Consider the following 55,446-nt stretch of genomic DNA (forward strand, 5'->3'; position numbering starts at 1 on the left):
ACGGCAGGCTATCGCCCGTGAGTCTTCCCGGTCCCCCCGCGGGCCGAAAGGACTCACGGGTGGCGGAGCCGCCTAAACTGGCGGCCGTGCACACGCCCTACGAAGACCTGCTGCGACTCGTCATGGAGACCGGTACCCCGAAGGCGGACCGCACCGGCACCGGCACCCGCAGCGTGTTCGGGCACCAGATGCGGTTCGACCTGTCCGAGGGCTTCCCGCTGATCACCACCAAGAAGGTGCACCTCAAGTCCATCGTCTACGAGCTGCTCTGGTTCCTGCGCGGCGAGTCGAACGTGAAGTGGCTGCAGGACCGTGGCGTCACGATCTGGGACGAGTGGGCCTCCCCCGAGGGCGAGCTCGGCCCGGTGTACGGCGTGCAGTGGCGGAACTGGCCCACGCCCAGCGGCGAACACATCGACCAGATCGCCCAGGTCATCGAGACCCTCAAGACCGATCCCGACTCCCGGCGGATGATCGTCTCGGCGTGGAACGTGGGCGAGATCCCGCAGATGGCGCTCGCGCCGTGCCACGCCTTCTTCCAGTTCTACGTCGCCGACGGCAGGCTCAGCTGCCAGCTGTACCAGCGCAGCGCGGATCTTTTCCTCGGCGTGCCGTTCAACATCGCGAGCTATGCGTTGCTCACCCACATGGTCGCCGCGCAGACCGGCCTCGAGGTGGGCGAGTTCATCTGGACCGGCGGCGACTGCCACATCTACGACAACCACGTGGACCAGGTCACCGAGCAGCTCGGCCGCGAGCCGTACGAGTACCCCAAGCTCGTGCTCGCACCCCGCGATACCATCTTCGACTACGAGTTCGAGGACATCGAGATCGTCGACTACCGCCATCACCCCGCCATCAAGGCACCGGTGGCGATCTAGTGCTCGGACTGATCTGGGCGCAGAACCCGGCAGGCGTCATCGGCCGCGACGGCGCGATCCCGTGGCGGATTCCCGAGGACATGGCCTACTTCAAGGACGTCACCTCGGGTCACCCCGTGGTGATGGGCCGAAAGACATGGGACTCGCTGCCACCCAGGTTCCGGCCGCTCACGGACAGGCGCAACATCGTGGTGACCCGCGACCCGGACTGGCGAGCCGAGGGCGCCGAGGCCGCACACTCGGTCGAGTCCGCCATCGCCCTGGCCGGGCCCGGCGAGACCTGGGTGATGGGCGGCGGTGAGATCTACACCGCGGCAATGCCGTTCGCCGACCGACTGTTCGTGACCGAGGTGGACCTGGACACCGGGGGCGACGCCTACGCGCCGAGGATCGACGAGGAGTGGACGCCCGCGACGACCGGCGACTGGCTGACCTCGGAGCGGGACGGACTGCGGTTCCGGTTCCGCACCTACATCCGCGGCTGATCGGTTCCGTCAGTAACGCCCGATGGGTGGGGTGGTGCGTCATACTCCAAGGGCAGGTCTTTCCCCAAGCCCAAGGAGAGGCGCTTCATGGACAAGAAGTCATTGACAGCCGTCGCCAGGCAGCAGCTCAAGCTCGCCGCCGCGGCCACCAGCGGGCGCAGCTCGCAGACCATCTATGGGGGCCATCAGCGCAGCCTCCGGCAGACGGTCGTCGGACTGAGCGCGGGCGAAGTGATGGCCGAGCACGACAGCCCGGGCGAGGCCACCCTGCTGGTGCTCAGCGGCAAGCTCGCGCTGATCAGCGGCGAGGACTCCTGGAAGGGCTCGACCGGCGACATGCTGGTCATCCCGGCGGCCCGGCACAGCGTCGAGGCACTCGAGGACGTCGCGTTCCTGCTGACGGTGGCCGTTCCCAAGTAGCGGCCGGGACGAGCGGGATCACCCCGCGCCGCGCACCAACTCCGGATCCGGCGCGGGGATGAAGGCGATCGACAGCAGCGAGCTGACGAACTCGCGCAGCGACTGCTCCTGCGTGGTGTCCACGATGCCCTCGGTGACGATCAGCGACCCGATGATCCGAAACGCCCACTCGGAGATCGCCTTCGGGCTGACCTCCGCGAGCTGCTCGGGCGTGAACAGCCGCTGGAAGTGCGGGCTGAGCAGGTTCGCACCGAGCTCGACGAAGGGCTTGGCCTGCACCGTGAACCACGGCAGCACCACCTGCGGATCGTCGCGCAGGCCCTTCTGCAGCAGCGGGTGCGCACGCGCGTACTGCACGGCGAACACGATCGCGTCGACGAACCCGACCCGCAGGTCCCGCGCCTGTCCCCGCAGGACCGGATCGAGCACTACGAAGAACTGGGTGATCTCCCGCTGGAACAGGGCGCCGAAGATCGCGTCCTGGTCGCCGACGTACTTGTAGACGGTGGGCCGCGACAGCCCCGCGCGTTGCGCGATGGCCGCGTGCAGCCGGGAGGTGAACCCCAGTTCGATGACGCACTCCTTGGCCGCGTCCAGGATCTGCTCCCGGATCGCGTCCGGATCCACTGGTCTCACTGAAGGCCTCACCGGCCGATTCTATGGCGCGGCCGCCTCGAACGACGCCGACGCCCGGAGCCCCAAGAGAATGTGAATTCGGTTCACAGGTATCTATTGACCTCACCCGTCGAGCGGTTTACGTTTTTACAGAGAACGGAAACGTGCACGCGAATTCCCCGGCACCACACAGTGATCAGTCACGGAGGACAGCCATGGCGCAGGCCGCCACACCGCTCGACCGGGAGACGGTCGCGGACCGACTGCTCAAGGGCTCGGTCAAGCGCTCCTACGCCCCCGTGGTGGACATCGACTGGGACGCACCCCTCGAGGAGGGCAAGTACTTCCTGCCCCCGCAGGTGCTCTCCCTGTACGGGACACCGCTGTGGGAATCGATGACCGAGGCGCAGCGGATCGAGCTCTCCCGGCAAGAATCCGCGAACATCCTCAGCGTCGGAATCTGGTTCGAGAACATCCTCAACCAGGCCCTGCTGCGGGCGTTGCTGCACAACGACCCGGCCTCGCTGCACACCCGGTACGTCCTCACCGAGATGGGCGACGAGTGCAGGCACATGACCATGTTCGGGCGGGCGATCGAGCGGATGGGCGCCAAGCCGTACCAGCTCCGACGACACCAGGCGCTGGTGGTGAACCTCCTGCCCAAGACGTTCCGCGGCACCATGCTGTGGGTGGCCGCCCTGATCGGCGAGGAGATCTTCGACGCCACCCAGCGCCGCGTACTCGACGACCCGCAGCTGCAGCCGATGATCTCGCGACTGATGAAGATCCACGTCACCGAGGAATCGCGGCACATCCGCTTTGCCCGCGAGGGCGTACGCCGCCGGGTGGCGCAGAGCCATCGGATCGAGCAGCTGTGGGTCGGAACGGTGCAGGGCATCGGCGGTCCGCTGTTCCAGCGCTTGTTCACCAACCCGGTGATGTACTCGCGGGCCGGGCTCGACCCCAAGGAGGCCCGCAGGCAGGCGCTGGCGAACCCGTACTTCCGGGAGAACCAGCGCCGCGGCTTCGAATCGCTGGCCACGTTCCTGGAGGAGAACGGGCTGATGCGAGTGAGTTCCCGGGCGATGTGGCGGCGCGGCGGCTTCCTGTGATGCCCGAGACCGGGGTCCTGATCGTCGGCGCCGGATCCGCGGGACCGGGCATCGCCCGCGCGCTCGAGGACTCCGGGCGACACGGCCGCCTCGTCCTCGACCTGTCCTGCCGGCCGGAGCCGGTCTCCTACGACTTCGACGAGGCGACCGACCGGTGGCGGGTGCGGACCGAGTCGGGCGTGATCCATCGCCCGCGGATCCTGGTGGCCGGTCCGGGAACCACCGCCCCGATCGCCGGCCGGGGCGGGGCGGGTCTCGAGGACGCCCTGCGCGGCGAGCAGGCGGCCTATCTCGGCATCGCGCACACCGGCTTCCCCAACCTCTTCCTCGTCACCGGCGAGCACGCCGCGGACGAGGCCGGTCATATCCGCACCTGCCTGACGATGATGACGGCCGAGGAGGCGACCCGGATCGAGGTGCGCGCGGGGGCCCAGCGCGAGTTCAACCGGATCGTCCACCGCACGCCGGCCCGGTCGCTGTGGAGACCGAGACCGGCGGCCGCGCGCGGACCCCAGCGGAGCGCCTTCGAGCTCAGCAGTGTCGACGAACGCGAGGACGACGACGCCTACGCCGGGTCCGCGGCGCTGACGACCGACGAGGTCACCCTGTCGGTGCGGGTGCATCTGAGCGGCCACTTCGAACCCCTCGACGGGAACTACCACTGGTACGGGCGGATCGCGGGCGATGGACTGACCGAGCTCAAGCAGCGGGGCCGATCCGCGATGCACCTCACCATCCCCGGCGGACCCGAGACGCCCGCGACGCTGGCCGAACAGGACCCGTGGGGCAACTACCGGATCACCGGGGTCGGCGCTCCCCCGTTCCCGCTCGAGCCGGTCGAGATCGTGGAGGTCCGCCCTCAGCAGGGCACTGGGGGCACGCTCTGTTCGAAACGGAACACGTTCTCCGGGTCATAGGCGGCCTTGACCTGCCGCAGACGCTCGCGGTTGGGCCCGTAATAGTCGCGCTCCCAATCCGATGCCGAGGCGTTGGGCACGTTGACGTAGGCACCGCCGCTGTACGGGCGCAGCGCGCGCCAGAAGCCGGCCGCCCAGCCGAGAGCCTTCGAGTTCAGCTCGGGATCGTTCCAGGCCGCGCCCGGCTCGCAGTAGAACAATGCGTCGCGGTGCGGGAACGCCGACCCGCCCGGCGGGGCGTGCCGCACGGCACCTCCGAAGCTCGAGCAGAAGAAGTTGCTCGGCGCGCTGGGCGGGTCGGCCATGTAGCGGACGACCAGATCGATCGCCTCGTCGGGGAACGGACGGGTGACGAAGTGGGAGTAGAACTTCCAGTTGGCCACATCGTCCGGACCCCGGTCGACGCCGCCGTACACCGTGGGCCAGGCGTCCTCCGTCACGGTCACCTCGGGGTCGCCGATCGCCAGCAGCGAGCGCAGCTGGTCGGTCAGCTCCCGGCGCGAGCCGTCGTAGAGCAACGCGGAGAGCTCGACCGCGCTGGAATCCACCTCGAGCGTGCTGGTCAGCCGCTCGTCGGCGACCGGCGCGTCCCGCTGCCACGTGCGCAGCAGCGCGCCCAGCTCGTCGTGCCCGGTCCACCTGGCGATCAGGAAGGTGACATCGGAGAGCTCGTGCAGCCGCAATGTGTAGGACGTCGCGATCCCGAAGTTGCCGCCGCCCCCGCCGCGGCACGCCCAGAGCAGGTCGGAGTTGGTGGTCTCGGTGGCCTCGACGACCTTCGCCGAGCGCGCGCCGTCCGCCACCACCACCTCGGCGGCGAGCAGGTTGTCGCTGGCCATACCCATGCGGCGGGTGAGCAATCCGAAGCCGCCGCCGAGGATCACGCCGCCGAGGCCGACGCCGCCCTCGGAGCCGGTCGGAACGACATATCCGCGCTGCCCGAGCGCCGCGACCACCTCCGTCTGGGTGAGCCCCGTCCCCACGGTCGCCGTGCGCGCCGTCTCGTCGATCTCGACGTCCTTCATCCGGCTGACGTCGACGACCAGGCCGCCGTCGAGCGAGGACCAGCCCTCGAGGCTGTGGCGGCCGCTGCGGGCGCGCAGGGCGATGCCCTCCTCCCGGGCCCACTCGACCGCATTGATCACCTCGTGCGCGTCGCAGCAGAACACGATCGCCTCGGGATAGCGGGAGTACAGGCGGTTCCAGCCGACCCGCGCCGCCTCGTAGCCCGGATCGCCCGGACGCACCACCTCACCCGTCAGCCTGGCGGTAGCACTCACTCGGTCACCTCCGGTCAATGCTTGTAGACGCTGATATCCCCTGGCTCGGTCTCGAGCACCTCGCGGTCGAAGAACCACATGGCGAGGAAGAACAGCCCACCCAGGACGAGCAGACCCCCCACGATCAGCACGGGGACGAACGCCTCCCCCGGCGATATCAGCACGAACAGCACGACAGCCATCCACACCAGCGCACCGATCGCGACGGGTAGTTCGAACCGCCCGAGGTTGAATCCGCCCTCCTTGCGGTCCAACCGCCCGCGCACCGCAAGGTAGAGGACAACCGTCGCTGTGTAGACGATGGCCGTGAGGAGCGTCCCCGCCACGATCAGCTTCAGCAGCGCATCGCCAGGAAGCGCGACCATCAGGACGACCCCGATGACGAGGATCAGGATCGTCGCCTGGACCGGAGTCTTCGTCCGCGGGTTGATTCGCCGCATCGTCCGGTACGCGGGGAACCGGGAGTCACGCGCCATCGCGAAGACGATCCGCGAACACGCGGCCATCGTCACCATCCCGGCAGCGAAGAAGGCGAACGTGATCGCGACCAGGAGTGTTCGCTCCATCACGGGACCGAGCTGATCGCGCATGATCGCGGCGACCGGCGACTCGCTCGTGCTGATCCGGGGGATGTCGTCGATCGCGACGGTGAGTGCGATCACGAACACCATTCCAAGCGCCCCCGCTGCCACGACCGATCCCACGATCGCGCGTGGGACGCTGCGGAAGGGGTCCTTGGCCTCCTCGGCCAGGTTCGCCGCGGCATCGAAGCCGACGAGCGTGGCCAGGCCCATGATCATCGCGGCCATCAACCCGCCGCCGACGGCGAAGTAGTCGGGTGCGTTCTCGGTGACTCCGCGCGAGGTGAGGTTGCTCGCCCCGCCGTCGCCCGTGATCAGGACGGCGACGATGAGCGCAATCGCCAGCACCACCACGATCACCAGCTCGAGCCCCACCGCGCTCGCGTTGATCATGGCGACGATTCGCGTCGAGAACACGACGAGCAATGCCTGGATGAGCATCATCACCAGCGTGATCACGCGCGCGGTGCCTTCGTCCGGCGCCATGCCGAAGAGCGGCATGAATGCCTGGCTGGCAAGGGCATTGTCGGTGGCCACGACACCGAACGACAGGTAGCAGACGGTCAGCCACCCGAACCCCCAGCCGATCTTCGGGTTGGCCAGGCGGGAGGCCCATTGGTAGGTGGAGCCGCTGAGCGGGATGCGGGCCGCGAACTGCGCATACACCAAGGCCACCAGGATCTGCCCGACCACCGCCATCACCCAGAGCCAGATCCCGACCGGCCCCGCATTCTGCAGCACGTCGTCGTAGGTCCCGAAGATGCCGACCGCGACAGAGATGAAGGCGAACGAGATCGCGAACACCTGAAAGGAACCGAGCGTCCGCTTCAGTTCCTGGTGGTATCCACCACTCTCGACGGAACTCTCGGCGTCTGCCGCGCCTGCCGCAGCTTCGACCATCTCGGCCACCCCACCTTCCGTCGGAAACCCGCGGGAGCTGTCGTGACAGGCCTCCGGGAGGTCAGCAGCGAGACCGGTCCGTTTCATCGTCCTCCGATCGGGTACGGATGTCAGCGTTGATTCGGGCTCCTAAACACTCTGGTCCGGTACGCGATAGCGTCGAGGTCATGACCGATCTGTTCGAACGCGAGGGTGTGAGCGGCGTTCTCCATCGGCCCGCCGGGGATCCGGTCGGCGCCCTTCTGCTCGCACACGGCGCTGGTGGTAACCGCGACGCCAAGATGTTGCAGCGGGCGGCAACGGAATTCGCGGAGCACGGACTGCTCGTGCTCCGCTACGACCTGCCGTTCCGCCAGCGCAGGCCGAAAGGCCCGCCGAGTCCGTCCACCGCGGACGGCGATCGCGAGGGCATCGCGGCAGCCGGGGCCGCGGTACGCGAACTCTGTTCGGGCCCAGTGATTCTCGGCGGACACTCCTACGGTGGCCGGCAGTCCACCATGCTGGCGGCAGAGCATCCCGAGTCCTGCGACGGACTGCTGCTGTTCTCGTATCCGCTGCACCCGCCGGGAAAGCCGGAGAAGGCGAGGACCGCCCACCTGCCGGACCTGCGCGTTCCGTGCGTGTTCGTGCACGGCAGCAGGGACCCGTTCGGAAGCCCGGAGGAGATGCGCGCGGCCCTCGAACTGGTGCCGACACCGACGCGACTGGTGCTCGTCGTGGGCACCGGCCACGACCTCGCCCCGGACAAGAGCGCGGCCGCGCCGCTTGCGGTCGAGGCCGCCGCCGAGCTGTTCGGCTTCTGAGCTGACCTAGCGACCCGTCGCCCACCCGAGCGAGGCACCGAGCAGGGCACGGCTGTGCGGCGCGAACGGCCACGCCGGGTCCACGAGGCGACGCCGCAGGCTCGACTCGGTCCACCACCCGCCGTCGGCGATCTCCTTGTCCTGGTGCCGGATCGGACCGTCGTACCGCCCCTCGAACGCGTGGAGGTGGCACCGCAGCGGTCGTCCCGCCCTGCTCCCGTCCCAGGAGATGCGCGCCAGCGGCGACAGCCTGACGCCGGTGACCCCGAGTTCCTCCCCCAGCTCGCGGCGGGCGGTCTGCTCGGGGCTCTCCCCGGGGTCGACCCCACCGCCCGCGATGCAGTCGTGCAATCCCCCGAACACCTCCTTGTTGTGCGAGCGGCGATGCACGTAGATCCACCTTCCGTCGAGGGACCTCAGCAGGACCCCCGCGCTGGCCAGCCACAGTCCTTCCGCGAACACCCGGGACCTGGGCGCGGTGCCGATCTCGCGGCCCGTGTCGTCGAAAGTCGCCAGCACCTCGTCCCTGGACCGCAGTTCGGTGCGCTCACTCATGCGCGGGATCACCCGCCTGACCCGACGGCCGGGCGAGCAGTCGCGCCGCGGCGGCCGCGATCCGTTCCGCCGTGAGCCCGTACTGCGCCAGCAGGTCCCCACGCCCGCCGTGATCGATGAAGGCGCGCGGGAGGCCTAGTGGCAGAAGGGGCGTCGCCACGTGTTCGTCGGCGCAGGCCTCCAGGAGAAGTGCCCCCATGCCCCCGGAGCGGGCGGCATCCTCGACCGTGACGACGATGCGGTGACGCGCGGCCAGCTCGATCAGGGCCGGGCTGATCGGGGTGATCCAGCGCGGATCCACCACCGTGGCTCCGATCCCGGAGCCGTGCAGGAGGGCCGCGGCATCGAGGCACGGACCGACCATCGCCCCGGCGGCGACCAGCAGCACCTCCGGCGACCCGCTCCCGGACGAGTACACGATGTCAAGACCGTCCACCCGGTCGATCGCCGGGATATCGGTCCCCACAGTCGCTTTCGGATAGCGAATCACCGTCGGCCCACGATCGTCGGCGACGGCCTCGTTGAGGAGCTCGCGCAGGGAGGCGGGATCGCGCGGCGCCGCCACGCGCAACCCGGGTACCACGCTCAGGATCCCGGTGTCCCACATGCCGTGGTGGGAGGCGCCGTCGGGTCCGGTGATGCCTGCCCGGTCCAGCACGAAGGTGACCGGCTGCTGCTGCAGCGCCACGTCCATCAACACCTGGTCGAAGGCCCGGTTGAGGAAGGTGGCGTAGAGGCACACCACGGGGTGCAGTCCCCCCATCGCCAGGCCCGCGGCCGAGCACACGGCATGCTGTTCGGCGATTCCCACGTCGAAGACCCGGTCGGGAAACGTCCGGGCGAAGGGGCCGAGGCCGACCGGGTTCGTCATCGCCGCGGTCACGCAGACCACGTCAGGACGACGCTCGCCGATCCGCACGATCTCCTCGCCGAAAACACCTGTCCACGTTGGCTTTCCCGGCGCCTTTGCGGCCCCCGTCGCGGGGTCGAGCACCCCGATGCCGTGCATCCGGTCGGCGTCATCGGTTTCCGCAGGCCCGTAGCCCTTGCCCTTGGCGGTGACGACGTGCACGAGAACCGGTCGGCCGAGCGAGCAGGCGTGGTCGAACGCGGACTCGAGGGCCGCCACATCGTGGCCGTCGACGGGCCCGATGTAGGCGAGACCGAGGTGCTCGAACACGGTGTTCGCGACCCATCGGGGAGCAGGCGCCGGCCAGGTCGCGGAGGAGTCCTCGGGGCGAGTTCTCCGCAACGCGCCCAGATGAGCCGCCAGGCCCCCGACCGTGGGGTCGTAGGAGCGGCCGTTGTCGTTGAGCACCACCACCACGGACCGATCCGATCCCGGGACGGACAGGTTGTTGAGTCCTTCCCAGGCGAGGCCGCCGGTCATCCCACCGTCCCCGATCACCGCGACGACCCGGCGCCCCTCCTCGCCCCGCAGCTGGAACGCCTTGGCCAGTCCGTCGGCGTAGGAGAGCGCGGTCGAGGCGTGCGAGTTCTCCACAGTGTCGTGCGCCGACTCGCCCCGGCTCGGGTAGCCCGACAGTCCGCCCTCCTGGCGCAGCCCGCCGAAGTCGGCACCGCGCCCGGTCAGGATCTTGTGGACATAGGTCTGGTGTCCGGTGTCGAAGATCAGGGCGTCGCGCGGCGAGTCGAAGGCCCGGTGCAGGGCGACGGTCAGCTCGACGACCCCCAGGTTCCCGCCGAGATGCCCGCCGGTGGCACACACCTTGTGGATCAGGAAGTCCCGGATCTGCGCGCACAGCTCGGCGATCTCAGCGGGATCGAGGCCCCGGATGTCACCGGGACCGGTGAGCCTCGCGAGCAACGGCCACGCACCGAGATCACCCGCATCTACCGCGGTGTTCCGGGCGACCGCCGACGCGCCGGCAGGCAAGCCGACGGCCACCTCAGCGGCCCAGCCTCGAATCCCGGTCTCGTACGAGCGCTCCGGACAGAACAGAACTGGTGGTCATGGCAACGCCCCCTGAATCGATGTGTTCTCACATTTCCTTCAGTACGCATGTGCTCGCTAGCTGCCTGCCCACACCCCCGACAGACGGCCGACTCACCCGACGGCCTGGCACGACCCTATTTCAGAGTTTCGCCGATTGCACACCCATCGCGCGGGACACGATTGCGCGGGGCACACGGCCGGTCCACGAAATCATTTGATCTTCAACATCTTCTGTCGGTTCGGTCTGGTCCCGACGCGCTCGATGCAGCAAAATCGACACCATGACCGAACCCGAGATCGTCATCGAGACCACCATCGCGGCCGAGCCGGAACGCGTGTGGCGGGCGTTGCGCGATCCCGCCCTCATCCGGCGCTGGCACGGCTGGGAATACGAAGGTCCAGGCGGCCTCGATGACGAGATCCGCGAGATCTACATCGACGGCGCCGACGCGGATGCCGAGGCGCTGACGCTGACGTTCCAGGGCGGCGACCGGTTTGCCCTGAGGCCCGTCGCCGAGGGCACCGTCGTACGGATCACCCGTCCCGCCAAGGGATCCCACCCGGAGTGGGACGACTGGTACGAGGACGTCACCGAGGGCTGGACGACGTTCCTCCAGCAACTGAAGTTCGCGCTGGAGCGGCACGATCTCGCCGAACGGCACACCCTGTACCTCGACGGCCCGACCTCGGGGGCCACGGCGATGGAGCTGCTGGGCGTGGCGGGGATAACCGGACCGCCCGGCTCCGCGTACACCGCCCTCGTCGCGACCGGCGATGCCCTCAGCGGCACGGTGTGGTTCCGCTCGCCCAAGCAGCTCGGGCTGACCGTCGACGCCCTCGGCCCCGGCCTCCTGATCCTCGCGATCCAGCCGCAGAACGAGCAGCGCCCCGGCGGCGGCGCCCAGATCATCCTGAGCGGCTACGGCCGGGGCGCCGAGGAGTTCGAGGCCCTCGCGGACCGGTGGACCCACTGGTGGGACACCCGCGAGAATCCCGGGACCTGCTGCTAGCCCATCACCATGCCCATGCTCGGCATCCAGATGGTGCTCTTGACGACGTCCTCGGGCTTCGGGCCGACCTTGTGCCAGAGCGAGCCGTAGACCGCGCCGACGACCATGCCCTTGCCGACGTTCAGCGGGGCGGTGGAGATGACGGTGGGGACGATCTTGTTGTTCTGGTCGAGGCGGGTGATGCCGCTCGTTCCGTTGGCCAGGCTGTACCAGACCACGTTCAGCTCGGCGCCCGTCTGGTTGTCGGCGATGCTCCCCGGTCCGCCGAAGAAGCCGAAGCGGAACTCGTTGTTCATGTTGGTGGCCACCCCCGAGCCGTAGAGCTGGCCGAGGACCTCGCCGCCCTGTCCGGTGTCGGAGTAGGCGGGCACCGGGAAGATCTGCCCGGGCAGGGTGAGGACGGGCTTGCCGAGCCCCTTCGCCACGTCCTGCGGCGAGGCGATCAGCCGCTCGATCGCGGCCTCCGCGTCGGCGTTGCCCGCGGCGGCGGCGCGCAGCCCGGAGGCGGCCGCGCCGGGGTCGGCGGGCTGGGCTGCGGGTGCGGCGGTGGCCGTCCCGGTGAACAGAGCGGTCGCGGCGGCTGCGGACGTGAGGGCCACGGCAATCCGGCGGCGGACGGTGAATCGCTGCTTCATTGAGGCTCCTTTTACCGAAGGGTTAGCTATCAAAAGCATCGGAACCGGTCTGTTTCCGTTACAGCGACTACGCTGCCGCTCATGGTCGAAATTCCAGCCGACGGCCTGAATGCCCTGCTCAGCGACGTCCACGAACGGCTGAGCGAGGTCGTCACGTCGCCCGAGAAACTGCGCGATCTGCTCCGCGCGACCCTCGTGGTGGGGGCGGGGCTCGAACTCGACCCCACCCTGCAGCGGATCGTGCAGGCGGCCACCCAGCTCCTCGGCGCCCGGTACGGCGCACTCGGGGTCCGGGCACCCGGCGGCGGGCTGTCGGAGTTCGTCTACGAGGGGATCGACGCGGGCGAACGCGCGACGATGGGACACCTTCCCGAGGGCCGGGGGCTACTCGGACTGCTCATCGACGACCCCCGGCCCGTTCGCATCCGCGAACTCGACCGGCACGCGGCCTCTGTCGGGTTCCCGCCGAACCATCCGCCGATGAGCAGCTTCCTCGGCGTCCCGATCATCGTCCGGGGCCGGGCGTTCGGCAGCATCTACCTCACCGAGAAGCGGGACGCGCCGGAGTTCACCGACGAGGACGAGGTGATCCTCACGGTGCTCGCCGAGTCCGCCGCGCTCGCCGTCGACAACGCGCGGCTGTTCGAGGAGTCCCGCACCAGGGAGCGCTGGCTGCGCGCGGTGGCGGCGATCAACTCGAGCCTGCTGATCGGCGGGTCCGTCCCGGAGACCCTCGACCTGCTGGTGCGGCGGGTCCGGGAGCTGACCTCGGCGGCGGCGGTCACGCTGCTCGATGCCTCGTCCGGCACCGCGATCATCGCGGCCACCACCGACCACCGGCGGGGCGAAGGGACGCCCGACCTCGCAGGCGCGCCGGTCGAGGAGGCGCTCCGGACCGGCCGGGGCCAGCTCACCGAGCCCGCCTCGGGGTCAGGTCCGGCGGCGATCCTTCCCGTGTCCGGGCCGCAGCACATCGAGGGCGCGCTGGTGGTGACCCGGGGAGCGGGCGCACACGCCTGGGAGCCCGACGAGCTCAGCAGGCTGGCCTCGATGGCGGACCTGGCCGCGGTCGCGCTGGAGTTCGCGCACCGGCAGCGTCAGCAGCGACTGCTGGACGTGCTCGCCGACCGCGACCGCATCGCCAGGGACCTGCACGACAATGTCATCCAGCGCCTGTTCGCCACCGGCATGAGCCTGCAGAGCATCGCCCTGCCCGCGCCCGACGGCGAGGTGCTGGCCAGGTCCGTCGAGCAGCTCGACCGGACCGTGCGGGAGATCCGCACCACCATCTTCGACCTACAGACCGGCGACACCGCCACCCCTGCGAGTCTGCGCAGGCGCCTGCTCGATGTGATCGGCGAGGTCACCCCGCAGTCCGCGATCACCCCCACGGTCCAGTTCTCGGGACCGATCGACACCCTGGTCCCGGCACCGGTCCACCCGCACGCCGAGGCGGTGCTGCGGGAGGGACTGAGCAACGCCCGGCGGCATGCGAGCGCCTCGTCGATAGCCGTATCCATCACCGCCGCAGAAGAATTCACGATCGCGATCACCGATGACGGGGTCGGCATGTCCGGCGACGAGCCACGCAGCGGACTGGCCAACCTGGACCGTCGCGCGGCCACCTGCGCCGGTCGGTGTGAGGTGACCGCGGCCGTCGGCGGCGGAACCGTCCTGACCTGGAGAGTCCCGATGGGCGCGGCGGGCTAGCGGTCCCGTCCCGGCCGGCCCCGCAGCTCGGTGGCCAGCACGGCGGCCTGGGTCCGGCGCTGCATGCCGAGCTTCGCGAGAATTCTGGACACGTAGTTCTTCACCGTCTTCTCAGCCAGGAACAGGCGCCCGCCGATCTCCCGGTTCGTCAGCCCCTCACCGATGAGCTCGAACACGGCCCGCTCCTGCTCCGACAGCTCGGACACCGCGGCGCCCTGATCGCGTTGCGCGCGGATCCGGCCCAGCACCGCGGCGGTGGCGTCGGCGTCGATCAGGGAGCCGCCCGCGCCGACCGTCCGGATGGCCGCGACCAGGTCCGTGCCGAGGATCTGCTTGAGCAGGTACCCCGAGGCACCCGCCATCACCGCGTCGAACAGCGCCTCGTCGTCCGAGTAGGAGGTGAGCATCAGGCAGCGCAGGTCCGGCTGCGCCGAGCGCAGGTCCCGGCACAGCTCGACGCCGCTGCCGTCGGGCAAACGCACGTCGAGGACCGCGACGTCGACCTCCGCCTTCGGCACAGCCACCAGCGCCTCACCCACCGAGGCCGCCTCGCCGACGACGGTGAAGTCGGGGACGCCCGCGAGCAGGTCCACCAGGCCGCGGCGGACGATCTCGTGGTCGTCGACCAGGAAGATCCGCATGCTCATGGCATCGATCCCAGCACATCGGGGACCTTCGGCCCTAGCCCGGCCCGCCCGGCCCCGGGAATCCTTGACGCGGACCACCGGCACTGCGAATGGGGATCGACCGTGACCCGCGAACTGACCGAGCTCGAATTGCTGCACGAACTGGAGGCCGTGGCCGAGGAGAACGTGCATCGACACCTGTCGATGACCAAGGACTGGCACCCGCACGACTACGTGCCGTGGGACGCCGGGCAGAACTTCGCCGCACTCGGTGGCATCGACTGGGACCCCGGCCAGTCCACCCTCAGCGACACCGCCAGGGCGGCGATGATCACGAACCTGCTCACCGAGGACAACCTGCCCTCGTACCACCGCGAGATCGCCGAGCACTTCTCCCTCGACGGGGCCTGGGGCACCTGGGTGGGCCGGTGGACGGCGGAGGAGAACAAGCACTCGATCGTCATGCGGGACTATCTGGTGGTCACCAGGGGCGTCGACCCGGTGGCGCTGGAGAACGCCCGGATGACCCACATGACCAACGGATTCGCGCCCGGCGGGAACGCCGGGCTGCTCGACTCGGTCTCGTACGTGACGTTCCAGGAGCTGGCGACCCGGGTCTCGCACCGCAACACCGGCAAGGCCTGTGGTGACCCGATCGCGGACCGCATGCTCGCCCGCGTCGCGGCCGACGAGAACCTGCACATGATGTTCTATCGCAACATCTGCGGTGCCGCCCTCGATGTGTCCCCCGATCAGACCATCCGGGCGATCACCAAGGTGCTGACCAACTTCCGGATGCCGGGATCCGGTATGCCGGGCTTCCGCCGCAACGCGGTACTGATCGCGAAGGGCGGTATCTACGACCTCCGTCAGCACCTCGACGACGTGGTCATGCCCGTGTTGCGCACCTGGAAGATCTTCGAGCGCAACGACTTCACTGCGGAGGGTGAGGAACAGCGCGAACGGCTGGAGCGATTTCTCGTCGGCCTGCAGACTGACGCGGAGCGATTCGAGGATGCCCGCGATCGTGCGCTCGCGCGCGCGGCCGCCCGCGACGAGGAGAAGGAGTCCGTGCGATGACCGAGACGTCGGCGATGTTCGACGCGGTGCTGGAGATGGCCGCGGCCGCCAAGCGCGGCAACATCATGCGGTGGACGGAGGCGAAGACCACCCAGCATCAGTCGGAGGGCCTCGCGTTCATGAACTCGGTGCTGCTCGGCGTGCTCATCGAGAACGACGCCGTCCGTCGCGGGGTGCACCCGGCCGACGCGTGGGCCCAGCTGCGCGCGGGCGGTCTGGCGGACTTCGGCTGAAGCCCCGACCGCCCGCGGCTGGCGGCTAGGCCTTGTCCGTCGGGCGGACGATGAGCACCGGGCAGTCCGCGGTGCGCATCAGCGCGTTGCTGGTCGAGCCGAGCAGCATGCCCTTGAAACCGCCGCGGCCCTGGCTGCCGACCACCAGCAACTGCGCGCGCTCGGCGTACTCGCTGAGCACACGCACCGGGCGATCCCGTGCCACGACCCGCTGCACGGAGACGTCGGGGTAGCGCTCGGTCCAGCCGGCGAGCCGCTCGGACAGCACCGCCTCCTCGAACGACTGGATCCCGCTCCAATGCGGGTCATCGGCGGTCGCGCCAAGCGAGGGCTGGACCGACACATCGCTCCAGACGTGCACCGCGACCAGCGTGGCGTGCCGGGCCGCGGCCTCCTCGAACGCGACCGCGACGGCCGCCTCACTCACCGCCGAGCCGTCGACCCCGACGACGACGGGGCCCTCGGTCGGCGGCCTGCCGTCGAGGGTGCGGCCGCGGACGACCGCGACCGGTGCCGTCGAGTGCGAGGACACCGCGACGGTGACCGACCCCATCAGCGCTCCGGTGAACTCCCCGAGACCGCGCGACCCGAGCACGATCATGGTCGCGCCGTCCGAGTACTGCAGCAGCGTGTCCGCGATCTGCCCCTCGTGCAGCTTCGTGCTGATGTCCACGGGCGCGAGGCCGTCCACGGCCTGCGCGGCGAGCACCGCAGCGGAGTCCAGGTGGGCGCGGCCCGCGTTCATGAGGTCGTCTCCGTAGCCCCTGGCGAGGTACGGCTCGGAGTAGTAGTACGCAGGAACGTGCACCACCGACACGAGGACCAGCGGCGTCTTCCTCATCGCCGCGGTGCGTGCCGCCCACGCCACCGCCGCCGTCGAGGATTCCGATCCGTCCACACCCACCACGATGGGCTTTCCTGCGCTCATGGTTCTCCCTTCACGATCACGATTGGTCTGCCCGGACCATTGTCCTGAATTTGCCCGCGCCCTGTCAGGGTCGAAGGTCACTCTTGCGGACCGATCGCTGTTGCGCTGGTCACCCCGCCGACGGGATCACGATTTCCTGGACCGCCCACTTGTTCCCGTCGGGATCGCTGAAGTACACGAAGTTGCCCCACGGCTGGCGGTCGATCGGGCTGATGTCGATGCCGCGGCTCTTGAACTCGCGCTCGGCTTCCTCGATGTCCTTGACCACCACCTGCATGCCGACGACCGAGCCGGGCTCGGCATCGGTGACGCCCTTGCCGATGCAGATCGAGCAGGCCGACCCGGGCGGCGTGAGCTGGACGAAGCGGAGGTCCTCGTTGACCGTGTGATCGTGGTCCGCGTTGAAACCGAGCCGGACGTAGAACTCCTTGGCGCGGTCGATGTCGGTGACGGGGATCGCGACCAGTTCGAGCTTGATGTCCATGACCTGTCCTTCGTTTCGAATTGACTGAGCGACCCATCGAGTGTCGCGCGAATCGCGGTCAGGAACGGTCCTCATTCGGTTTCGACCCGGAAGGTTTCGCCAATGTTCAGTGGTGGCCGCGCGCGGCGTCCGATGGTGGCGGCGGTGGCACCGGCCGCTGACCCGGTTCTACCACCACGAACTGCCCCATCAGCCCGTTGTCCTCGTGCCGGAGCAGGTGGCAGTGGAACATGTACGGGGTCGACGGATCGGAGAAGTCGGTGAACCGCATCAGCAACCGCAGGGTCCGCCCTGGCGGCAGGTAGACGGTGTCCTTCGGCCCGGTCAGCGCGGGATCGTCGGTGTCCAGAACCTGGAACTGCACGTCGTGGACGTGGAAGTTGTGCACTCCCCCGCTCACGTTGCGCACCTCCCAGACCTCCGTCGTCCCGATGGTGACCACCTCGTCGATCCGTCCCATGTCCATCGACTTCCCGTTGATCTGCGTCGAGCTGGTCAGGTCGAACTCTCGGGTCACGCTCGGCACCCCCAGATCGGCAGGCGCGGCAAGCGCACTCGGGACGACGGCATTCGACTCGAGCCGGTCGGCCGCGCGCAGTTGCAGGATGTCCATGGTGTCCGCCCCGCCTGCGAACCGGGTGCCCCAGAAGTCGGCACCGAGGTCGGGCGGCGTACTGCGCAACACCGGCGAGGTGCCCGCCGGAACCGCGACCACGATCTCCGCTCGTTCACCAGGCGAGAGCTGAAGGCTGGTCATCTCAACGGGTTTCGGCAACAGACCGCCGTCGGTGCCGATGAGCTCGAAACCGAGGCCGGTGTCGAACCCGAACCGGTACACCCGCGCGTTGGACGCGTTGAGCAGCCGCAGCCGCACCCGCTCGGTGGTGACGTCGAGATAGGGCCCTGGGGTTCCGTTGACGAGCACCTCGTCGCCGAGCACCCCGGTGTCGCTGAACATCGCCGCACCGTCGTCGAGTCGGTCCCCGTCGAACTTCTTGTCCTGCACGATCACCGGGACGTCGTCGATGCCATATCGGTCCGGCAGTACGGGCCCGGCCGGGTCGTCGACGAGGAACATGCCGGCGACTCCGCGGTAGACGTGCTCGGCGGTCGCCCCGTGCAGGTGCGGGTGGTACCAGAGCGTGGCCGCGGGCTGATCGACCGTCCACTGCGGCGACCAGGTGGTGCCGGGATCGACCATCTGATGCGGCCCGCCATCCATGGCCGCGGGCAGGTGCATGCCGTGCCAGTGCAGCGTGCTGGCCTCGTCCAGCCCGTTTCGCACGTTCATCCGGACCGGCTCACCGCGCTCCGCGCGCACCGTCGGGCCGAGATAGGAGCCGTTCACGCCCCAGGTCTCGGTGCCGGGACCGTGCCCGAGATCGGTGGTGCCGCTGCGCAGTTCGAGGTCGAACTCCCTGGTCCCGTCCGGAGCGATCGTGGACGCGGCGAGTGGCGGGATCGCCAGCCGGCGGTCGAACCGGACCTGGCCGGCGGTGTCCACCCTGGCGCTCTGCCACGCGTAGACGACACCGCCTGCCACGACACCGATCACGATGGCGACGGCGGCGAACAGGCCACCGATCACCCGCAACCACCGAATGCGTGTTTTCTCCATGCCACCGATGCTCGCCGGTCGGCCGGGCCGACACATCCAGGAAGACACCCAGATTCGCACCCCGAGAAACCCCGAGTGGAGCCGGCCTCAGCCCCGCTCGGCGTCGCCGAGGTAGTCGATCAGGCGGCCCGCCCGTCGACCCGCCAGAAAGGCCGTACCCCGGATCGCCGCGAACCAGGCGAGCACCGACACCACGCTCGCCGACACCACGAATCCGACCCGTCCGTCCGCGGTCAGCACCGCCCCGACGTCGAACGGGGGCAGCAGGTGGAACATCAACAGGGGCACCGCGAGGACCACCACGATCGCGGCCGGGAACACCCCGTACGGCAGCACCACCAGGATCAGCCAGCGCGCCACGACCGACCGGAACCGGCGCCGGTTCGCCCACCGCCAACGCAGGGAACGCTGGTGATAGGGGAAGACGACGCCGACCCAGCCGGACAGCGCCAGCGGGCCGAGCGGGATCACGCACAGCCCGAGCATCATCAGCACGGCAAGCGTCAGGTCGTGCTCGAGGACCCCGAGGGCGAGGGCGACCACCATGCAGGCCGGTGCCACCATCAGCCACAGCACGATGGTCTTGGCCCGCAGCAGCCGTTCGAGCGCGGCACCGTCGGACAGCACGGTCAGCGCGTCGGCCGGGTCCTGTCCCAGCACATTGGTCGCGGACACGTCCGCGTACATCCATCCGGCCAGGGCGATCGGGAGGCCCCACGCACCGGTGAAGTCGAACAGCCAGCTGCGCGGGATGACGAACCAGGCGACGCAGACGAGCGCCGCATTACCCAGCACCGTCATCGGCACCTGTGCGGGCCACCGCCACGCTCGCACCCACTCCGAACGAACGGTCGCGACCATCAAGGGGCGCATGCTCCGACAATAGGCACCCGCGGCCGACCGCGCAGGCGCGTCGAGTGTGCAGCTCCCGTCGCCGCCACTCGGGCGACGCGACGGGAGCTGCACACTCGGCGGTCAGTCGACGAGCTTGCGGAACTGGTCGATCAGCGCGACGCGGCCGGCGGAATCGCCGGCCAGCGGGCTCACGGTCAGCGTGGTGACGCCCGCCTCGGCGAACGCCGCGACCCGCTCCTTCACGTAGCCGGCGGGGCCGATGAGGGAGATGGCGCGCACGAGCTCGTCCGGCACGGCCGCAACGGCCTCCGCCTTCTTGCCGGACAGGTACAGCTCCTGGATCGTGGCGGCCTCGGCCTCGTAGCCGTACCGGCAGGCCAGGTCGTTGTAGAAGTTCTTGCCCTTGGCGCCCATGCCGCCGATGTACAGCGCCAGGCTCGGCTTGACCCACTCCAGCAGGTGGTCGACGTCGTCGCCGATCGCCAGCGCGGGGCCCGCGTAGATCTGCAGCTCGCCCAGGCTGGGGTCGCGCTTGGCCTTGCCCTGCGCGAGGGACTCGCCCCACACGTCGTTCGCGCGCTCGGGATCGAAGAAGATCGGCTGCCAGCCCTCGGCGATCTCGGCGGTCAGAGCGACGTTCTTCGGGCCGAGCGCGGCGATGACGATCGGGATGCGATCGCGCACGGGGTGGTTGATCAGCTTGAGGGGCTTGCCGAGTCCGGTGCCCTTCTCCGCGGGCAGCGGGATCTGGTAGTACTTGCCGTCGTACTGGACCTTCTCGCGCCGCCACACCTGACGGCAGATGTCGACGATCTCGCGCGTCCGGCCGAGCGGGGCGGTGTACGGCACGCCGTGGAAGCCCTCGATCACCTGCGGTCCGGACGCGCCGAGACCGAGCACGAACCGGCCGTCGGAGACGAAGTCCAGGCCCGCGGCGGTCATCGCCATCAGCGACGGCGTCCGGGTGTAGATCTGGAAGATGCCCGACGCCAGCTCGATCGTCGAGGTCCTCGCCGCGAGGAAGCCGAGCTGGCTGACCGCGTCGTAGGAGTACGCCTCCGCGATGAACGCGATGTCGAGGCCTGCGCGCTCGAGGTCGGCGACCTCCGCGACGGTCTCGGCGAACCCGCCGCTGTAGGTGATCTGCATTCCGACTCGCACCCGGACACCTCTAATCGACTCGATGTGAATATCACCTCGCACCCTACGCAGTACCGCCGCGAAACCGAATGACAGAACCGACCAGCATTTGTGACCGAAGTTCTACGATCGCGCGGTGGCGAAGAGATCCCGGTTCGACTGGCAGCGCTCGCACGTCATCGTGACGGGCGGCTCGCAGGGCATCGGGGCCGCGGTCGCCCGCGCCGCGAGGGCCAGGGGCGCGGCGGTGTCGGTCATCGCCCGCGGTGAGGAGCAGCTCCGGGCCACCGCCGAGCCGATCGGCGCGGCCTGGGCCAGCGCCGACGTCACCGATCCGGCGGCACTGCAGCGGGCCGTCGAACAGCTCGAGGCGCGCTCCGGTCCCTGCGACGCCCTCGTCGCCTGCGCCGGGACCGCGTTGCCGGGGCGGTTCCTCGAGGTGCCGATCGACGAATTCGAGTCGCAGATGCGGCTGAACTACCTGGGCGCGGTGCACGCCGCGCGCGCGGTGCTGCCCGGGATGGTGTCCCGTGGGCGCGGCCACCTCGTGCTGACCAGTTCCACGGCGGGAGTGATCGGAGTCGTCGGATACACCGGCTACGGGCCGACCAAGGCCGCGGTGCACGAGCTCGCGCACTGCCTGCGGTACGAGGTCGAGCCGGCGGGCGTCACGGTCGCAGTGCTGTATCCCCCGGACACCGATACCCCCGGCTTCGCGGCGGAGAACACCCGCAAACCGCCGGAGACCGCGGCCGTCTCGGGCGCGATCACCCCGATCTCTCCTGACGTGGTGGCGGCGGCCGTGATCGCCGGAATCGACAAGGGCCGCCACCACATTGCGATCGACCCGCTCACCCGGGTGCTCGTGCGGGCAGGCGGCCTCGTCGAACCGATCCTCCGCCCGATCCTGGCCCGCACGATCCGGCGGGCTAGGGAATCAGGATGAACTTGCCCGGCGGATGCGGCCGCTGGAGCTCGGCGTGTGCGCGAGCCGCGTCGGCGAGCGGAAATGTCTTGGCCACAACGACATCGAGGTCGCCGCGCGCGGCCGCCTCGACCAGTCCGAGCCGGCCCGCCTCCCGGATCCCGACGCTGTCGGGATTGCCTCCGCCGATCGCGACGAAGCCCTCCCCCTGCGCCCGGCCGAACGAGACGATGGTGACGATGCGCGTGCGATCGGCGACCAACGCGAGCGAGACATCCACCGCCTCATCGGTTCCGGCGGTGTCGAAGGCCGCGTCGACCCCGCTCGGGGCCAGCTCGCGCACCCGCGCTTCCAGCCCTTCCCCGTAGGTCACCGGGATCGCTCCCAGGCCGCGCAGGTGGTCGTGATTGGCCGCCGCCGCGGTTCCGATCACCGTGACGCCCTTGGCGACCGCCAGCTGGACCGCGAGCGAGCCGACGCCGCCCGCGGCCCCGTGGATCAGCAGGGTCTCGCCCTCGACGACCCCGGTCACGACGATCGCCTCGGCGGCGGTGCCGCCGGTCACCAAGAGCCCCGCGGACTGCTCCCAGGTCAGTGCCTGTGGCCGCGGGAACACCGACTCGGCCCCGAGCGCGAGCCGCCGGGTGTAGGCGCCCGCGCCCGCATAGGCGACCACCTCGTCGCCGACGGCGATCGGACCGGCGGCACCGACCGCACCCGAACCGACCGCGAGCACCAACCCCGACGCCTCGATTCCCGGCCGGATCGGCAGTCTGGATTCATCGGCCCCGAAGGCGCCGCTGTAGAGCTTGTAGTCGATGGGATTCACGCCCACCGCGCGCAGCTCGAGAAGCACCTGCCCCGGGCCCGGGTCGGGCAGCGCCTCCTCGATCACCGTGAGGACCTCGGGTCCTCCGAACGCGTTTGCAACTACGGACTCGGTGGTGGTCATGATCACGGTAACCACCGACCGCGGCGAGTGATTCCCGACACCCGCTTGACCTGAACAATGGTTGAGGTTGCACGCTCTGTCCATGCAGCGCGAACCCGCGCGGCGTAAACCCGGTTACTAGGAGCGCGCCATGTCCACCATCCTGCGTCCGACCACCTCGCCCGACTCCACGACCGTCAGCCTGGGGCGGTGGCAGGCGGTCCTCGCCGCGACCGTGACGACCGTGGTGGGCAACCTCGCGATCTACCTGGTCGCCCTGATCGCGGGCGGCTCGCTCGAGGTCCTCGACAAGGGCACAGCCAAACCGATCTCCGCGAGCGGAATCGTGGGGGTCTCGGCGTTGCCGACCGCGATCGGCGTCGGGCTGGTCGTGCTGCTGTCCCTACGGTGGCCTGCCATGATCCGGGTCGGCCAGGTGGTCGGCGCGGCGCTGCCCCTGCTCACCATCGCCCTCGCCGCGATGGCCGATACCGACGGGGTCACGAAGACCGCCCTGATCCTGATGCACGTGCTGATGGCGGCGGCGATCGTGGCGAGCCTCGAACTGCTCCGCCGCCGGGTCGTCGGCCGGGCGAACGGCTAGGAATCAACCCGTACCCGCTACACTCCTACCGTGCAATACGGCCCGCAGGTGCACTGCGGGCCGGACGCCCTCGTAGCTCAGGGGATAGAGCAACCCTCTCCTAAAGGGTAGGTCGCAGGTTCGAATCCTGCCGAGGGCACCACAGCGGCCGACAGCAACGCTCGATCAGGCCGGCTGCCGCCGACCCGTGAACGCGATGAGCTGTTCGAGCGGCCCCGCACCGTCCTCGACCGGCACCGGGTCCCCGAAATCCCCACTCTCCCGCTGCGGCGGCCCGATGACCGTGTTCGCCAGTCCCAGCACATAGCTCGCGAGCTGGTCGGGTACCTCGATCCCTTGCCCGGTCGCCGCCGCGAAATCCCATGCGTGCACCAAGAATTCGATCGACAGGATGCTCACTGCCGTGGTCGCGGGCATCGGAGTCGAGCCCGGCGACACGGTGCCGTGCAGACCGCGGCGGTGCCAGCCCTCCGTAGCCGCTGCAGCGGCGTCGGCGACACGTACCTCCACGTCCTCGTCCGCGGCGGCGCCCGGCATCGTCGCACCCCCCGCCGACCCGAGGCTCGCGATCGACCCGAGCAGGTGCTCGGCCAACGCGGCGACCGTGAAGTCGCGGCACGGGGTCCGGCGCTGCATGTCGTCGGCGGTGAGTCCGCGCAGCACTTCCTGCAACACCACGAGCGTGGCTTCGGCGCAGGTGAGTTCGTCCGTCGGTTCGAGCGCGACCGCCCAGTCGTCCGGACCCGCGTCGCCGCTGCGGGCGGCGACGGCCAGCCGGTCGAGATAGTGATTCCACACCTCGGCGTGACTCGGCGCCTGCGCGTCGGTCAGGCCGTCGTGAACCCAGCGGATCTCCGTCGAACCGTCATGTGGGGTCAGGGTCATCGCGACCGTCGAGCCACCCGGCGGCAGGTCGTCGCTGTCCTCCCACCACCACCGCAGCTTGAGGCGCTGACCGGGCACGACCTCTTCGAACGTGCCGGAAGCGGAGTGGCCGGGCACCACCGTCCACCGGTACCGCCCGCCCTGGCGCAGATCGACCCTCGCGGCCACGGTCAGCCATCGTCGCAGCCGTTCCGGACGGCTGATCAGCTCGAACGCCGCGTCAGGCTCGAGCGCAACCTCGACGGTCCTGTCGAATTGCGTCACGGGTCTCCTTCCAGGCGACCCCCATCTATGAATATATCGCCGATGCACCCGGATCGACCCCGAAACCGACCACCCGACTGGTTACCACCTGGACGGCAGACAAGGTGATCAGGGCGGGTTTTTTCGCCGCTACGCGCTGCCCGCACGGGCTCCTTGGGTTAGCGTGTTACGCGTCTACCCGGGAAACGACCGTCACAGCGTTCGACCGTCACTGCATTGGATCGATGCAAGGGAGCTCGGAGTATGCGTCAGCGCCTCCGCTTTTTGACAACAACGCTCGGTGTCCTGCTCCTGCTTGCGGGACTGGCCCTGCCTGCAAGCGCCATACCGGCGGGACCCCTCTACCCCACGCCCGATCCGGACCCCTTCTATCTGGCCCCGCCCGACCTCGCGAATCTGCGTCCGGGCGACGTGGTCCGGGTCCGTCCCATCGACGCCTCGCTGTACGCGAACAGCGACGGCTGGCAGGTCGCGTTCCGCTCGACGAACTCCACCGGCAAACCCATCATGGGCATGACCACGGTGTTCCTGCCCCACGGCATCAAGAATCCGCCGCTCGTCTCCTACCAGGCGATCATCAATTCGCTGGGCACCAAGTGCAACCCCTCGCGGGCGCTGTTCAACGGCGAGCTGAACGATGCCCCCGGCATGTACCTGCCGATCAACCGCGGTTGGGCGGTGTCGGTGCCCGATCACATCGGGCCGACCGGGGCATACGGTGCCGCCAAGCTCGGCGGCCTGATCACGCTCGACAGTGTTCGCGCCGTGCAGAAGGTGACCGAACTGGGCCTCGCCAACAGTCCGGTTGCCCTGGCCGGGTACTCCGGCGGAGGCATGGCGAGCGCATGGGCGGCCGCGCTGCAACCGACCTACGCACCCGAGCTGAAGCTCGCCGGGGTGGCCGCGGGCGGCATCCCGGCGGACCTCTGGGAGATGGTGCAGGGCCTCGGCCTCAACCCGCATCCGGGCTTCGGCCTCGCCTTCGCGGCGGCCATGGGACTCGAGCGCGAGTATCCCGAGCGGCTGCCGGTCTCGTCGCAGCTGAACCCGACGGGCCTGTGGTTCCGCGACTGGGTGACCAACGAATGCAGGCGATTCCTGCTCTTCCACGGTGTGTTCCGCAACGCGGAACAGCTCGCCGCGTCGACCAGCCTGTTGGGAAGTCCGGAGGCACTCGGGGTCCTGCGCGAGAACAGCCTCCGGTACTACCCGACGATCCCGACCGTGCCGATGTACATCTGGCACGGCATGTACGACGGGCTGACCCCCTACGACGCGGTAGCCGATGTCGCGCACCGGTATTGCGCGGCCGGAGCACCCCTGACCTTCGTGCCGTACGACATCGCCGAGCACATGACCACCGCCGCAGCCGGATTCGGCGACGCCTGGAACTACGTCGAGGCACGCTTCCGCGGGGAGCCGGCTCCCACGCGCTGCTGAGGTAGTCCGCACGCGACGCTCACGGCGCCGGGCACACCGCGGCGGTGAGTGCCCGACTGGCGGCGGGCGACCGCGCTTCATCGGTGAAATCCTGGTTCAGCGCAATCGTCACGGCCCGCCCCGTGGCCGGAACCACACCGGCGTAGGTGATCGACCCGGAAATGCCTCCGCTGTGGCCCCAGAAGTCTTGTGCGCAGGGCATCGAGAGGCGCATCAACCCGAGACCGTATGCCATCGTGCCGCTTTCACCGATGGCACGGACATTCTGCATCTCCGCCATTTCGGCGGGCGGAAGCAGCCTGCCGTCCAGGAGTGCGGTGAAGAAGCGGTTGAGGTCCGCGCCGCTGGCGACCATCGCGCCCGCCGCACCGGCCGCGGACACATTCTGGCTGGTGTAGTCGGTCCGCCGGCCGCTGACCTCGGTATAGCCGATGGGATGCGGGCCGCGCATATCGGTTTCGTCCGGTGCCGGGTAGTAGGTGTCACGGAGGCCGAGTGGTTCGAGGATTCGACGGGTGATCTCCGCGCCAACAGAAGCGCCGGTGATCCTCTCGATCACCATCCCGACGATGGCGTAGTTCGTGTTCGAGTACGCCCATTTCGCGCCGGGCTCGAATGCGGCGGGACCGGTCAGCGCGGTTCGCAGGACCGCGGACATATCCGCGGTCTGCCACCGCGCCTGTTCGCTGAGGATCTCCATTTGCCAAGGCTTGGGCGTCGCTCCGAACTCCGCCGCGTACTCGGGGAGCCCGCTGGTGTGCTGCAGTAGATTTCGGATCGTGATCCGGTTACCGTCGATACCCGGCCCATGCACCACTCCGGGCAGATACCGCTCCACCGGGGCATCCAGTTCGACCTCACCCTCGGCCACCAACTGCAACACGACCGTCGCCACGAATGTCTTTGTGTTGCTGCCGATCCGGACCCGGGCATTGGCAGCAAACGGCTCGCCGGTAGCCAGATCGCCGACGCCCGTGGTGACCCGCCAACTGTGCCCCCTGTCGTCGATCACCGCCTCCGCACCCGGATATCCCAGCTGGACGGCATCATTCAGAGCCGCCGTGACCTGCTCCTTCCCCACTTCCCGCACTTCGGGCGCATCGTCCACACCGCAGGACGTCGCCGTCACCATCGCCGCCACCAACACCGCAAGTTTCACCTTCACGCCATCAAGTTACGAAGAATGGCCGTCTGTGATCAGACAGCTACCACCCGAATCTCGGGTGGTGCTGGCACCACCATCCACCACGCCGAATGCCGAAAGTAGGCCGGCAGGCTGACCACGGCCGACTTCACGGCCCAGGCGGCCATGACCGTCGATCGCGCGGGCACCACCGTCACCGCCGCAAGCGAGACGCCCTGGCCCAGGACGGCCCGGCCATCTCGGATCAGGTGGGCAGCTCGTCTCGCGTCCTGCGCTTGGACCGGGCCACCGGCGCCAACTTCGGCGAGTTCGTCTATGAGGTCGACCCCGTACGCCTCGCGCCCGGCGAGGCGTTCAATCCCGTGTCGTCGGCGAACGGGATCGGCGAGATCCTGGCGATCAGCGACTCCGACTATCTCACTGTGGAGCGCAATGTCTCGGCGGCAGGTGGACTCTCGGTGAAGCTGTACCGGACCAGCATCCACGGTGCCGAAAACGTCGCAGGCAAGGCCACCCTGACCGGGACCGAACGGAAGATGCGCAAGGCATTGGTCTTCGACTTCGCTTCCACCTGCTGACCATCGGGCGCTGACATACCGACCGTTCCTATTGCTCTGGGTCCCGATTCTGGGCACTATGACCGGGTGTCCAGAATCGGCCATCGCCCCCTCCTCGTCTCCCTCGCCGCGGTGTCCGCGCTGATCCTCGGTGGGTGTTCCGACGGGGCCGAGTCCGAGGCAGAGCCGACGTCGATTCCCGAGGCGTACACCAAGCTGCCCACCACCGCGGCGGTCGGCAACTGCGGCCCGGGCAGCGGGGCCACCGTGGCCGACGGCGTACTCACCATCGCAACCGATTCACCGGCATACGAGCCGTGGATCGTCGATAACGACCCGTCGAACGGCAAGGGCTTCGAGGGCGCGGTGGCCCGCTCGGTGTCCGAGAAGCTCGGGTATCGACCGGATCAGGTCGAGTTCATCCGGGTCCCCTTCAACAACGCGATCGCACCCGGCGAGAAGAACTTCGACTTCGACATCAACCAGGTCACCATCGTGGGCAACCGGCGCGATGCCGTCGACTTCTCGTCGCCGTACTACGCGGTGGCACAGTCCATCGTCGCGATGAAGGGCACCCCGGCCGCGGCGGTCGATTCCCTCGACGGGCTCGCCCCGTTCCGGCTCGGCGCACAGAGCGGCTCCACCAGCCTGGCCTCGATCACCGGGACGATCCGGCCGTCCCAACCCCCAGTCGAGTTCGCCACCAACGACGAGGCGAAGGCCGCACTGGCGGCGGGCACGATCGACGCGCTGGTCGTCGACATCCCGACCGGATTCCAGATCACCGCAACCGATCTGCCGAACAGCACACTGATCGGCCAGTTCCCGCGCCCGAACACGGTCACCGAGTTCTTCGGCCTGGTGCTCGAGAAGAACAGCCCGATGACGGCATGCGCCTCCGCGGCCGTCGACGCGCTCTACGCTGACGGCACGCTCGACCGGCTCGCCCAGACCTGGCTGGCCGACACTGCCGGGGTCCCGGTCCTGGGCTGACGCAGACGGATTCCGCCCGAACTCCGGTGGCGGTCGTCGAACTGTCGTAGCCTCCCCTCGGATCCCGGCGGGACGACCGGGTGCGCAATCACGAGGGGGCGGACGGCGATGACACGCGGAGTTCGGGCACGGTTGATCGGTTCACTGCTGGCGGCGACGGTCGTGCTCTCGCCCGGCCTGCTAGTCCCGGCGGCCGCGTCGGCCCAGCCGACCACCCCCGACATCCAGCTCGAGGGCGCCAAGAACTTCCGCGACATCGGCGGCTACCTGACCGCCGACGGCCGCCGGGTGCGCGAGGACCTGGTGTACCGGTCGAACCGGCTGAGCAAGCTCACCGACGCCGACCAGGCGAAGCTCACCGCGGCGAACGTCACCCTCGACGTAGACCTGCGCAACGCCATGGAGCGCAAGGACGAACCGGACCGTCTGCCCGCAGGCGTCGAGTACAAGGTCGCGGACGTGGTGAGCCTGAACAACGGACTCGGGTTCCACGAGTTCGTGCCGATCACCCTGGGACGGGCCATCATCGACGCGGCCGTCAAGGGTTCCTCCGACATCGGCCAGAGCATCGGCTACCCGTTCATGGTCAGCTTCCAGGGCTCCGACGTCGCGTTCCGCGACCTGCTCACCGCGATCGCGCAGCAACAGAGCGGCGCGGTCGTCTACCACTGCAGCGCGGGCAAGGACCGCACCGGATGGGCGACCGCCGTCCTGCTGACCATCCTCGGCGTCCCCCGCGCAACGGTGAACGCGGACTTCCTGGCCAGCAACACCTTCCTCGGCCGCAGCGACGCCGTCGAACAGTCCTGGCTCGACGCCGCGTTCGATCAGGTCAACCGGCTGTACGGCAGCTTCGACCGCTACGTGCGCGACGGGCTCCGACTGGATCAGAACACGGTGAACACGTTGCGGGCCAAGCTCCTGGTCTAGTCCGACCTAGGCGTAGAGGGTGACAAACGTACGCAGCGAGCCCTCGATGTCGCCCTTGAGGGCGCGGGCGACGCCGGAACCGATCGGGCCGAACAGCGGCGCCCCGCCGAGGTCGATGTTCAGACCGACCTCGGCGCCGTCACCCTTGGGCGTCACCGAGAGCGTGAGGTTCACCTTGACGCCGCCCTTGCCGTCCCCCTTCAGGAGCAGGGTCTTGGGCGGGTTGTACTCCTTGATGACCCACTTGATCCGATTCCGCATCCCCTTGACCGAGACCACCGACTCGGCGGTGGTCCCGGCCGTCAGCTGCTCGGGGATCTCGGAGCGCCAACCGTCGTGAATCGAGAGCCACTTCTCGAATTCCTCCAGAGCGCTTGCCTTCTCCCACGCTTCCTGCGGGGACAACGGCACATCGATCGATACCTTCAGCTTCGCCATTGACGAATCGTAGCGAACAGTCAACGCCCCGCTAGTGGGCGACGGCCTTCTCGACGCCGACCCCGGTCAGGGAGCGAACCTCCATCTCGGCCTGCTTCGCCGCATTCTCCTGCTTGGCCCGGCCGGCGTGGGTGCCGACGATGCCGAGCAGGAAGGCGAGCGGGATGGAGACGATGCCGGGGTTCGCCAGCGGGAAGAAGTCGAAGTCGGCGCTCGGGAACATCGACGAGGCCTTGCCGGACACCGCGGGCGAGAACACGATCAGCACGAGGCAGCTGATCAGGCCGCCGTAGATGCTCCAGAGGGCACCGGTGGTGTTGAACTTCTTCCAGAACAGCGAGTACAGCAGCGTCGGCAGGTTCGCGGAGGCCGCGACGGCGAAGGCGAGCGCGACCAGGAAGGCGATGTTCTGCCCCATGGCGAGGATGCCGAGGACGATCGAAACCAGTCCGATGACCACCACGGTGATCCTCGAGACCCGGACCTGCTGCTCCTCGGAAGCCTTGCCCCGCTTGATGACACTGGCGTAGATGTCGTGGGCGAAGGAGGCCGAGGCGGTGATCGCCAGGCCGGCCACGACGGCGAGGATGGTCGCGAAGGCCACCGCCGAGATGACCGCGAGGAAGATGGTGCCGCCGAGTTCGAACGCGAGGAGCGGCGCGGCGGAGTTCTCCTTGCCCGGCGCCGCGAGGATCTTGTCGGGCCCGACCATCCGGGCTGCGCCGTATCCGAGCACCAGGGTGAACAGGTAGAACGCCCCGATCAGGCCGATTGCCCAGGTCACCGACCGCCTGGCCTCCTTCGAGGTGGGCACTGTGTAGAAGCGCATCAGCACGTGCGGCAGGCCTGCGGTGCCGAGCACCAGGGCGAGGCCGAGCGAGATGAAGTCCAGCCGCGACATGGAGCTGATGCCGTACTTCGCGCCGGGTGCCAGGATGTCGCGGCCCGCGACCGCCTCGTTGGCGGAGCCGTTCACCATCGTCTGCGCGTCCGCGAGCAGCTGCGAGAAGTTGCCCTTCACCGCGAAGAGCACCAGCACGAACATGATCCCGGCACCGAGGATGAGCAGCACGGCCTTGACCATCTGCACGTAGGTGGTGCCCTTCATGCCGCCGATGAGCACGTAGACGATCATCAGGACCCCGACCACCGCTACGACGATGGCCTGGCCGACCTTGCCGTTGATGTTCAGCAGCAGGGCCACGAGTCCGCCCGCGCCCGCCATCTGGGCGAGCAGGTAGAACAGCGAGACCACCAGCGTGGACAGCGCGGCGGCCATCCGGACCGGGCGCTCCCGCAGCCGGAAGCTCAGCACGTCGGCCATCGTGAATCTGCCGGTGTTGCGGAGCAATTCGGCGACCAGCAGCAGCGCCACCAGCCAGGCGACCAGGAAGCCGACCGAGTAGAGGAACCCGTCGTAGCCGTAGACGGCGATGGCCCCCGCGATGCCGAGGAAGGAGGCGGCCGACAGGTAGTCGCCCGCGATGGCGAAGCCGTTCTGCGGGCCGGAGAACTGGGCACCGCCGGTGTAGAAGTCGGACGCCTTCTTGGTGGTGCGGCTCGCGCGGATCACGATCGTCATGGTGATCACGACGAACGCCACGAAGATCGCGATGTTCAGTGCCGGGTTGCCGACCGAGGCCGTACCCGCTGCCAGAGTGATCACTTGGCCGGTCCTTCCAGCTCTTCGCGGATCGCGGTGGCGCGGGGATCGAGCTCGCGGTTCGCGAACCTCACATAGAGCGCGGTGATGACGAAGGTCGAGACGAACTGGCCGAGCCCGAGGATGACGCCGAGGTTGACGTTGCCGATCACCTTGGTGGCCATGAAGTCGGTCGCGTAGGTGGCCAGCAGAACGTAGGTCGCGTACCAGGCCAGGAAGAACGCGGTCATCGGGAAGACGAAGCGCCGCAGCCTGCTCCGCAACTCCTGGAACTCGGGACTGGCCTGCATGTCGATGAAGGCCTGCGCGTCCGGGGTCGGTCGCTCGGGCGACCTCTCCGGGATCAGGTCGGCTGTTGTCACTGCGGACTCCTCGGTCAGTGGGGGGCCAGATCCCGTGAGGACCGGCAGGCCACAGACGTTAATGAGACACAGGTCACAGAAACAGGCTGTGGCGACGGTCACACGCCGAACCGTCGGATCCCGCGCCGGACGGTCGTCACGACACGACGAACGGCGAACGGCGTAGGCGGCTGCGCCGCCTGTGCGTGGTTGACGAGTCCAGAGACTCGTCAACCACTCACAGGGACCGGAGGTCCCCTTCCCGGTCCCTGCCGACGCCGAGCCGTTCGGGCGCGTGCATGCGGGCGAAGGTCCGGCCGATGTCCGAGGGCACCCGGCCGCGGGTGGCCCGGCTGACGAGCACCATGACCAGGAAGGCCAGCGGCACGCTCACCGCCGCCGGATAGCCGACCACCGCCCCCGGCCAGCCGGTCATCGTCCAGTCCGCCCAGCCGCCCGGCGCCCCTCCGACCGCGGTCAGCAGGGCCGCGGCCCCGGCCACCAGGCCACCGGTGACCATCCCGGCCGCCGCCCCGGCCGCCGTCAGCCCACGCCACCAGATGCCGAGCACCAGCAGCGGGCACAGGGTGGACGCCGCGACGGCGAACACCAGCCCGACGGTCCGGGACAGGTCGACGGACACCATGCCGAGCGCGAGCAACAGCGGCACCACCCCCGCCAGCACGGCCGCCACCCGGAAGTCGCGGACCCGGCCACGCAGCACGTCGGTGCTCAGCACGCCCGCGACGCTGACCAGCAGCCCCGAGGAGGTCGACAGGAACGCGGCGATCGCCCCGGCGGCGACGAGCGCGGCCAGCAACTGGCCGCCGGGGCCGGACAGCACCGACCCGGGCAGCAACAACACCGCGGCATCCGAGGTGCCGGTGATGAGCAGCTGCGGCACCCACAACCTCGCGAACACCCCGAGCAGGGTCGGGAACAGGTAGAACACGCCGAGCAGCCCGATCACCGCCAGCGAGGTCCTCCTGGCCGTCCGGCCGTCCGGGTTGGTGTAGAAGCGGACCAGCACGTGCGGCAGCCCCACCGTGCCGAGGAAGATCCCGATCATCAGCGAATACACCTGGAAGAGCGGGTGCTCGCCGCCGAGCCCCGAACCGGGCTCGAGCCAGTCGGCGTCCGTGGCGGGGGCACCCGCGACCACCGGCACTGGCGAGCCCGCCTCGAGGACCAGCGAAGTGCCCGCGCCCAGCTCGTGTTCACCAGGCCCCAGGGTGATGATGCCGTCCACGTCAGCGCCGTCGAGGGTTCCGTGCACGCCCCCGGCGATCGGCCCCGACACCTGGACGACGACATCGGTGGTGATCTCCACCGTGGTGCGCTCCCCCACTGTGGGCGGCGCGGGCGCACCGAGATCGTGCTCCTCACCGAGGAAGTGCACCGCGAGCACCAGGGCGGGCACCGCGACCGCCGTGAGCTTGAGCCAGTACTGGAATGCCTGCACGAAGGTGATCGAGCGCATCCCGCCACCGACCACGTTCGCGATGACGATCAGCGCGACCGCGACCGCGCCGACCCAGGTGGGGATGCCCAACAGGATGCCGACCGTCAGGCCCGCACCCTGGAACTGCGGGACCATGTACAGAATGCAGATCACCGCCACGACCACCATGGCGAGTTTGCGTAATCGCGTTGAACCCAAGCGAAATTCGGCGAAGTCGGGAACCGTGTAGGCGCCGGACCTCCGCAGTGGCGCGGCCACGAACAACAGCAACCCCAGATAGCCCGCCGTGAAACCGACCGGATACCAGAGGGCGTCCGCGCCGTATTTGGCGATCAACCCGGCGACACCGAGAAACGATGCCGCCGACAGGTATTCACCGGAGATCGCGGCGGCGTTCCAGCGTGGACCGACGCTGCGCGAGGCGACCAGGAAGTCCGAGGTGGTTCGTGCCAGCCGGACCCCGTAGATGCCGATGGCCACCGTCACCACCGCCGCGGCCAGCAGGCCGAGCACCGTCGCCACCGGGATGGGCTGTCCGGACACCGTGGCCACCAACCGCGCTCAGTCGTCGGCCAGGTCGACGAACTCTTGCTCGTTGCGTTCCGCGCGCCCGATGTAGAGCTTGCCGACGATCAACAGCACCGGGTACACCAGGACCCCGAGGACCAGCCAGGGCAGCCGGATCCCGAGCACCTCCGCCTCGGCGAGCCCGGGGAACGCGATGAGCAGCAGCGGCACCGCGGACAGCAGCCCGGCGGCGAGCAGGGCCAGCCGCAGGGCCAGCCCCAGCTGGGCGCGGACCAGCCCGCGGATCATCGCGTCGCCGACCTCGGTCTGCTCCTGGACCTCCACCCGGGTGCGCACGATCCGGGCGCCGTGCCGTTTGGCCAGCACCACCCGCTCCCTCGCCCTCGGCGCTCCCCCTTGCGCGGTCACCGGCCGGTCCAGCTCTGCCGCGGCGCGCGCACCAACCGATCCTTGAGCTCCCTGGTGTGCCGCCTGCTCACCGGCAGCTCGACAGCCGGTCCGTCGCCGACGGCCCGCAGACACACCACCGTGCCGTTGCCGACGCTGCGGATCCCCGTGACCAGCTGCAGCGACACCAGGTACGAGCGGTGCACCCGCAGGAATCCGGCCTGTTCCCAGCGGCTCTCCAGGGCCGAGATCGGGATCCGCACCAGATGCGACCCGGTCGCCGTGTGCAGCCTGGCGTAGTCGCCGTCGGCCTCCACCCAGGCCACCGCGGACCGGGGAACCAGGGTCGTGACGCCGCCCAGCTCGACCGGGATCACCTCATCCGCGTCCGGCTCGGGCCTGCTCGCGCCTGCACGCTCGTGCTGCTGTTTGAGCGCGACGATCCTTCGGACCGATTCCGCCAGCCGTTCCTCACGCAACGGCTTGAGCAGGTAATCGACGGCTCCGAGGTCGAACGCCGCGACCGCGCGATCGTCGTGCGCGGTCACGAACACCACCGCAGGCGGTTCGGCGAATGCGGCGAGCACCCCGGCCAGCTCCAGCCCGTCGAGGCCGGCCATGTTGATGTCGAGGAACACCGCGTCGATGGCCGCTGACCTGCCGAGACGATCCTTGATCACCCGCAGCGCGGTGGTGGCGTCGCTCGCGGTGAGGATGTCGCCGACCGAATCCTGGGCGCGCAGCAAATAGGCCAGCTCGTCGAGGGCGGGGCGCTCATCGTCGACGGCAAGCACGGTCAGCGGGGCGATCGTCGGCCCATCGGAGTTCTGCGTCACAACGGAACCATCGTGCCATGGGTGAATCCCCCCGCCGTCACACTCAGGCCCGGATTCCCGGACGGAACTTCGGCACCCGCATGCTCACCTTGGTGCCCGCGCCCGGCGCCGTCTCCACTACCAGCCCGTAGTCGTTCCCGAACGCGGCGCGCAGTCGGTCGTCCACGTTCGCCAGGCCGACGTGCGCGGATTCCCTGGCGCTCGGCCGGTCGCCGCCGGACTCGATCGCGTCCAGCGAGCCCGAGCGCAACAGCTCGGGATCCATGCCGACGCCGTCGTCCTCCACGCTGATGACGCAGTCGGTGCCCTCGTCCGCCGCGACTATGCTCACGGTTCCACCCTGCGGCTTACTCGAGATCCCGTGCCGCACGGCGTTTTCCACCAGGGGTTGTAGTGCAAGGAACGGCAGCACGACGCCAAGCACCTCCGGGGCGACCTGCAGGCGTACCTCGAGGGCCTTGCCGAACCGGGCCCGCTCGAGGGTCAGATACCTGTCGATATTGCGCAGTTCGTCGGCCAGCAGGGTGTACTCGCCCGCTGACCGGAACGAGTACCGGGTGAAGTCGGCGAACTCGAGGATCAGCTCCCTCGCCCGGTCCGGATCGGTACGGACGAAGGACGCCACCGTGTTGAGTGCGTTGTAGATGAAGTGTGGGCTGATCTGCGCGCGCAGGGCGCGCACCTCGGCGCGGTCCAGCCGCGCCCGGGACGCGTCGAGCTCGGCCAGCTCGATCTGGCTGCACGCATACCGGGCAACCTCCGTGATCGCACCCAGCAGGCCGGGGCCGGGCGCACCCGCAGTCACCACACCCATCACCCCGACCACCCCGGAATCCTCGATCAGCAGCGGTTGGGCGATCAACGACCCGACCTCGGGCTTGCCGAGTTCGGCCGATTCGACCAGTACCCGTCGCTCACCGGCGACGGCCCGGAGCCCGGCCTCCCGAAACCGCTCGGCCAGGTCCGTGTGCGGTCCGTGCCAGGCCAGCAGCGCCCCGTCCGCGGAGGCCAGCGCCACCGCATCCGCACCGGTCAGTACCTGCAGGTGCGGGGCGGCCTCGGCTGCGGACGTGGCGTCGAGACCGCGGCGCAGCGGTTTCGCGGCGAGGGCGGCCGTGTGCAGGGTGGCGTGCACGGCTCGCTCCGCGGGCGTGGTGAGTGTTCTGCGGCCGCGCAGCCACCACGCGCCGAGCGCGAGGGCCGCGGCGACGATGACCAGCAGAACCGCGGCGGTGGTGCCGGTCACCGGTCCCGACCCTCATCGAGCAGGGCGAGCAGCTTCCGCGGGGCGACCGTGCGGTACGCGTCCTCGACGATGTCCGCGATGTCGTCCCACTCCTGCGGGCGGTCGAGGTACACGCCGATCCAGCCGCGCCCGCCCACATAGGGCGGCACGAAGAAGCGCTCCGGGTCACGGGCCACCCAATCCGACTGCGCCCCGGCGGGCGCCGCCGCCCAGAAGGCCAGCCGGTCGTCGTGATGGTGGTCGGAGAGGGTCACGAACTGCGGGGCCTTGCGGACGAACCAGGCCGGTTCGCCGTGGCTGATCCGCTCCGTCGCCTCGGGCATCCGCAGGCACAGCTCGCGGAGCCGGTCGAGCGGGCTGGTCGCGGTCATGAGTAGACGCTACGACAGCCCGGGCACCGGGAGCCGGATCCGGCGATTTCGGCGAATCACCCCACGAGCAGCGGACGTCTCATACCGTGTGACAACCCAGCCGTCTGATTGAAAGGCGAACCACATGAGACATCGCCCCTACCGATTACCGACGGTGGCTCTTGCCGCCGGCGCGGCCATCGCATTGACCGGGGGCGTTGCCCTCGCCGCCGAGCTCGATCCCGGCCAGACGACCGGACCCGTCCGCTTCTCCGCGGTGGACAAGGGTGACTGCAACGCCTTCTTCACGATCGAGAACCAGACCAACATCACGACGTACACCATCGACTTCCGCATCGACGACGAGCCGTTGACCGGACCCGACTGGGGGCAGACGCCGCCCGGCCCCACCGGCCGCACCGAGGGACTGGAATCGAAGGCAGAGTTCCCGACCTGGCCGGAGTTCCCAAACACGCCAGAAACTCCGATGGTCAAAGACCGGGAGACCGTGACGGCCACCTACACGCTGAACCTGAAGACCGACCTCGACCCGACCGATCCGCCGCTGCCGAACCCTGCCGCAGGCACCCACAAGCTGGACTACCGGATGGTCCTCGGCCCGCCCGGCAACCTCGGTGACGGCGGCCCGGAGTGGATCGGCGACCGCCAATGGCACACGACCACCATCACCGGCTGTAATCCGCCCGCAGGTTCAGCCGACTTCGGTTCCCTCGGTTCGCTGTTCGGTTCCTGAGGCGGAACCGGTCACGGGGTGCCCGGGCAGGTGTTCGGCGCGGGCACCCCGGCGAACCGGTCCGCGATCCAGGCCACCGCGCCCGGGGTGGCCCGCGGGTCGGCGTGCCCCTCACCCGGCCGCGACTCCAGCGCGACCACGTCGCCGAGGGCACAGGCCTTCGTCACCGCCGCCCTTGTCCAGTCCGCGAGGATCAGATCGTCGGTGTCCCCGACCACCACCAGCATCGGCGCCTCGGTGCGTTGCTGCGGCAGCGCGATCCGCTCCAGCCATGCCCGCATCCGATCGGTGTCGGCGGTGGTCAGCGGGAGGCTGTCGGCCCGGGTGATCTGCACCGCCGCATCCCATTTCCGCTCGGCGGCAGGCCCGGTGCACGACATCAAGATCTCGCGACTGTCCGCCAGCGCGCCCCGGATGTAGTTCGCCGGATCGAGGCCGCTGTGCTGCGCCTCGCTGCCCGCGAGCAGCATCGGCAGGAAGATCTGTTGCGGCAGCGTAAGCGAGATTCCGCCGAGGTCGTCGGCGATATGCGAGAGGTCGGCTGCCGGGGACAGGTTTGCCGCGCCGACGAACTCGAGCCCGTCGCCGTATCCGGCCGCGTGTTCGGCCGCTGCCCACGACGCCTGACCACCCTGCGAGAGGCCGAGCGCCGCCCAGCGGTTCGAGGTGCTCGGCACCGCCACCCGAGCCGCCCGGACGCCGTCGATCAGGTTGTAGGCGGCTGACTTCGGCTCCAGGTACGGGTGCGGTCCCGGGGTACCGAGCCCCTGGTAGTCGGAGGCGACGACGACGTAGCCCCGCTCGAGCAGCGCGGTGACCATACCGACGGCCCCGAGCAGGTCGGGGTACTGCGAGGGCGCACACTCGTCGGTGACGCCGGTGGTGCCGTGCCCGACGGTGACAATCGGCCACCCACCCTCCGGCGCGGGTCCCGGCGGGACGAAGACCGTGCCGGACACCTCGGTTCCGCTGCCGTCCAGTCCCGAGGTGGATCGGTAGACGAGCTTGCGGGCGGTGACCGGGCCGTGCGGAGTCACCGCCGTGGTCTCGGCGACCGGCAGGTCCTCGATCAGCGCCCCTCGCTCGTTGCCGACGGGCGCCGGGGCCGACGTGATCGCGGCATCCGCGGAGGAGGTCGTGGCGTCGCGGACGGACTCGGCGGGGGCATCGGAGCAGCCGGCGGCGAGCGCCACACACACGATCACGGAGAGGATCACCTTGGTCCGGTTCACGATCCGATTGTGCCCGAGCTACGCCCGGGCGCTCACCACCGCGACCGCCGCACCCTCGACTCGGCCGCGACCTCTTCGATGTCGAGCCCGTCGAGCACGTACCTCAGCACCTCGTCGTCGAGTTCGCCCGCGTTCCTGGCCGCGATCAGCGCCGCCCGCTGGTCCTGGAGAACCCCGCGACGCAACCGGTTGAACACCGCGCTCGCCCGCAGCGCCTTGGCCTCGTGATCGCTGACCTCCTCCGCCCGATCCACGTTCGCCCTTGCCTCGGACACCCGCTTGACCCGCTGCACCAGCGCCGACAGCTCCGCGGTCGGCATCCCGGCGGGCGGATCCCGTAGCGCCTCCTCGAGGAACTGCGCGGCCGCGTCGTGAGAGATCCGCCGCGCGAGCATCATCTGCTCGCCCTGTCGCTGATCCTCATCCGGATCGGCCACGTCGAGCTGCCGGATCAGAAGTGGCAGCGTCAGGCCCTGGATCAGCAGCGTCCCAACCGCCACGGTGAAGGCGACCGCCACGATGACGCCTCGTCCGGGGAACGGATCGCCCGCCAGGGTCGTCAGCGGCACACCGGACGCGGCGGCGAGGGTGACGACGCCGCGCATCCCCGCCCAGGAGATCACCAGGTTCTGGCGCCAGCCCTCACTCCTGGCCTGGGTGGCGAAGATCCACACGGGGCGGATCAGGATCACCAGGGCGAGGATCGCCAGCCCGTAGGCGAAGATGTGGTGGACGGGGAGCCCCTCGTCGCGCACGTCCTCGATGACGAACCGCAACTGTAGTCCCATGTAGGCGAAGACGAAGGTCTCCATCACCAGGTCGATCGTCGGCCACACCGCGCTCTCCTGGAGACGGGTGGAGACGGACTCGTCCCCGACATCGCGCCCGAGGACGAATCCCGCCGTGACGACGGCGAGCACCCCGGAGGCATGGATCTCCTCCGCCGCGAAGTACGCGGCGAACGGCAGCAGCAACCCCAGCACGGTCTCCATCGGCGGGTCCGCGATCCGCGCGCGGACGAACCGGACCGCGAACGAAAGGACAAGCCCGACAAGGACTCCGCCCACGACCTCGTACAGGAAGTACAACACCGGCGACCCGATCGCGATCTTCCTGCCGGTGACCGCCGCGGTCGCCAGGGCGAACAGGGTCAGCGCCGCAGCATCGTTGACCAGGGACTCGCCCTTGAGGATCGCCATCATGCGGCGAGGCAGACCCAGCTTCCGGCCCACCGCGACCGCGGCCACGGCGTCGGGCGGCGCCACCACGGCACCGAGAACGAGCGCGGCTCCCAGCGTCAGCTCCGGCACCAGCCAGTTGGCGAACCATCCGACGGCGAAGGTGGTGACGACGACCATGCCGATGCCGAGCCGCAGGATGGGTGCGAGATTGCGACGAAAGGTACTGAACGAGAAGTCGAGTGCCGCCGAGTAGAGCAGTGGCGGGAGGACGACGCCGAGCATCAGCTCCGGCGAGAGCTCGAGGCGAGGGAGTCCGGGGATGAACGAGGCGGCGCCTCCGATGGCGACGAGCACCAGGGGGACCTGGAGATCGAACCGCTTGGCGAAGCCCGTCACGGCCATGGCGACGATCACGACGAGGAACAGCCAGGTGACCGTCATCGGCCTAGTTCACCGCGCAGCTTCCGCCCTTACCCGGCAGCCGATGCCTGTTGGCCGCCACCCAGCGGTACAGGAGGTCCTGGAGTTGGCGAATGCCCCAGATCCTGTAGACGAACAAGGGGATTCGGGTGCCGAGCACCCCCGAGAGCGCGGCGTTGATGGCACCCGCACCCGCGTACCGGTCACCGCGCGAGTCCACCGCCCATGCCTGCTCGAGCGCGGCCTCGGTGTCCACCCCGAATCTCTCCGGCGCGCCGCGCTGCTGCAGCGCGACCGTGCTGACCCGACCGCGGCGGTCGATGCGGTCGAGGAACTTCGCGCTACGTACACAGAAGCCGCAATCCCGATCGAACAACAGCTCCACCGTGTACGGGGAATGATCAGGCATTGCGGCTCCTGTTCGGGATCGGCTATTCGTTCGGGATGATCTTCTTGGCCGCGTCCTGGGCCTTGTCGACGTGCTGGGCGTACTTGCCGCCGGTCTTCTCGTCGATGAAGTCGCCCGCCTTGTCAACGGCGTCCTCGATCTTGTCGGAGTGCTGGGCGGCAGCCTCCTTGCCCTTGCCGAACAGGCCCTTGAGGGTGTCCATGAAGCTCATAGCGTCTCCTCTTCCGGTGCCGACCAGGCACCTTGGGTCGCCGGGGCGTTCCCCCCGCTTCGACCCCAGTCTCACAGAGATCCCTTGGTCACGCCACCGACTCTGGGCTGGTCTGGCCGGGCGCGCCGCCGACATCCGGCTGCGCGAACAGCCGCCGCTGCTCGCCGTGGATCGCACCGGAGACCCACCACGCCAACTCCACCAGCACGATGCCAACCGCGCCGCAGACGAGCGCGGTGGTGGTGGCCGCCACGTTCGATGGATCGAGTTTGAAGAACTCACGGGTGAAGGGCAGCGCGAACAGGACGAGATATCCGCCCACCGACCCGGCGATCAGCAGCACCTTCCACCACGTGTACGGCCGCGCCACGATGGCCAGCACCCAGAGCGCGATCATGATCAGGGTGATCAGGGCAGTGGTCCCGGCCTGCACCCGCTGCGTCTCGGTGGCATCCGGCCCCGCGTACACCAGGGCATAGGCGACAAACGTGGCGACACCGATGACCAGGCCGGACGGCACCGCGAGCCGCATCACCCGCGGGACGAATCCGCTTCGGGCCCGCTCGTTGTTGGGCGCCAGCGACAGGATGAACGCCGGGATACCGATCGTGAACCAGGCCGCGATCGTGACGTGCCGGGGCAGGAACGGGTAGGGCATCGGCTCGAAGTCGAAGAACTCGGAGAGCACCCCCGACAGCCCGACGAGCAGCGCCAGCAACACTGAGTACACGGTCTTGGTGAGGAACAGGTTCGAGACTCGCTCGATGTTGCCGATCACCCGGCGTCCCTCGGCGACCACGTACGGCAGGGTGGCGAACTTGTTGTCCAGCAGCACGATCTGGGCGACCGCCCTGGTCGCGGGGCTGCCCGAGCCCATCGACACCCCGATGTCGGCGTCCTTGAGCGCGAGCACGTCGTTGACGCCGTCGCCGGTCATGGCCACCGTGTGACCACGCGACTGCAGCGCCCCGACCATCTCGCGCTTCTGGTCCGGCCGCACCCGGCCGAAGGTGGTTGCCGTGTCCAGGGTGTCGGCCAGCGCCTCCCGATCGGTCGGCAGCTCCCTCGCGTCGATCGGACGGTCACCGCCGGGCAATCCGAGCGAATCGGCAACCGCACCAACGGAAACCGCGTTGTCCCCGGAGATCACCTTGACCGCGACGCGCTGATCCGCGAAGTACTCGAGGGTCTCCCTGGCGTCGGGACGCACCCGTTGCTCGAGCACCACCAGCGCCCGCGGCGTCACCCCACCCGGTGCCGCGGAGTCGTCCACCGACAGGTCGCTGCTGCCGAGCATGAGTACGCGCAGCCCCTTCGAACCGAGCTCCTCGGCCTCGCGGGCCGTGTCGGTCTCCGGGTCGAGCAACACGTCGGGTGCGCCGAGCACCCAGTTCCCGTTGTCGCCGTAGGAGATACCGCTCCATTTCTTGGCGGACGTGAACGGTGCGATGCCCGTGCTGGTCCAGCCGGGATCGCCGTCACAGGATTCCGCGATCGCCAGCATGCTCGCGTTCGGACGGGGGTCGCTGCCCGCCATCGCCGCGAGCGCGTCGCGGGCCGAGGCCTCGTCCCCGTCGAGGGAACGCAACTCCGACAGCCGCATACCGTTCTCGGTGAGCGTGCCGGTCTTGTCCGCGCACACCACGTCGACGCGGGCGAGCCCCTCGATCGCGGGCAGTTCCTGCACCAGGCACTGCCTGCGCCCGAGCCGGACCACCCCAACCGCGAAGGCCAGCGAGGTCATCAGCACCAGGCCCTCCGGCACCATCGGGACCAGCGCCGCGACCATGCCGTTCAGCGCCGCGGACAGATCCTGCTCACTGACGAACAGCTGGTTGTAGATGATCAGCAGGCCCGCCGGGATCATCAGGTACGTGATGAACTTGAGGATCTTGTCGACGCCGCTGCGCAGCTCGGAGTGCACCAGTGTGAACTTGCTCGCCTCCGCCGCCAGCTTCGCCGCGTAGGCGTCCTTGCCGACCTTCGTGGCCTGATAGGCGCCGCTGCCGGACACCACGAAACTGCCCGAGAGCACCTGCTCGCCCGGCTGCTTGTGGACGGGGTCGGCCTCGCCGGTCAGCAGCGATTCGTCGACCTCGAGGACCTCGCCCTCGACAACGGCGCCGTCGACCACGATCTGGTCGCCCGCGCCCAGTTCGATGATCTCGTCGAGAACCACCTCGTTCGGTGCCACCGACACCGCTACGCCGTCGCGGCGCACCTGGGGCTTGGCCTGGCTGACGATCGCCAGCTTGTCGAGGGTCTGCTTGGCCCTGACTTCCTGAATGATGCCGATCGCGCTGTTCGCGATGATCAGCAGCCCGAACATGCCGTCGATCACCGAGCCCGTGGCCAGCACGATGATCAGCAGCACACCGAGGATCGCGTTGATCCGGGTGAACACGTTGGCGCGGACGATCTCCTTGACCGACCGGCTCGCGCGACCGGGCACGTCATTGGTCTGCCCGTCCGCCACCCGGCGCGAGACCTGTGCCGCTGTCAATCCGGTCGAGACGTCGACCTCGCCTGCCGTCAGTGTCGCGACCGTCACACCGTCGCCGGAATTCTCCTCGGGGGCCATGCCGCCAGGCTATGCCAGACCCGGGGACACCCGCCGCCTCCCGCTCACGCGAGCCGCAGCCACCACTGCCGCTGCGAGGCCGGGCGCAGCACGTCGATCCGCTGTCCCGGCATCGGCACGCTCACCTTCGTATCCACCTCGCCCGCGGCCGCCAGCAGCCGGGTCACCGGCTCCGCCCACGGATGGAACGCCAGATTGAAGGTTGCCCAGTGCACCGGCACCAGCACGCCGGACCCGGGCTCCCCGAGGTTGAGATCGGCGTGCATCCGGACCGCCTCCTCCGGGTTCATGTGGATGTCCGGCCAGTGCTCGTCGTAGGCGCCGACCGGGAGCAGCGTCAGGTCGAACGGGCCGTGCCGCCTGCCGATCTCCGCGAACCTCGGGGTGTAACCAGTGTCACCACCGAAGAACACCGTGCGCTGCGGTCCGGCGATCACCCAGGACGACCAGAGCGTCGGGTTGCGCACCAGTCCGCGGCCGGAGAAGTGCCGAGCCTCGGTGCAGGTGAGGGTCAGGGCACCGACCGTCGCCTGCTCGTCCCAGTCGAGCTCGATGATCCGATCGTCCGGCACCCCCCAGTGCCGCAGGTGCGCGCCGATGCCCTTCGGCACCACGAACGGGGCGCGCTGGGTGCGCACCAGGGCCATGACGGTGGCCTTGTCGAGGTGGTCGTAGTGGTCGTGCGAGACGACGACGGCATCGATCTGCGGCAGCGCCTCGATCCCGACCGGGGTCGGATGCAGCCGGGCGGGCCCGACCAGCCGGGAGGGCGAGACCCGATGGCTCCAGACGGGGTCGGTGAGCACCCGGTGCCCGTCGATCTCGATCAGCGCGCTGGAGTGGCCGTACCAGGTGACGGCGAGTTCCGCGGGCTGCGCGGGTGCGAGCGGGGTGGCCAGCGGGATCGGGCTCCGCGGGCGTCCCAGCCGGCCGCGGGTGAGGAGCGAGGTCACGATGCTCGAGCGCGTGTTCACGAACTGGCTGCTGGGTTCGGTGTTGTGGAACCGCTTGCCGCGATACCGGGCGGAACCCTTCGCGTGCGGCACGATCGCCGTGGTCGAGGCGCCCATCGCCGAGGACAGGTCCGTGCCGACGCGCACCAGCGCCGCGACCCCTGCCAGGCCGGCCGCGGCCGCGATGGCGCCCTTGATCCCGAGTCTCATCGGCCCTTGAACTCCGGCTGCCGCTTCTCCCACCGCGCCTGGCGGGCCTCGTCCATGTCCTCGCTGCGCCAGGCCGCCTGCAGCGCGCTCAGCTGTTCGGGAGTCGGGTCGTCCTGGGTGCCGTCGTCGTTGAACACCATCTTGAGGTGCCGCAGCGACAGCGGGGCCAGGTCCGCGATGCGCTTGGCCCAGTCCTGCGCGGTCGCGAGGTCGCCGATCTTGTTCGCCAGGCCCGCGGTCAGTGCCTCCTCGGCGGTCAGCGACTCGGCTCCGAGCAGCATCGTGCGGGCCGGTCCACCGCCCGCGAGGGATACCAGCCGCTTCACGGTCCAGGTGTCGACGGAGATGCCGAGCTTGGCGGCGGGGATCGCGAAATGGGCGTCGGGGGCGACGACCCGCAGGTCCGAGGCCAGGGCCAGCTGGGTTCCTGCGCCGACCGCCGGGCCGTTCACCGCCGCGATCACCGGGATCGGCGTCGAGTCGATGGTGTGCAGCATCTCGAGCAGGGTGTCGGTGAAGCCGTCGGCGTACACGTCACCGGACAGGTCGGCGCCCGCGCAGAACGCGGAGCCCTGCCCGGTCAGCACGATCGCCCGCGCCCCGAGGGCAACGGCCTCGTCGACGGCATCGCGCAGGAGCACGCATTGCTCGGTGTTCAGAGCGTTCCGCCGCTCCTCCCGCTGGAGCTCGATGGTCACCACATCACCGTCGCGGCTGGTCCCGATCATGTGAATGACCGTACCGTTCACACCCGGGAGGTTGCCACCATGCAGACACGGTCGGACGTCGTGGTCATCGGCGCCGGACAGGCGGGCCTGTCCGCGGGCTACTACCTGCGCCGGTTCGGACTCGAGCCCGGTGCGGGATTCGTGATCCTCGACCACTCCCCCGGCGCGGGCGGAGCGTGGCAGTTCCGTTGGCCCTCACTGACATTGAGCACCGTCAATCGCGTGCACGACCTACCGGGCATGCCGTTCACCGATGTACTGGACGACACCGCCCCCGCCGAGGTGCACGCCGCCGAGGCGGTACCTCGATACTTCGCCGAGTACGAGCGCCGATTCGAACTGCCGGTTCACCGGCCGGTGCACACCCGGGTGGTGTGCGACAAGGCCGGCGACGGTCTGCTCACCCTGGAGACCGACTCCGGGCCCGTCACCGCCCGCGGGATCATCAACGCCACCGGCACCTGGGAGCGACCCTTCATCCCGCGCTACCCGGGAACCGAGCTGTTCCAGGGGCGCCAGCTGCACACCAGGGACTACCAGAGCGCCGCCGAGTTCGCGGGCCGTCACGTGGTCGTCGTGGGCGGCGGCATCTCCGCCGTGCAACTGCTCGACGAGATCTCCCTGGTCACCTCCACCACCTGGGTGACCCGCAGCGTCCCGCAGTTCCGGGAGGAACCGTTCACCGCGGAGGAGGGCAGGGCCGCGGTCGCGGTGGTCGAGGACCGGGTGCGGCGCGGCCTGCCGCCCGGCTCGGTGGTGTCGGTGACCGGGCTGCCGGTCACTCCGGCGATCAGGGCCGCCCGCGCCCGCGGCGCGCTCGCGCGACTGCCCATGTTCAGCGAGATCACCGCGGACGGGGTGCGCTGGGCGGACGGCACGCAGCGTCGCGCCGACGTGATCCTGTGGTGTACCGGCTTCCGCAGCTCGCTCGATCATCTGGCCCCGCTCCGGCTGCGCGGGCCCGGCGGCGGGATCACGATGAGCGGGCGGCTGGCCACGCAGGTCGCGTCCGACCCGCGGATCCACCTGCTCGGGTACGGCCCGTCCGCGAGCACGATCGGGGCAAACCGGGGTGGACGGGCGGCCGCGGCGGAGCTGATCGAGCACCTGGGCGCGACCGCTCGGTAGCGGACCGCACCCGGCCCGTCAGGCCGAGGCCGCGGCCCGTTGCCGGATCTGCCGCGGGGACTCCCCGGCGAGATCCCTGACGGCGCGACCGAACTGGCTCAACCCGGTGAACCCGCTCCGGCTCGCGATCTGGCCGACCGACAAGTGTGCGGCTCCCGGATCCGAGAGCAGGTCGATGCCATGTCTGACCCGTCGTCTGCGGATCATGCCGTAGACCGAAATGCCGTCGCCCTCCATGAGTTTGTGGAGGTAGCGGGGGCTGACGTTGATCCCCGCGGCGACGCGATCGACGTTGAGCGTGGGGTCCGTGAAGTTGCGTTCGATGAAGTCGTAGACCCTGGCCCGGTTGCCGACGGCCATCTCCTCCGGCGTGGGCGCCTCGTCGGCCGATGACTGGATCACGGCCAGCGCCAGATCCACGATCGCGTGCTCGATCAGCGACTGTTCGGCGAGGGTGTTCGGGTGGTGGCGGGTGAGCGGCTCCAGCATTCCCGCCAGCGCGCTCCCGACGGGCGATCCCGGAATGACGGCGCCGGTGAGCTTTCGGGTGTCGATCGACCGCTCCGCGAGCAGCCGGCGAGGGAGATAGACGAAGACGACCTCACTGCCTGCCGCGACATCGAGCTCGAACTCGCGCCCGAAGTCGACGAACGTGATGTCACCGGCCGCGCCCCGACCCGAGGACCGATCCTGTTCCACGCCAACAGTGCCCGACCGGATGGTCGCCACCGAGACGTAGTCACCCATCTCGTCGTCCAGCATGGTGCGGGTGCGGACCGCCGTGACCGCGGTCGATTTCATCCGGTTCACGCGGATCGTCCCGAAGTCCGTGGATCCCATCGTCGCCCGGAACTGCGACGGTTGCTCGGCCCTGAATCGGCAGATCCCGGAGATCATGTCGATCCCGTCGGCCCCGCGCATGTGGAGACCGCCAAGAAACCGTTGCGTCAGTCCCGCGGTCTGCAGAGTTGCCGTGCCAGCGTTCAATTCGCCCCCAGTGTCGCCCGTGCCCCCCGACATGAGTTTCAGAACGCACTGTAACGCAACGCAACGGACCCCGTGGTCAGTCGGTCAGCCCGCGTCGGCGACCACCTGGCGCGCCGGGTTCAGCGGAGCGAACTCGAATCCCCAACCGAGCGACCGCCGCACGCCCAACGTGAGCAGCCGCTGGTACTGGGACCAGGCATGCGTCTGCCAGTCCAGGAACCGCTCGACCACGAGCGTGCGCCACTGGGCGTCGTCCAGGGTCAGCGCAACGGTGGACACGTGCAAACGGGTGCAGATCAGCTGTCGCTCGGCACAGATCTCGATCTCCGACAGCCCGGCGAGACCGACCGCGGGACACCACTCGACACCCGCACAGGTGTCGAACCTGACGGCGGTCGCATGCCGCTCCCAGGTCGCCAACGTCTCCTCGACCGCGTGCTCGTGAGCCGACAGCACCGCGTCCAGGCGGTCCCGCAGCCTGCCGCCGAATGCCGCACGCAGAACCGATCGCGGCGGGGTGAAGGTCACCTCGAGCGCCGAGACCGCTGCGCTCTCGCGCCGCACACCGCAGCCCTCCCCGAAAAGCCACTCGGCGACGCGCATCTCGGGCGGGTGCACGAACTCCGGTCCGGCGGTGGAGGACCCGACCCAACGCAGCCGGGAGATGTCGGGACACTCGAGCGGCGGAACCGAATCCGCGTGTGCGATAACCCACGTCATAGCGGGCATGATGACATCCGGACAACCGTTCAGACCGCACCCAATACCCAATTGTGACCCTGATGCGCGAATCGTCGAATCCCCATGCGCGGATCACCCAGTCCGGCTACGGACTCGGCACCACCACGCCAACGGGTCCGGATCCGACGCACAGCGTGAGATCCTGTTCCACCGCTCGCACCTTGAGCAACCCACCGCCACCCGTCAGGCGCACGAAAACACTGTTCGCGCCGCGCCGAACCGGAACCGTCACCGGCTCCCCTTGCTGGAGCGACACTGTGATCTCGCCGTCCGCCGAGGCCAGGTAGTTCAGCCGAACGGTCCACTCCCAGCCGGCCAGCGGTCCGTCGAGCGACAGCTCGGAGACATCCTTTCCGATGCGATGCCCGCAGCCCGGCTCCGGGCCCGGATCGATGGCCCGGACCCACGTCACCTGCGCGTCGACCAGTCGACCGTCATCGTCGAGCATGCGCAGCTCCGGCGTGGACGCCGTGAACTCCGGGCGATCGGGCAGCGGCCCGAGGACGTGACTGACCAGGTTGTGGGGGTGAGCGACGGGCAGCAGCACCCATATCGACGCCGGCTGCTCCAGCAGCGGCACATCGGGATGGGCCGCGAGCGCAGACCGCGCGTTGGCCAGGTAGTCGCGTGTCGTGTCGTCCCGCCAGCTGTCGGCAAAGGTCGCGGTCGAGACCAGGCTGCCTGCGACGAACACGGACATCAGCGCCACCGCCACCGCCGGTCCGCGCCAGGAACCCGCCCTTGCGGTTCGGGTGGGGGCGCGCAGGATGACGGCCAGCGCGATGGCGATGATGACGGCGCTGTCGGTCAGGTAGCGCAGCGTCTGCCCGAGCTCGAAGGTCGTCTCCGCACCCGATCGGGTGACGACCATCGCCGCGACCGAGGCGAACACAAAGGCCCCCACCGCGATCCACACCCAGGCTATCCGCCGCTTCCAGACGATCGTCGCGACGACAACCGCGACGGCGAGGACCCCGCTCGCGGCGATGAGCACCCCGGGCGGGTCCGCCCACGGCGGACTCGGCGGCCAGCGGTCCCAGGTCCATGGCCCGCCGAAGAGCGTCGGCAGCAGCCCTTTCGATGTCGCATGCCGGACCATCTCGACTGCCGACGCACCATCGTATTCCGCGAAATCCATGGTGACGGTGAGGCGGTAGATGAGCGACCACACGGCCGCGAGCAGCAGCGTGGGCGCCCAGAGGAGCGCCCCCCTGGAGGCCGCGGCGCGAACCGGTCGTGCCCGGCCGTCGACCCGGTAGATCAGCGCGACCGCGGCAAAGGCCACCAGCGGCACCAGCACCGCCTTCTCGAAGAACTGCAGCGAGACCGCGAACACCAGGAACCCGGAGATCGCGTAGCGCGCACTGCCGGTGCGGCACAACCGAATCGCGTCCCCCGCCACCCAGGCGAGGCCGATCTGCAGCGGCAACGCATTGAGACCCGCCGCCCACCAGGCGAAGGCGGGCAGGGTCAGCGGCGAGAAGAGATAGAACACCAACGGGATCAGGATGGTCGGGCGGCGACCGAGGATCAGACGGAGCAGTCGCAGCAGGGCCAATGAGGCCAGCGCCTGGAGCACGAGCAGCATCAGAGCCGCCACCAGCCAGTTGTACGGCGCCAACCTCGTTGCTATCCCGGCGACGAGGAATGCCGCAGGCATGAAATGACCGTCGTGGTCGTAGAACAGGAACTGCGACGACAGCAGCGACATCGATCCGGACCGTCCGGTCAGGATCAGGTCGTCCCAGTAGAAGTAGCCGCGGCTCAGAACCAGGCCCCGCACGACCAACTGCAGGGCGATCAGAGCCAGGGCGAGATGCATGACGCGACGGCCGGACAGCTGCCACCAGCGAGGCGCCCGGGCCGGCCGCCCCTCGGCGGCCGACCCCGAGGCGGACGCCGGGTCCGCGGGGACGAGCATTTCTGCGCGCATGGTTGCACCGACCCTAATGGCTCGAGTCCATTGAGCCCGCATTCGTGCGGACGCTGGCTAGGATCGGTGTTTGGTGTTGCCGAGAGTCCCGTGCGACCGAGAGGACCCCGATGCGTTTCCTCACACTTGCCGCCACTGCCGCCGCACTCGCCGCTGTGTCCGCCGCCCTCGCGGCACCAGCCGCACAGGCCCTGACCCCGCGGACCGTCTTCGGGACGGTGACCTGCAAACAGGGTCACCGGAGTTCGCCACCGGTGGCGGTGTGGGTGGTCGCTGAGAAGGGCGAATCCGGGTGGGCGGATCTCGACGACCCATTCGGCGACCACGGATGGGTGCGCGAGTATTCGTACACGGCTTATGACGCCGAGCGATTCCGACTCGTCGTCGGGTGCGGGGGAACAGAGAGTCAGGCGGAGCGGGCCGTCGTCACCGACTGGATCAAATCCGGTCGACACAACCTGACAGTGAACTACTGACCGTCCGGCACCCGTTGCCGTGGAACCGCACTGGGCCATCCCGGTCCGCGGGTGGACTGTGCACGCGTGTTCGCGATCGTCGACGCGCCCGCGGAGATCTCCGACACCTGATTGTTTTGCTGGACAGCCACTTCTCGACATCGAACGTATGTTCGAGTAAAATCAGGACATGGACCTAGCCGATCTGCTCGACCGACCACAGGACGTGGTCACGTGGCAGATCGACGAACACGACCTCGTCGCCCTGGTGCCGGAACTGTCGACGCGGATCCGCCAACTCGAAGCACTCCGGGTGCGACTGGTCCAGGAGGCCGCCATCCGCGGAGCGATCACGCTGACGGGCGCCTCATCCGCCGTGGGCTGGCTCGCCGAATCGTCGAAACTCATCCCCGGCCACGCCACACGCATGATGTCGCTCGGCGCCGACCTCGACCGCTTCCCCCACGTGAAATCCTCGTTCGACAACGGTGACATCGACGTCGAACAAGCCCGCTCGATCATCGGACTGCTCCTCAAAGTCCCCGACTACACCGCCGACATCAAGAACTCCGCCGACGGCGGAGTATTCGACGACCCCACCGCCGAATGCACCGACCAATGCACGAAATACCTCCTCGCGAACGGCACCCGCGAGAACGCCGAAGACACCCGCAGACGGGTCGCCGGACTGGCCTCGATGCTCCAACCCGACGACACGACACCACCCGACGACGAGAACGAGAAACTCAACGAGTTCTTCGCCTCCCGCACCGCCGGTGGCCGCCTCCGCGTCAAGGGACACTTCGACAAGGCCACCGGCGAACAACTCATGACCGCCCTGTCCGCACTGTCCAAGCCGCAACCCGGCCGCACCACCACCAGCGGCGAGCGCGAACCCGACGCCCGGTCCGCACCCCAACGGCGAGCCGACGCCTTCGCGGACATCATCCGCCACTACCTCGACACCTGGCGCCGCACCCGGCGAAGGCGGCGAACGCCCCCCACATGACCGTCTTCGTCGGCCTCGGCGACCTCGCCAACGCCACCCGCGACGCAGGCGACGAGCCCGAGGAACTACCCCCGGCAACGAAACCCAGCTCATCCTTCATCCGCCGCGGCCCCGCCTGGATGCCCTGGCTCGGACCGATCGGCCTCCGCCTCGCCGTCACCCTCTCCTGCGACGCCTCGATCACCCCGATCGTCATGGACGACGACGGCAACCCACTCGACGTCGGCCGCACCACCCGCACCATCCCCCGACGACTCCGACGCGCCCTCGACGCCCGCGACTGCGGATGCGCATTCCCCGGATGCGGCCGCCCCGCCGCCTGGACCGACGGCCACCATATCCACCACTGGCCGCACGGCGGCGAAACCAAACTCTCGAACCTGGTGCTGCTCTGCCGGTTCCACCACACCCTCATCCACAAAGGCGACTGGCAGGTCCACATCGGCGACGACCAGCATCCTCCCCCAAGGACTCCGTCCAGGGGGGGACCCCCAGGTTCATTCCCCCGAACTGGATCGACCACGAACGAAAACCCATCCCCGCCCACAACCGAAGTCAGCTCTCACTCGCCTGCTGACCCGCCAACACAAACAACAAACACCGCCCCGGACCACGACCCCCACAAGGAGGCCGCGATCCGGGCGGTCTGCGTCACCGACCGGTATCGTCGGTCGGGTGATGTGGAATGAGGTCGGGCCGATGCGATCGCTGCATCTCCGGCATCTGCTCCTCATATCCACCATTGCGATGCTGATCGCACCGGCCTTCGCCCCGGACGGCCCCGCGACGGCAATCGGCGCGACAGTGACGGTTCTCGCGCTCCTCGCGATTGCCGGTCGCGGCGCGATCGAACCGCTGTGCCTCCTATTCGCGCCCTCGACAGGGCCCGCGCGCGATGAACAACGCCGGCGTGGCTCATTCCGCCGCCAGAGCAGCCCCGATACACCGGGAAAGCCGCAGCCCCGGGCTCCCGGAACTCACCTCTCACTCGCGTAGCTCGTTCCTGCCCTTTCCCTGCGCGCTCCCGTGCAGCGTTGACAAATCGACGGCCAAGCGCCGCAATTCCCACCTGCACTCGTAGAGCGCGCCTCGCAGTGAGGTGTTCACTCATGCTCGATTTCATCTACTACCCGGTGTCGGGAATCCTATGGATCTGGCACGCGGTCTTCGGTTTCGCTTTCGGCCCGGACAGCGGTCTCACCTGGGTTCTTGCCGTCACGTTTCTCGTCTTCACCCTGCGTGCACTGCTGTACGTGCCTGCGGTCAAACAAATACGCACCACGCGGCAAATGCAGGAATTGCAGCCGCAGATCAAGGCCCTGCAGAAGAAGTATCAAGGCGATCGCCAGCGGCAAGCCCTCGAAATCCAGAAGCTACAGAAGGAACACGGGTTCAACCCGCTCATGGGCTGTCTGCCGATCCTGGTTCAGGCACCGGTCTTCATCGGCCTGCTCCACGTCCTCCGGTCGTTCAATCGGACCGGCAACGGATTCGGGCAACTCGGAATGTCGCCTGAGGCCAACGCGAGCACCCCGAACTATTTCTTCGGCGTCGACGAGGTTCAGTCGTTCCTCTCGGCGCGCGTGTTCGGGGCCCCGATCTCGGCATGGATCACCCAGCCGAGGGAAGCTCTCGAGGCGTTCGCTCCGTTCGGAGGGATCCCATCCATCGCGAGCATCGCGGCAGTGGCGATCCCGCTGATGGTCGCTGCCGGCATCGCCACACATGCAAATGCCCGCGCCTCGATTCGGAGACAAAGCCAGGCGGCTCAAGAGAACCCGCAGGCCGCAATCATGAACAGATTGATGCTCTGGGTGTTTCCTCTCGGCGTCCTCGTCGGCGGGCCATTCCTACCCATCGCGATTCTGATCTATTGGGTGAGCAACAACCTCTGGACCTACGGCCAGCAGCATCTCATTTTCCGCCGGATCGACGCCGAGGCGGATGCCCGGCAACGAAAGGTCACCGCGGAGCAGGCGTCGGCTGCACCCCGACCCGGCGTTCGCCCCACAAACGCGAGGCGACCCAAGCGCCGTCGCTGACGCCGGGCCGCCTCGGATGGCCTCACATATCGAACTCGTCCGGATCCGGCCCCAGCCGGTTGCCGGAGTCCAGGCCGGCGATCGCGACGAGGTCATCCGCGTCGAGCTTGAATTCGAATACGTCGATGTTCTGCCGAATCCGGTACGGCGTAACGGACTTCGGAATGACGACATTGCCGATCTGCAGGTGCCACCGCAGCACCACCTGCGCCGTAGAACGCTGATGCTTCTCGGCGATCCGGGCCAGCACCGGATCGTCGAGCAGCGCACCGCCCTGGCCGAGTGGCGACCACGCCTCGGTCACGATGCCGTGCTCGGCATGGAACGCCCGAAGCTCCGGCTGCTCGAAATCGGGATGCAACTCGATCTGGTTGACGGCAGGAATCACGGACGTTTCGTCGATGATGCGGCGCAGCTGCGCGGGCTGGAAGTTGGAGACCCCGATGGAGCGCACCCGCCCCTCCGCCTTCAGCTCGGCGAAGGCACGCCAGATGGCGATGTAGTCCTCGCGCACCGCACGAGGCCAGTGGATCAGGTACAGGTCGAGGTAGTCGAGGCCGAGCCGCTCGAGGGAGGCGTCGAACTCGCGGCGAACCGAGTCCGCCGTCCAGGTCTCCCCCGCGCCGTTCCACAGCTTGGTGGTGATGAACAACTCGTCCCGCGCCACCCCGGAGTCCGCGATCGCCCGGCCGGTGCCCACCTCGTTGCGGTAGATGGCCGCGGTGTCGATGCTCCGGTAACCGATGCTCAACGCGCTGGTGACGGCCGAATAGCTCTCGTCGTCGGGCACCTGCCACACGCCGAAGCCGAGCTGCGGGATGGTGTTGCCGTCGTTCAAGGTCACGTTCGGGACAGGGCTCACAGAGGTCATGCAACGGACAACTCCGGCCGTCGGAGCCTTGTTCCCCGCGCGACTGAGACAATCGTCGCCATGACCGCAACACTGCACGCCGACGGGCTGTCCGCATCCCGCGGCGAGCGCACCCTCTTCTCCGGGCTCGACCTCGTCGTGGCCCCTGGCGACGTGATCGGGCTGGTAGGCGCCAACGGCGCGGGCAAGTCGACCCTGCTCTCCATCCTCTCCGGACACAGCACCGCCGACATCGAGGGCGCGGTGACGCTCAGCCCGCCGCACGCCACCGTGGGCTATCTCACTCAGGAACCCGAACGCCTCGCAGGCGAGAGTGTCGAGGGATTCCTCGGCAGACGCACGGGCGTCACCGGGGCAGAAGAGGAGATGAACGCGGCCGCGGAGGCGCTCGCGGAGGACGGCGGCGACGACCGGTACTCGCACGCGCTCGAGCGGTGGCTCGGACTCGGCGGCGCCGACCTGTCCGAGCGCGCCGAGAAGGTACTGAACGACCTCGGCCTCGACGTCGGGCTGGACGCGGAGATGACCGCACTGTCCGGCGGTCAGGCCGCGCGTGCCGGGCTGGCCTCGCTACTGCTCTCCCGATACGACGTGCTGCTGCTCGACGAGCCGACCAACGACCTTGACCTCGACGGCCTCGAGAGGCTCGAACGGTTCGTCGAGGAGGCCCGCACCGGCATCGTGGTGGTCAGCCACGATCGAGAGTTCCTGGCGCGGACCGTGACCGGAATCGTCGAACTCGATCTCGCCCAACAGCAGATCGCGGTCTACGACGGCGGCTACGAGGCCTATCTCGCGGAGCGTGCCATCGCCCGCCAGCACGCACGGGAACGCTACGAGGACTACGCCGAC

58 protein-coding genes and 1 tRNA gene (1 of these 59 running past the window's edge) are annotated in these 55,446 nt (G+C 69.0%); 25 read left to right on the forward strand and 34 right to left on the reverse strand.

What is annotated here, in order from left to right:
• Window positions 1-122 precede the first annotated feature (122 nt).
• The 3 genes from FCG67_RS22040 (at window position 123) to FCG67_RS22050 (ending at window position 1,786) form a co-directional block, all read left to right on the forward strand.
• On the forward strand, window positions 123-881 hold the full coding sequence (locus FCG67_RS22040; RefSeq protein WP_246045224.1) for a thymidylate synthase: 759 nt from the start codon (window positions 123-125) through the stop codon (window positions 879-881).
• Window positions 881-1,366, forward strand: coding sequence for a dihydrofolate reductase (locus tag FCG67_RS22045; protein ID WP_136911761.1), 486 nt, complete (start codon window positions 881-883; stop codon window positions 1,364-1,366). Before FCG67_RS22040 ends, FCG67_RS22045 begins: the two co-directional genes overlap by 1 nt.
• Window positions 1,367-1,453: 87 nt before the next feature.
• The gene (locus FCG67_RS22050) at window positions 1,454-1,786 is read left to right on the forward strand and encodes a cupin domain-containing protein (RefSeq protein ID WP_027500871.1); all 333 of its coding nucleotides are present in this window, start codon (window positions 1,454-1,456) and stop codon (window positions 1,784-1,786) included.
• Between the two features lie 18 nt (window positions 1,787-1,804).
• On the opposite strand, the gene FCG67_RS22055 is transcribed toward FCG67_RS22050, so the two are convergent.
• Window positions 1,805-2,434: a TetR/AcrR family transcriptional regulator gene (locus FCG67_RS22055; RefSeq protein WP_136911762.1), complete on the reverse strand. Its 630-nt coding sequence runs from the start codon at window positions 2,432-2,434 to the stop codon at window positions 1,805-1,807.
• Between the two features lie 182 nt (window positions 2,435-2,616).
• On the opposite strand from FCG67_RS22055, the gene FCG67_RS22060 reads away from it, so the two are divergent.
• Both FCG67_RS22060 and FCG67_RS22065 read left to right on the forward strand, forming a co-directional pair.
• Window positions 2,617-3,513, forward strand: a complete 897-nt coding sequence (locus FCG67_RS22060; RefSeq protein WP_136911763.1) for an AurF N-oxygenase family protein — start codon at window positions 2,617-2,619, stop codon at window positions 3,511-3,513.
• Window positions 3,513-4,430: a DUF4873 domain-containing protein gene (locus tag FCG67_RS22065; RefSeq protein ID WP_136911764.1), complete on the forward strand. Its 918-nt coding sequence runs from the start codon at window positions 3,513-3,515 to the stop codon at window positions 4,428-4,430. The genes FCG67_RS22060 and FCG67_RS22065 overlap by 1 nt, the downstream gene beginning before the upstream one ends.
• On the opposite strand, the gene FCG67_RS22070 is transcribed toward FCG67_RS22065, so the two are convergent.
• Window positions 4,373-5,710 (reverse strand): FAD-binding oxidoreductase, encoded by a 1,338-nt coding sequence (locus FCG67_RS22070; RefSeq protein ID WP_136911765.1) that lies wholly within the window; start codon window positions 5,708-5,710, stop codon window positions 4,373-4,375. The two genes, FCG67_RS22065 and FCG67_RS22070, sit on opposite strands and share 58 nt — an antisense overlap.
• A 14-nt stretch (window positions 5,711-5,724) precedes the next feature.
• Window positions 5,725-7,191, reverse strand: coding sequence for an APC family permease (locus FCG67_RS22075; protein ID WP_136911766.1), 1,467 nt, complete (start codon window positions 7,189-7,191; stop codon window positions 5,725-5,727).
• 167 nt (window positions 7,192-7,358) lie between these two features.
• Here FCG67_RS22075 and FCG67_RS22080 point away from each other — a divergent pair, with 167 nt between their 5' ends.
• Window positions 7,359-7,994: an alpha/beta hydrolase family protein gene (locus FCG67_RS22080; RefSeq protein WP_136911767.1), complete on the forward strand. Its 636-nt coding sequence runs from the start codon at window positions 7,359-7,361 to the stop codon at window positions 7,992-7,994.
• A 6-nt stretch (window positions 7,995-8,000) separates the two neighbouring features.
• On the opposite strand, the gene FCG67_RS22085 is transcribed toward FCG67_RS22080, so the two are convergent.
• Window positions 8,001-8,549: an NUDIX hydrolase gene (locus tag FCG67_RS22085; protein WP_136911768.1), complete on the reverse strand. Its 549-nt coding sequence runs from the start codon at window positions 8,547-8,549 to the stop codon at window positions 8,001-8,003.
• A complete protein-coding gene (locus FCG67_RS22090; protein ID WP_136911834.1) occupies window positions 8,542-10,377 on the reverse strand; it encodes a 1-deoxy-D-xylulose-5-phosphate synthase in 1,836 nt (611 codons plus the stop codon). Before FCG67_RS22090 ends, FCG67_RS22085 begins: the two co-directional genes overlap by 8 nt.
• A 410-nt stretch (window positions 10,378-10,787) precedes the next feature.
• Between FCG67_RS22090 and FCG67_RS22095 the strand changes: the two genes are divergently transcribed.
• Entirely contained in the window at window positions 10,788-11,516 is a 729-nt protein-coding gene (locus FCG67_RS22095; RefSeq protein WP_136911769.1) for an SRPBCC family protein, read from the forward strand.
• Here FCG67_RS22095 and FCG67_RS22100 read toward each other — a convergent pair.
• The gene (locus FCG67_RS22100; protein WP_136911770.1) at window positions 11,513-12,151 is read right to left on the reverse strand and encodes a Tat pathway signal protein; all 639 of its coding nucleotides are present in this window, start codon (window positions 12,149-12,151) and stop codon (window positions 11,513-11,515) included. The genes FCG67_RS22095 and FCG67_RS22100 overlap by 4 nt on opposite strands.
• 81 nt (window positions 12,152-12,232) lie before the next feature.
• Between FCG67_RS22100 and FCG67_RS22105 the strand changes: the two genes are divergently transcribed.
• Entirely contained in the window at window positions 12,233-13,861 is a 1,629-nt protein-coding gene (locus FCG67_RS22105) for a sensor histidine kinase (RefSeq protein ID WP_136911771.1), read from the forward strand.
• Here the strand turns inward: FCG67_RS22105 and FCG67_RS22110 are convergent.
• On the reverse strand, window positions 13,858-14,508 hold the full coding sequence (locus tag FCG67_RS22110) for a response regulator (protein WP_136911772.1): 651 nt from the start codon (window positions 14,506-14,508) through the stop codon (window positions 13,858-13,860). The genes FCG67_RS22105 and FCG67_RS22110 overlap by 4 nt on opposite strands.
• Before the next feature lie 102 nt (window positions 14,509-14,610).
• On the opposite strand from FCG67_RS22110, the gene FCG67_RS22115 reads away from it, so the two are divergent.
• On the forward strand, window positions 14,611-15,567 hold the full coding sequence (locus tag FCG67_RS22115; protein WP_136911773.1) for an acyl-ACP desaturase: 957 nt from the start codon (window positions 14,611-14,613) through the stop codon (window positions 15,565-15,567).
• Window positions 15,564-15,800, forward strand: coding sequence for a hypothetical protein (locus tag FCG67_RS22120; protein WP_136911774.1), 237 nt, complete (start codon window positions 15,564-15,566; stop codon window positions 15,798-15,800). The genes FCG67_RS22115 and FCG67_RS22120 overlap by 4 nt, the downstream gene beginning before the upstream one ends.
• A 25-nt stretch (window positions 15,801-15,825) precedes the next feature.
• On the opposite strand, the gene FCG67_RS22125 is transcribed toward FCG67_RS22120, so the two are convergent.
• From FCG67_RS22125 to FCG67_RS22145, 5 genes are all read right to left on the reverse strand, one after another.
• Window positions 15,826-16,728: a universal stress protein gene (locus FCG67_RS22125; protein WP_136911775.1), complete on the reverse strand. Its 903-nt coding sequence runs from the start codon at window positions 16,726-16,728 to the stop codon at window positions 15,826-15,828.
• A gap of 109 nt (window positions 16,729-16,837) precedes the next feature.
• A complete protein-coding gene (locus FCG67_RS22130) occupies window positions 16,838-17,212 on the reverse strand; it encodes a glyoxalase superfamily protein (protein WP_097213936.1) in 375 nt (124 codons plus the stop codon).
• A 106-nt stretch (window positions 17,213-17,318) separates the two neighbouring features.
• Entirely contained in the window at window positions 17,319-18,830 is a 1,512-nt protein-coding gene (locus FCG67_RS22135) for a multicopper oxidase family protein (RefSeq protein WP_169310593.1), read from the reverse strand.
• An 87-nt stretch (window positions 18,831-18,917) separates the two neighbouring features.
• A complete protein-coding gene (locus tag FCG67_RS22140) occupies window positions 18,918-19,703 on the reverse strand; it encodes a hypothetical protein (RefSeq protein ID WP_136911776.1) in 786 nt (261 codons plus the stop codon).
• Between the two features lie 102 nt (window positions 19,704-19,805).
• A complete protein-coding gene (locus tag FCG67_RS22145; RefSeq protein ID WP_097213933.1) occupies window positions 19,806-20,846 on the reverse strand; it encodes an LLM class F420-dependent oxidoreductase in 1,041 nt (346 codons plus the stop codon).
• Between the two features lie 115 nt (window positions 20,847-20,961).
• On the opposite strand from FCG67_RS22145, the gene FCG67_RS22150 reads away from it, so the two are divergent.
• Window positions 20,962-21,771, forward strand: coding sequence for an SDR family oxidoreductase (locus FCG67_RS22150; protein ID WP_136911777.1), 810 nt, complete (start codon window positions 20,962-20,964; stop codon window positions 21,769-21,771).
• On the opposite strand, the gene FCG67_RS22155 is transcribed toward FCG67_RS22150, so the two are convergent.
• Window positions 21,755-22,702, reverse strand: a complete 948-nt coding sequence (locus tag FCG67_RS22155; protein WP_136911778.1) for an NADP-dependent oxidoreductase — start codon at window positions 22,700-22,702, stop codon at window positions 21,755-21,757. The two genes, FCG67_RS22150 and FCG67_RS22155, sit on opposite strands and share 17 nt — an antisense overlap.
• Window positions 22,703-22,832: 130 nt before the next feature.
• Between FCG67_RS22155 and FCG67_RS22160 the strand changes: the two genes are divergently transcribed.
• Together FCG67_RS22160 and FCG67_RS22165 are read left to right on the forward strand one after the other, a co-directional pair.
• Window positions 22,833-23,285: a DUF6069 family protein gene (locus FCG67_RS22160; protein WP_136911779.1), complete on the forward strand. Its 453-nt coding sequence runs from the start codon at window positions 22,833-22,835 to the stop codon at window positions 23,283-23,285.
• A 66-nt stretch (window positions 23,286-23,351) separates the two neighbouring features.
• A tRNA-Arg gene (locus FCG67_RS22165) sits at window positions 23,352-23,427 on the forward strand.
• Window positions 23,428-23,450: 23 nt separating this feature from the next.
• On the opposite strand, the gene FCG67_RS22170 is transcribed toward FCG67_RS22165, so the two are convergent.
• A complete protein-coding gene (locus FCG67_RS22170) occupies window positions 23,451-24,434 on the reverse strand; it encodes a TIGR03086 family metal-binding protein (RefSeq protein ID WP_136911780.1) in 984 nt (327 codons plus the stop codon).
• Between the two features lie 243 nt (window positions 24,435-24,677).
• On the opposite strand from FCG67_RS22170, the gene FCG67_RS22175 reads away from it, so the two are divergent.
• Complete coding sequence (locus FCG67_RS22175) at window positions 24,678-25,874, forward strand: lipase family protein (RefSeq protein WP_136911781.1); 1,197 nt, start codon at window positions 24,678-24,680, stop codon at window positions 25,872-25,874.
• 19 nt (window positions 25,875-25,893) lie between these two features.
• Here FCG67_RS22175 and FCG67_RS22180 read toward each other — a convergent pair whose 3' ends face one another.
• Complete coding sequence (locus FCG67_RS22180) at window positions 25,894-27,021, reverse strand: serine hydrolase domain-containing protein (protein WP_136911782.1); 1,128 nt, start codon at window positions 27,019-27,021, stop codon at window positions 25,894-25,896.
• 107 nt (window positions 27,022-27,128) lie between these two features.
• On the opposite strand from FCG67_RS22180, the gene FCG67_RS22185 reads away from it, so the two are divergent.
• The 3 genes from FCG67_RS22185 to FCG67_RS22195 all read left to right on the forward strand — a co-directional run bounded on the left by FCG67_RS22185 (window position 27,129) and on the right by FCG67_RS22195 (window position 29,498).
• Window positions 27,129-27,596 carry an esterase-like activity of phytase family protein gene (locus tag FCG67_RS22185; protein WP_136911783.1) on the forward strand — a complete coding sequence of 156 codons (468 nt, stop codon included), beginning with the start codon at window positions 27,129-27,131 and terminating at the stop codon, window positions 27,594-27,596.
• A gap of 75 nt (window positions 27,597-27,671) precedes the next feature.
• Window positions 27,672-28,568, forward strand: a complete 897-nt coding sequence (locus FCG67_RS22190) for an ABC transporter substrate-binding protein (RefSeq protein WP_425467873.1) — start codon at window positions 27,672-27,674, stop codon at window positions 28,566-28,568.
• Between the two features lie 108 nt (window positions 28,569-28,676).
• Window positions 28,677-29,498, forward strand: a complete 822-nt coding sequence (locus tag FCG67_RS22195) for a tyrosine-protein phosphatase (RefSeq protein ID WP_136911784.1) — start codon at window positions 28,677-28,679, stop codon at window positions 29,496-29,498.
• 6 nt (window positions 29,499-29,504) lie between these two features.
• Here the strand turns inward: FCG67_RS22195 and FCG67_RS22200 are convergent, their stop codons facing one another.
• From FCG67_RS22200 to FCG67_RS22235, 8 genes are all read right to left on the reverse strand, one after another.
• Entirely contained in the window at window positions 29,505-29,936 is a 432-nt protein-coding gene (locus tag FCG67_RS22200) for a type II toxin-antitoxin system Rv0910 family toxin (RefSeq protein WP_077042700.1), read from the reverse strand.
• 31 nt (window positions 29,937-29,967) lie between these two features.
• Complete coding sequence (locus FCG67_RS22205) at window positions 29,968-31,602, reverse strand: solute symporter family protein (RefSeq protein ID WP_136911785.1); 1,635 nt, start codon at window positions 31,600-31,602, stop codon at window positions 29,968-29,970.
• Window positions 31,599-31,961 carry a DUF485 domain-containing protein gene (locus FCG67_RS22210; RefSeq protein ID WP_077042701.1) on the reverse strand — a complete coding sequence of 121 codons (363 nt, stop codon included), beginning with the start codon at window positions 31,959-31,961 and terminating at the stop codon, window positions 31,599-31,601. Before FCG67_RS22210 ends, FCG67_RS22205 begins: the two co-directional genes overlap by 4 nt.
• 217 nt (window positions 31,962-32,178) lie before the next feature.
• The gene (locus FCG67_RS22215; RefSeq protein WP_136911786.1) at window positions 32,179-33,945 is read right to left on the reverse strand and encodes a sodium/solute symporter; all 1,767 of its coding nucleotides are present in this window, start codon (window positions 33,943-33,945) and stop codon (window positions 32,179-32,181) included.
• Window positions 33,946-33,963: 18 nt separating this feature from the next.
• Window positions 33,964-34,338 carry a hypothetical protein gene (locus FCG67_RS22220; protein ID WP_136911787.1) on the reverse strand — a complete coding sequence of 125 codons (375 nt, stop codon included), beginning with the start codon at window positions 34,336-34,338 and terminating at the stop codon, window positions 33,964-33,966.
• The gene (locus FCG67_RS22225; protein WP_136911788.1) at window positions 34,335-35,153 is read right to left on the reverse strand and encodes a LytR/AlgR family response regulator transcription factor; all 819 of its coding nucleotides are present in this window, start codon (window positions 35,151-35,153) and stop codon (window positions 34,335-34,337) included. The genes FCG67_RS22220 and FCG67_RS22225 overlap by 4 nt, the downstream gene beginning before the upstream one ends.
• A 43-nt stretch (window positions 35,154-35,196) precedes the next feature.
• Window positions 35,197-36,399 carry a sensor histidine kinase gene (locus FCG67_RS22230; RefSeq protein ID WP_136911789.1) on the reverse strand — a complete coding sequence of 401 codons (1,203 nt, stop codon included), beginning with the start codon at window positions 36,397-36,399 and terminating at the stop codon, window positions 35,197-35,199.
• Window positions 36,396-36,770 carry an MmcQ/YjbR family DNA-binding protein gene (locus tag FCG67_RS22235; RefSeq protein ID WP_136911790.1) on the reverse strand — a complete coding sequence of 125 codons (375 nt, stop codon included), beginning with the start codon at window positions 36,768-36,770 and terminating at the stop codon, window positions 36,396-36,398. Before FCG67_RS22235 ends, FCG67_RS22230 begins: the two co-directional genes overlap by 4 nt.
• 124 nt (window positions 36,771-36,894) lie before the next feature.
• Here FCG67_RS22235 and FCG67_RS22240 point away from each other — a divergent pair, with 124 nt between their 5' ends.
• Complete coding sequence (locus FCG67_RS22240; RefSeq protein ID WP_136911791.1) at window positions 36,895-37,503, forward strand: hypothetical protein; 609 nt, start codon at window positions 36,895-36,897, stop codon at window positions 37,501-37,503.
• A gap of 11 nt (window positions 37,504-37,514) precedes the next feature.
• On the opposite strand, the gene FCG67_RS22245 is transcribed toward FCG67_RS22240, so the two are convergent.
• The 7 genes from FCG67_RS22245 to FCG67_RS22275 all read right to left on the reverse strand — a co-directional run bounded on the left by FCG67_RS22245 (window position 37,515) and on the right by FCG67_RS22275 (window position 45,428).
• Window positions 37,515-38,735, reverse strand: coding sequence for a lipase family protein (locus FCG67_RS22245; protein ID WP_136911792.1), 1,221 nt, complete (start codon window positions 38,733-38,735; stop codon window positions 37,515-37,517).
• Window positions 38,736-38,767: 32 nt separating this feature from the next.
• Window positions 38,768-40,357, reverse strand: coding sequence for a Na+/H+ antiporter (locus FCG67_RS22250; protein WP_136911793.1), 1,590 nt, complete (start codon window positions 40,355-40,357; stop codon window positions 38,768-38,770).
• A gap of 4 nt (window positions 40,358-40,361) precedes the next feature.
• Window positions 40,362-40,745: a thiol-disulfide oxidoreductase DCC family protein gene (locus tag FCG67_RS22255; RefSeq protein ID WP_136911794.1), complete on the reverse strand. Its 384-nt coding sequence runs from the start codon at window positions 40,743-40,745 to the stop codon at window positions 40,362-40,364.
• A 22-nt stretch (window positions 40,746-40,767) separates the two neighbouring features.
• A complete protein-coding gene (locus FCG67_RS22260; RefSeq protein ID WP_097213920.1) occupies window positions 40,768-40,956 on the reverse strand; it encodes an antitoxin in 189 nt (62 codons plus the stop codon).
• 88 nt (window positions 40,957-41,044) lie between these two features.
• Window positions 41,045-43,537 carry an HAD-IC family P-type ATPase gene (locus FCG67_RS22265; protein WP_136911795.1) on the reverse strand — a complete coding sequence of 831 codons (2,493 nt, stop codon included), beginning with the start codon at window positions 43,535-43,537 and terminating at the stop codon, window positions 41,045-41,047.
• A 44-nt stretch (window positions 43,538-43,581) separates the two neighbouring features.
• Window positions 43,582-44,700 carry an MBL fold metallo-hydrolase gene (locus FCG67_RS22270; RefSeq protein WP_136911796.1) on the reverse strand — a complete coding sequence of 373 codons (1,119 nt, stop codon included), beginning with the start codon at window positions 44,698-44,700 and terminating at the stop codon, window positions 43,582-43,584.
• The gene (locus FCG67_RS22275) at window positions 44,697-45,428 is read right to left on the reverse strand and encodes an enoyl-CoA hydratase (RefSeq protein ID WP_136911797.1); all 732 of its coding nucleotides are present in this window, start codon (window positions 45,426-45,428) and stop codon (window positions 44,697-44,699) included. The genes FCG67_RS22270 and FCG67_RS22275 overlap by 4 nt, the downstream gene beginning before the upstream one ends.
• A 39-nt stretch (window positions 45,429-45,467) precedes the next feature.
• Between FCG67_RS22275 and FCG67_RS22280 the strand changes: the two genes are divergently transcribed.
• Complete coding sequence (locus FCG67_RS22280) at window positions 45,468-46,556, forward strand: NAD(P)-binding domain-containing protein (RefSeq protein ID WP_136911798.1); 1,089 nt, start codon at window positions 45,468-45,470, stop codon at window positions 46,554-46,556.
• Window positions 46,557-46,574: 18 nt separating this feature from the next.
• Here FCG67_RS22280 and FCG67_RS22285 read toward each other — a convergent pair whose 3' ends face one another.
• The 3 genes from FCG67_RS22285 to FCG67_RS22295 form a co-directional block, all read right to left on the reverse strand.
• Complete coding sequence (locus FCG67_RS22285) at window positions 46,575-47,477, reverse strand: AraC-like ligand-binding domain-containing protein (RefSeq protein ID WP_169310595.1); 903 nt, start codon at window positions 47,475-47,477, stop codon at window positions 46,575-46,577.
• Window positions 47,478-47,627: 150 nt separating this feature from the next.
• Window positions 47,628-48,263, reverse strand: coding sequence for a relaxase domain-containing protein (locus FCG67_RS22290; protein ID WP_169310596.1), 636 nt, complete (start codon window positions 48,261-48,263; stop codon window positions 47,628-47,630).
• Window positions 48,264-48,369: 106 nt separating this feature from the next.
• The gene (locus FCG67_RS22295) at window positions 48,370-50,106 is read right to left on the reverse strand and encodes a hypothetical protein (RefSeq protein WP_136911838.1); all 1,737 of its coding nucleotides are present in this window, start codon (window positions 50,104-50,106) and stop codon (window positions 48,370-48,372) included.
• Between the two features lie 221 nt (window positions 50,107-50,327).
• Here FCG67_RS22295 and FCG67_RS22300 point away from each other — a divergent pair, with 221 nt between their 5' ends.
• From FCG67_RS22300 to yidC, 5 genes are all read left to right on the forward strand, one after another.
• The gene (locus FCG67_RS22300) at window positions 50,328-50,693 is read left to right on the forward strand and encodes a hypothetical protein (protein ID WP_136911801.1); all 366 of its coding nucleotides are present in this window, start codon (window positions 50,328-50,330) and stop codon (window positions 50,691-50,693) included.
• 169 nt (window positions 50,694-50,862) lie between these two features.
• Window positions 50,863-51,681, forward strand: a complete 819-nt coding sequence (locus FCG67_RS22305) for a DUF222 domain-containing protein (RefSeq protein WP_136911802.1) — start codon at window positions 50,863-50,865, stop codon at window positions 51,679-51,681.
• Window positions 51,678-52,370 (forward strand): HNH endonuclease signature motif containing protein, encoded by a 693-nt coding sequence (locus FCG67_RS22310; protein WP_136911803.1) that lies wholly within the window; start codon window positions 51,678-51,680, stop codon window positions 52,368-52,370. The genes FCG67_RS22305 and FCG67_RS22310 overlap by 4 nt, the downstream gene beginning before the upstream one ends.
• Before the next feature lie 58 nt (window positions 52,371-52,428).
• Window positions 52,429-52,677 (forward strand): DUF6412 domain-containing protein, encoded by a 249-nt coding sequence (locus FCG67_RS25485; protein WP_246045226.1) that lies wholly within the window; start codon window positions 52,429-52,431, stop codon window positions 52,675-52,677.
• 113 nt (window positions 52,678-52,790) lie between these two features.
• The gene (yidC, locus tag FCG67_RS22315) at window positions 52,791-53,723 is read left to right on the forward strand and encodes a membrane protein insertase YidC (RefSeq protein WP_136911804.1); all 933 of its coding nucleotides are present in this window, start codon (window positions 52,791-52,793) and stop codon (window positions 53,721-53,723) included.
• Between the two features lie 22 nt (window positions 53,724-53,745).
• On the opposite strand, the gene FCG67_RS22320 is transcribed toward yidC, so the two are convergent.
• Window positions 53,746-54,594: an aldo/keto reductase gene (locus FCG67_RS22320; RefSeq protein WP_211243298.1), complete on the reverse strand. Its 849-nt coding sequence runs from the start codon at window positions 54,592-54,594 to the stop codon at window positions 53,746-53,748.
• A gap of 60 nt (window positions 54,595-54,654) precedes the next feature.
• Between FCG67_RS22320 and FCG67_RS22325 the strand changes: the two genes are divergently transcribed.
• On the forward strand, window positions 54,655-55,446 hold the start of the coding sequence (locus FCG67_RS22325; protein ID WP_136911805.1) for an ABC-F family ATP-binding cassette domain-containing protein. 849 nt of this gene lie beyond the right edge of the window; the window shows 792 of its 1,641 coding nt (coding positions 1-792); the start codon lies at window positions 54,655-54,657; the stop codon falls past the right edge of the window.

This window comes from Rhodococcus oryzae (assembly GCF_005049235.1).
In the GTDB taxonomy this organism is placed as follows: Bacteria; Actinomycetota; Actinomycetes; order Mycobacteriales; family Mycobacteriaceae; genus Rhodococcus_G; species Rhodococcus_G oryzae.

Excerpts from the sequence above, each read along its gene's own strand:
- FCG67_RS22140 (WP_136911776.1), bottom strand. The coding sequence starts at position 19,703 with ATGCGCCCCTTGATGGTCGCGACCGTTCGTTCGGAGTGGGTGCGAGCG.
- FCG67_RS22250 (WP_136911793.1), bottom strand. The coding sequence starts at position 40,357 with ATGACGGTCACCTGGCTGTTCCTCGTCGTGATCGTCGCCATGGCCGTG.
- FCG67_RS22050 (WP_027500871.1), top strand. The coding sequence starts at position 1,454 with ATGGACAAGAAGTCATTGACAGCCGTCGCCAGGCAGCAGCTCAAGCTC.
- yidC (WP_136911804.1), top strand. The coding sequence starts at position 52,791 with ATGCTCGATTTCATCTACTACCCGGTGTCGGGAATCCTATGGATCTGG.
- FCG67_RS22075 (WP_136911766.1), bottom strand. The coding sequence starts at position 7,191 with ATGGTCGAAGCTGCGGCAGGCGCGGCAGACGCCGAGAGTTCCGTCGAG.
- FCG67_RS22290 (WP_169310596.1), bottom strand. The coding sequence starts at position 48,263 with ATGACGTGGGTTATCGCACACGCGGATTCGGTTCCGCCGCTCGAGTGT.
- FCG67_RS22320 (WP_211243298.1), bottom strand. The coding sequence starts at position 54,594 with ATGACCTCTGTGAGCCCTGTCCCGAACGTGACCTTGAACGACGGCAAC.
- FCG67_RS22270 (WP_136911796.1), bottom strand. The coding sequence starts at position 44,700 with ATGAGACTCGGGATCAAGGGCGCCATCGCGGCCGCGGCCGGCCTGGCA.
- FCG67_RS22085 (WP_136911768.1), bottom strand. The coding sequence starts at position 8,549 with ATGAGTGAGCGCACCGAACTGCGGTCCAGGGACGAGGTGCTGGCGACT.
- FCG67_RS22175 (WP_136911781.1), top strand. The coding sequence starts at position 24,678 with ATGCGTCAGCGCCTCCGCTTTTTGACAACAACGCTCGGTGTCCTGCTC.
- FCG67_RS22295 (WP_136911838.1), bottom strand. The coding sequence starts at position 50,106 with ATGCATCTCGCCCTGGCTCTGATCGCCCTGCAGTTGGTCGTGCGGGGC.
- FCG67_RS22125 (WP_136911775.1), bottom strand. The coding sequence starts at position 16,728 with ATGAGCGCAGGAAAGCCCATCGTGGTGGGTGTGGACGGATCGGAATCC.
- FCG67_RS22135 (WP_169310593.1), bottom strand. The coding sequence starts at position 18,830 with ATGGAGAAAACACGCATTCGGTGGTTGCGGGTGATCGGTGGCCTGTTC.
- FCG67_RS22310 (WP_136911803.1), top strand. The coding sequence starts at position 51,678 with ATGACCGTCTTCGTCGGCCTCGGCGACCTCGCCAACGCCACCCGCGAC.
- FCG67_RS22265 (WP_136911795.1), bottom strand. The coding sequence starts at position 43,537 with ATGGCCCCCGAGGAGAATTCCGGCGACGGTGTGACGGTCGCGACACTG.
- FCG67_RS22300 (WP_136911801.1), top strand. The coding sequence starts at position 50,328 with ATGCGTTTCCTCACACTTGCCGCCACTGCCGCCGCACTCGCCGCTGTG.
- FCG67_RS22255 (WP_136911794.1), bottom strand. The coding sequence starts at position 40,745 with ATGCCTGATCATTCCCCGTACACGGTGGAGCTGTTGTTCGATCGGGAT.
- FCG67_RS22285 (WP_169310595.1), bottom strand. The coding sequence starts at position 47,477 with ATGCGCGGGGCCGACGGGATCGACATGATCTCCGGGATCTGCCGATTC.
- FCG67_RS22185 (WP_136911783.1), top strand. The coding sequence starts at position 27,129 with ATGCCGAAAGTAGGCCGGCAGGCTGACCACGGCCGACTTCACGGCCCA.
- FCG67_RS22040 (WP_246045224.1), top strand. The coding sequence starts at position 123 with ATGGAGACCGGTACCCCGAAGGCGGACCGCACCGGCACCGGCACCCGC.
- FCG67_RS22195 (WP_136911784.1), top strand. The coding sequence starts at position 28,677 with ATGACACGCGGAGTTCGGGCACGGTTGATCGGTTCACTGCTGGCGGCG.
- FCG67_RS22080 (WP_136911767.1), top strand. The coding sequence starts at position 7,359 with ATGACCGATCTGTTCGAACGCGAGGGTGTGAGCGGCGTTCTCCATCGG.
- FCG67_RS22155 (WP_136911778.1), bottom strand. The coding sequence starts at position 22,702 with ATGACCACCACCGAGTCCGTAGTTGCAAACGCGTTCGGAGGACCCGAG.
- FCG67_RS22275 (WP_136911797.1), bottom strand. The coding sequence starts at position 45,428 with ATGATCGGGACCAGCCGCGACGGTGATGTGGTGACCATCGAGCTCCAG.
- FCG67_RS22060 (WP_136911763.1), top strand. The coding sequence starts at position 2,617 with ATGGCGCAGGCCGCCACACCGCTCGACCGGGAGACGGTCGCGGACCGA.
- FCG67_RS22105 (WP_136911771.1), top strand. The coding sequence starts at position 12,233 with ATGGTCGAAATTCCAGCCGACGGCCTGAATGCCCTGCTCAGCGACGTC.
- FCG67_RS22260 (WP_097213920.1), bottom strand. The coding sequence starts at position 40,956 with ATGAGCTTCATGGACACCCTCAAGGGCCTGTTCGGCAAGGGCAAGGAG.
- FCG67_RS22095 (WP_136911769.1), top strand. The coding sequence starts at position 10,788 with ATGACCGAACCCGAGATCGTCATCGAGACCACCATCGCGGCCGAGCCG.
- FCG67_RS22120 (WP_136911774.1), top strand. The coding sequence starts at position 15,564 with ATGACCGAGACGTCGGCGATGTTCGACGCGGTGCTGGAGATGGCCGCG.
- FCG67_RS22235 (WP_136911790.1), bottom strand. The coding sequence starts at position 36,770 with ATGACCGCGACCAGCCCGCTCGACCGGCTCCGCGAGCTGTGCCTGCGG.
- FCG67_RS22130 (WP_097213936.1), bottom strand. The coding sequence starts at position 17,212 with ATGGACATCAAGCTCGAACTGGTCGCGATCCCCGTCACCGACATCGAC.
- FCG67_RS22100 (WP_136911770.1), bottom strand. The coding sequence starts at position 12,151 with ATGAAGCAGCGATTCACCGTCCGCCGCCGGATTGCCGTGGCCCTCACG.
- FCG67_RS22280 (WP_136911798.1), top strand. The coding sequence starts at position 45,468 with ATGCAGACACGGTCGGACGTCGTGGTCATCGGCGCCGGACAGGCGGGC.
- FCG67_RS22240 (WP_136911791.1), top strand. The coding sequence starts at position 36,895 with ATGAGACATCGCCCCTACCGATTACCGACGGTGGCTCTTGCCGCCGGC.
- FCG67_RS22110 (WP_136911772.1), bottom strand. The coding sequence starts at position 14,508 with ATGAGCATGCGGATCTTCCTGGTCGACGACCACGAGATCGTCCGCCGC.
- FCG67_RS22200 (WP_077042700.1), bottom strand. The coding sequence starts at position 29,936 with ATGGCGAAGCTGAAGGTATCGATCGATGTGCCGTTGTCCCCGCAGGAA.
- FCG67_RS22160 (WP_136911779.1), top strand. The coding sequence starts at position 22,833 with ATGTCCACCATCCTGCGTCCGACCACCTCGCCCGACTCCACGACCGTC.
- FCG67_RS22065 (WP_136911764.1), top strand. The coding sequence starts at position 3,513 with ATGCCCGAGACCGGGGTCCTGATCGTCGGCGCCGGATCCGCGGGACCG.
- FCG67_RS25485 (WP_246045226.1), top strand. The coding sequence starts at position 52,429 with ATGCTGATCGCACCGGCCTTCGCCCCGGACGGCCCCGCGACGGCAATC.
- FCG67_RS22305 (WP_136911802.1), top strand. The coding sequence starts at position 50,863 with ATGGACCTAGCCGATCTGCTCGACCGACCACAGGACGTGGTCACGTGG.